Here is a 55,962-nt window from a genome sequence, read left to right on the forward strand (position 1 = left end):
CGTTCCGATGGGCGGGATTGCCGGTGTAGCGACCTGGCCGGAGAACCGACGGCAGGGTTATGTAGCCAAGCTGCTGACGCATACGCTGCAGACGATGAATGAGGCGGGACAGCAGCTGTCCTTTCTGCACCCGTTTTTGATTCCCTTTTACCGCAAGTTTGGCTGGGAGGTCTACTGCGAGTATAAGAAGTACAATATTCCGGTAGCTAAATTCCCGCGGAAAACTGAGATACAAGGCACTGTAAAGCGTGGAGGGGCTGCCATTGAAATTCTGCAGGAGCTGTACAGCGGCTTTGCCGCCCGGTACAATGGCACACTGCAGCGGGATGAGGAATGGTGGAAGAACAGAGTGCTTGATGAGGAAACGCATCAGTGTGTATTTTATTCGGAGCAGGGTGAACCGCAAGGGTATGTGCTGTATAAAATAGTGAACAAAGAACTCGTGATCGATGAATTTATATTCATAAATGAGGCGGCCCGGCAAGGGCTATGGACCTTCCTGGCCAATCATGACTCGATGATTACCGGAGCGCAGCTCAAGCTTGTACCGCTTGACGATATACTGCCGTATTTGCTGCCCGACCCGCGGATACCGCAGGAGAACCACCCTTACTTCATGGCGCGCATTGTCAATGCCAAGGCGTTTGTGGAGCAGCTGTCTTTTAACATCCCAGGCGGTGTCCGGCAGAAACTGATCTACATTGAAGATGAGTATGCACCATGGAATAGCGGACTATGGTCATGGACAGCAGACAGGCAAGGAGATACAACATTCACACAGGTTCCCGGAGAAAAATCTTCAGCGGATCTCGTATGCAGTATCGGCACGCTTACAGTATTGCTTATGGGTTACCGGCGTCCAGTTGAGCTGGCCCGTTACGGGCAAATATCCGGAGCTCCGGATGCGGTTGAATGGCTTGAACAACTGATTCCGCCGGCAGAAACTGCACTATTCGACTTCTTTTGATCATAACAGGGCTCTTCCGCTTTGCATAAGGCTGGAGGGCCTTGCTGCACTCATCTATTCCTTATCGGTCCGTCATTATCCGGAATACATTGCTGCTAAAAAGTAAAAAATAAAAGCAACCACTTGGAATTCAGTGAGAATATGTTATAATATGAAAAAAGTCAAAGAAAGTCAAAGTCAACGAACATTTGGCGCATACATGGCCGGACGATGTTGGCACAACACAAACAGGCTTTATTAAGGCTTACACACTGGAGGATGAGTGATGCGTAATATCTCCGATATTATTGAACAATATCTGAAGAATATTTTGCATGAAAGTCCCGAAGGTACGGTGGAAATTCAGCGCAATGATCTGGCGGACCAGTTCTCCTGCGTACCGTCACAGATCAATTATGTCATCAGTACACGCTTTACTCTGGAAAAGGGATATGTGGTGGAGAGCAAACGCGGCGGCGGCGGTTATATCCGTATTCAACGCTTCGAACTGCCCCAGAATGTGGCATTATACGCACATCTGAACTCCACTATAGGGAACAATATGGATCAGAATTCCGCCGAAGGGCTGATATATCAGCTGGAGGAAGCAGGTTTTCTGTCTAAGCGTGAAGCATGTCTGATGCGGTCTGCTGTTTCCCGGGAATGCCTGACGGTTAATCTGCCGTACCGGGATGAGATCCGGGCCAAGCTTATGAAGGCTATGTTAATCTCTTTGTTAGGCAAATAATTGTCAAAACTGTAAGGAGGGGCACCGCTTATGCTATGCCAGGAATGCGGGGTCAAACCAGCTACACTCCACTTCACGAAGATAGTGAACGGGGAGAAGACAGAATTTCATATTTGCGAAAGCTGTGCGCGGGAGAAGGGTGAACTGATTCCCGGAACTGCGGGCGGGTTCTCCATTCACAGCCTGCTGTCCGGACTGCTTGATCTGGAAGGGGCAGGCAAGGGTAAGGCAGCGGCACAGACCGTGCAGGGGCTGCAGTGTGAAAACTGCGGTATGACCTACTCGCAATTCAGTAAGCTTGGACGGTTTGGCTGCAGCTCATGTTATAAGTATTTCGACAGTACGCTTGACCCGCTCTTCAGACGGGTGCATGGCAGCACGGCTCATGTCGGCAAGCTTCCGAAACGGGCTGGTGCACAGATTATGTGCAAACGCCAAATTGATGAGCTGAAGCAGGAATTGCAGCAAAGTATTGTGCAGGAGGAGTTTGAAACCGCAGCTGAGCTGAGGGACAGAATCCGTAAGCTTGAAAAAGAAATGCCACAAGAGTAAAGTCTTTGATATATAGGGGGGATTCGCTTATGTCAAGTCTCCGGTATACCGAACAAGCACTCAGTGACTGGATGCGCTGCGGCGGAAGCCATTCCGAGATTGTCATCAGCAGCCGCATGCGCATCGCCCGCAATCTGGAGCATCTGCCGTTTCCGTTATTAGCCTCTGCGCAGCAGTCAGAAGAGGTGCTGGAGCAGCTTGCACCTGTATTTCAAGGGGAGGCCGCGGCGGATTTCGGCAGCTTCGAGCTGCTGAGGCTGGATGAGCTGGATGAGCTGGATAAAAAGGTGCTGGTTGAGAAGCATCTGATTAGTCCTAATCTGGCGGATGATTCCAAAGGCGGCGCCGTCATCCTTAATGAGGACGAGTCGGTCAGCATTATGATTAATGAGGAGGATCATCTCCGCATTCAATGCCTGTTCCCAGGACTGCAGGTCAGGGAAGCCTGGGTAAGAGCCACAGCCATCGACGATATATTTGAGGCTGCTGTCAATTACGCTTTTGACGACCGCAGAGGGTACTTAACCAGTTGTCCCACTAATGTAGGAACGGGACTCAGAGCATCGGTGATGGTCCATCTGCCGGCGCTGGTCATGACCCATCAGATCAACCGGATTTTGTCCGCAGTGAATCAGGTCGGGCTTACCGTTAGAGGAATTTATGGCGAAGGCAGCGAAGCAGTAGGGAATATCTTTCAGATCTCGAACCAGATTACGCTGGGCCAGACTGAAAGTGAAATTATCGAGAATCTTCACAGCGTGGTCACACAGATTATCGAGCATGAGCGCAATGCGCGTGAACGCCTGCTGGCCGATTCCGCACTGCGGATTACCGACCGCATCAAACGTTCCTACGGGATTCTGTCCTACGCAGCTGTGATGGAGCTTAAGGAGTCCGCTCAGCGGCTCTCCGATCTGCGGCTTGGCGTCGATCTGGGGATACTGGAAGGGCCTTCGATTTCAGTGCTCAATGAGCTGAACGTCAAGACTCAGCCAGGCTTTTTGCAAAAGATGTTCGGTGACGAGCTGTCGTCCACAGAACGCGATATGTACCGGGCGAAGCTGCTCCGGGAGACACTGGGATCACAATATTAATTATAGATATTTATTATCCGTGGAGGTGCAGGAGATATGATGTTTGGAAGATTTACGGAACGCGCACAAAAGGTGCTGGCGCTGGCGCAGGAAGAAGCCGTACGTTTGGGACACAACAATATTGGGACAGAACATATTTTGCTCGGACTGATTCGTGAGGGAGACGGCATTGCCGCCAAGGCTCTGATCGGGCTCGGACTGGGTCTTGAGAAGATTCAGGATGAAGTGGAAACGCTGATCGGCAGAGGGCAGGAGCAACCGACCAACATCGCTTATACTCCTCGTGCCAAAAAAGTTATCGAGCTGTCCATGGACGAAGCCCGTAAGCTGGGACATACGTACGTCGGCACAGAGCATATCCTGCTCGGTCTGATCCGTGAAGGTGAAGGCGTAGCAGCCCGCGTTCTTAATAACCTGGGAATCAGCCTGAACAAAGCCCGCCAGCAGGTCCTGCAGCTTCTGGGCAGCAGTGAAGCGACTTCAAGCCACAGCGGTACTCCGGTTAACGTTAGTACACCAACGCTGGATGGTCTGGCCCGCGATCTGACGGCTTATGCCAAGGACGGCAACCTTGATCCGGTTATCGGCCGCAGCAAGGAAATCGAGCGTGTAATTCAGGTGCTTAGCCGCCGGACCAAGAACAACCCGGTTCTGATCGGTGAGCCCGGGGTGGGTAAAACGGCAATTGCCGAAGGTCTGGCCCAGAAGATCATCAACAATGAAATTCCGGAAACCCTGCGTGATAAACGCGTAATGACCCTCGATATGGGTTCAGTAGTTGCCGGTACGAAATACCGCGGTGAGTTCGAAGACCGCCTCAAAAAAATTATGGATGAGATTCGTCAGGCGGGCAACATCGTACTCTTCATCGACGAGCTGCACACTCTGATTGGAGCCGGCGGTGCGGAAGGTGCGATTGATGCCTCCAACATTCTGAAGCCTGCTCTGGCCCGCGGTGAGCTGCAGTGCATTGGTGCCACTACGCTGGACGAATACCGCAAATATATTGAGAAGGATGCTGCGCTGGAACGCCGCTTCCAGCCGATCACAGTGGATCAGCCTTCCCCAGAGGAAGCTGTACAGATTCTGTTCGGTCTGCGTGACCGTTATGAGGCTCACCACCGGGTGAAAATTACCGATGAAGCGATTGTGGAAGCCGTAAAGCTGTCCGACCGCTACATCCCTGACCGGTTCCTGCCGGACAAAGCGATTGACCTGATTGATGAGGCCGGCTCCAAGGTAAGGCTGAATTCTTACACAATTCCGCCGAACCTCAAGGAACTTGAAATGCGTCTCGATGATATCCGCAAGGAGAAGGATTCCGCTGTGCAAAGCCAGGAGTTCGAGAAGGCTGCAGCACTGCGTGATACAGAGCAGAAGATCCGTGAAGAGCTGGATACCACGAAGAATCAGTGGAAAGAAAAGCAGGGCCGCGCAGATTCCCAGGTAACCCCTGAGGATATCGCCCAGGTCGTAGCCAGCTGGACCAGTATTCCGGTCAGCAAGCTGAAGGAGGAGGAGACAGAACGTCTGCTCAACATGGAGGCTCTGCTGCACGGTCGTGTAATCGGCCAGGATGAGGCGGTTAAAGCTGTGAGCCGGGCGCTTCGCCGGGCGCGTGCAGGTCTTAAGGATCCTAAACGACCAATGGGCTCCTTCATCTTCCTCGGACCAACCGGGGTTGGTAAAACCGAGCTGGCGCGGGCACTTGCCGAAGCGATGTTCGGCGATGAGAATGCCGTAATCCGGATCGACATGTCGGAATACATGGAGAAGCACTCGACATCCCGTCTTGTAGGGGCGCCTCCAGGATATGTAGGGTATGAAGAAGGCGGACAGCTGACAGAAAAGGTACGCCGTAAGCCTTACTCCGTTGTCCTGCTGGATGAGATCGAGAAGGCTCACCCTGAAGTATTCAATATTCTGCTGCAGGTACTGGAAGACGGCCGTCTGACCGACTCCAAAGGCCGGGTGGTTGATTTCCGCAATACACTGATCATCCTGACCTCGAACGTAGGGGCACAGGCGATCAAGAAGAATTCAACACTTGGATTCACTGCAGTACAGGATGCAGGCGCCGATTACAGTAATATGAAGGGCAAGGTTATGGAAGAGCTGAAGAAGAGCTTCCGTCCGGAATTCCTGAACCGGATCGATGAGATTATCGTCTTCCACTCTCTTGAAGAGAAGCACATCGCCGAAATCGTGACGCTGATGTCCGACGAGCTGCGCAAGCGGCTGCGTGAATATGATGTGGACTTTGAGCTTACAGACGGCGGAAAAGCATTCCTCGCCAAAGAAGGATATGATCCGGCATTTGGTGCTCGTCCGCTGCGCCGGGCAATCCAGAAGCATATCGAGGACCGCCTGTCCGAAGAGCTGCTGAAGGGCAACATCAAGAAGGGGGATTCCCTCAAGATTGATGAGGTAAACGGTGAGCTTGTTGTTACCACGGTAGATACTCCGGCAGAGCTGTCTTTGGAGAAGGAAACTCCAGCGGAATAAATTTCCGGCACCGGTACAATTTTTAAGTTTTGATGAAACAAAACTCCCGCTCCTCCGTATAGAGGGGCGGGAGTTTTTTTGCAGCAGGGGACGATTAATTTTGCCGTAAATCAGGCAGGTTAAGGGTAGCCAGTGTGAAAAGTAGATCTTAAGTGACCTTTCGTTCAGTGTGCAGAAATGGTAAACTTTGAGTAAGAGAAAATTATCCGCAATTTTAGCAAGTTCGGACTGTAAGGAGCGCACATGGCCAAACCAAAAACAAAATTTTTCTGTACTGAATGCGGCTACGAATCACCGAAGTGGTTTGGTAAATGCCCGGGCTGCCAGGAATGGAACTCGATGGTGGAGGAAACAGAAAGCGTAGTCAAAACCCAAGGCATGAATGCACCTATTTTTCAGAGTAAAGAAAAGGCGCAGTCGATCATAAATATAGAAAGTGACAAAGAGCCGCGTATCCTGACAGGCATCGGTGAGCTTAACCGTGTGCTTGGCGGCGGGATTGTACCCGGCTCGCTGGTACTGGTCGGAGGCGACCCTGGAATCGGGAAATCTACACTGCTGCTGCAGACATCGCATGCCCTTACTACCCAGGGGCTTCGTGTGCTGTATATCTCGGGTGAAGAATCGGTAAGGCAGACCAAGCTTCGCGCGGACCGTCTTGGTGCGTTGTCAGCAGAGCTGTATGTGCTCTGTGAGACAAATATGGAGAGTATCGAGGATGCGATTGAGCAGATTAAGCCGCAGTTTCTCGTGATCGACTCGATCCAGACTGTATTTATGCCGGAAGTAACCAGTGCGCCGGGCAGTGTGGCGCAGGTGCGGGAATGTACGACAAGATTCATGCGCATCGCCAAAATCCGCGGAATAGCTACAGTGCTTGTAGGGCATGTGACTAAGGAGGGCGCAATTGCCGGCCCGCGGATGCTGGAGCATATGGTGGATTGCGTGCTTTATTTCGAAGGAGAACGGCATCATACGTACCGGCTGCTGCGGGCAGTGAAGAACCGTTTCGGCTCCACGAATGAAATTGGCATTTTTGAAATGGGCGAAGTAGGGCTTACGGAGGTGGAGAACCCTTCCGAACTCTTCCTGTCAGAGCGTCCGCTTGGCGTTGCTGGTTCAGCGGTAGTGGCCAGCATGGAAGGAACAAGACCGGTGCTTGTAGAACTGCAGGCGCTTGTTGCGTCCACTCATTTCCCGTCACCGCGCAGAATGTGCACAGGGATGGATCATCAGCGGATGGCACTGATTATTGCCGTGCTCGAGAAGCGGATGGGGATGTTCCTGCAGAACCAGGACGCCTACCTCAATGTGGCCGGCGGCGTGAAGCTGGATGAGCCCGCAGTAGATCTGGCAGTTGCCATTAGTATCGCCTCGAGCTTCCGTGATATCCCGACGAAGCCGTATGATGTGTTCTTCGGGGAGGTTGGGCTTACCGGTGAGGTAAGAGGAGTGTCACGCGCAGAAATGCGGGTGAAGGAAGCAGCCAAGCTGGGCTTCCGCCGGGTCATAATGCCCGAGAAAAGTATGAAAGGCTGGAAGCATCCGCAGGATATCCAGATTATCGGCGTCAGCACTGTAGCAGATGCGCTAGCGGTCGCGTTAGATTAGGGGGCACAGGGACATGAAGGAATACAATCCATTAGATAATATGAATGATCTGCTTAGAATGGCTGCACCCGGAACACCTTTCCGGGAGGGTCTTGAGAATGTACTGCGCGCGAAGACCGGAGCGCTTATTGTTGTCGGATATAGTCCCGAAGTGATGGAGGTTGTCGACGGCGGATTCTCCATTAACTGCGATTTTTCACCCAACTATTTGTATGAGCTGGCCAAGATGGACGGTGCCATTATTCTGAGTGAGGATCTGAAGCGGATTCTGTACGCCAACACCCAGCTGATTCCGGATTCCTCCATTTCATCGATCGAGACAGGCATCCGCCACCGGACGGCAGAGCGGGTAGCCAAGCAGACCGGCAAGCTTGTTGTATCCATTTCGCAGCGGCGAAACATTATTACCCTGTATCAGGGCTCTATCCGGTATGCGCTCAAGGAGATCGGGGCCATTCTGGCCAAAGCCAATCAGGCCATCCAGACGCTGGAGAAGTATAAAGCTGTATTGACTCAAGGACTGACTAACCTGTCTGCCTCCGAATATGAAGGTATTGTAACTGTAGCTGAGGTAGTAGGTGTAATCCAGCGGGTAGAAATGGTGCTGCGGATCAAAATGGAAATTAAACGTTACATCAACGAGCTGGGCAATGAAGGTAGGCTGATCAGCATGCAAATGGAAGAACTGGTCGGAAATACAGAGGAAGAAGCCTGGCTTCTGTACAGAGACTATGCCAGAGAGGAGCAGGAGGACAAAATCCGCGAAATTATCGCCGGGCTGAAGCGCAGCAGCGACGATGAACTGATGGATGACAACCACATAGCCCGTCTGCTCGGCTACTCTTCGACGGCGATTGCATCCGAGGAGGTCGTTACTCCGCGGGGGTACCGTCTGCTGAACAAGATTCCGCGCCTGCCAAATGTAATCATTCACAATCTGGTGGAACGCTTCGAAATGCTGCCTAATCTGATGACGGCGAGCATCGCTGAGCTCGATGAAGTTGACGGCATTGGCGAGGTGCGTGCACGCAATATTCAGGACGGACTGAAGCGGCTCCAGAAGCAAGTTCTTATTGACAGGCAAATGTAAATAACATACAATCACGTAATATTGGCTTCTAGTGAAGTTCAAAGTAAGCAAATTGAGGTGAAGAAATGATACAAAAATCAATTCCAAGTCTGTTTACGATCGGTAATCTGATGCTTGGGATGTTTGGTATCATGATGGCGTTTGACGGCAAGCTGAGCATGGCCGCTATCATGGTGATTATCGCTATGCTGCTCGACGGGCTGGATGGCCGTGTTGCACGCGCGCTGAAATGTGAGAGTGAATTCGGCAAGGAGCTGGACTCTTTATCGGATGTCGTTTCTTTCGGGGTCGCGCCGGCACTGATTATGTACCTCACAAGTCTGCAGGATATCAATTCTGCGGTAGGCTGGACTATTACAGCAATCTTCCCTGTATTCGGAGCTTTGCGTCTGGCCCGGTTTAATGTCCGCCCGGGAATTCCGGGATATTTCGTAGGGTTGCCGATTCCTGCTGCAGGTGGCGTTCTCGCCACACTGGCGCTTTTCCATAAAGATGTATCTGCCCCATTCATGATTGTTGCTACCCTGCTGCTCTCTTACCTGATGGTCAGCACGGTGAAGTATCCGAATTTCAAGAAGATTGGTCTGCCCAAAAAGGCGGTAATAGGCGCACCCGTAGTTATCGTCATTGCAGTAGCGGTTGCAGTTGTGTTTCCTGAACAGATTGCGAAGCTGATCTTTGTGCTGCTGGCGCTATACGCATTGTATGGCTTCAGGCAGAGCCTGGGTCTCCTTACCGCCCGCCGCCAGCGCCGGCGCAGAAGACGTTCGGAAGACAAAGTCTATCAATCAAAGAACGGATAAAGCTCATCCCGCACTGATATCACTTTCTTAAATTTTAACAAAAAGGCTTTGCCCTCCCTTAATCAGGAGAAGGCAAAGCCTTTTTTGTGTGAACAGATGAAGGATAGCGCGGCAAACGGCCTAGGACAAGTTAAACAAACCGAGTGTAGCGCATTTCTGCGATTCTTTGGCTACAACCTCGTCCATATTGATATCGAGCAGATTGCAGAGTGCGGACATATAGAACAGCTCACGGCCCAGCTCTGAGGCAATGACTTCCTTGCAGTTCTCGCACAGCCCGCCTTCGAGATGGGTCCCGGCCAGCTCCTTAGCTTCTTCCAGTCCCAAGGCTGGTTCAAATACCTGCTTCTTGGCATGCAGCTGGATGCAGCCGCATTCGGTAATCGCTTTGACGACAGCCCGGTTGACGGATGCGCTGCTCTGCCCATTCTTGGACATTACATCCAGAAGACTGCGGTGACGGAGCAACAGTTCGGAAACTTGATCCTGAAAGGCCTGTAAACTTGGTGCGCTCATTATCCATTCACCTCTCTGTTCGTAATTGAGTTCATTATATGCCAGGGGCTCCACTGTTTTCAACCGGGAACAGCAGTTTCCGGCAAGTACTGCAGAATGCAAAGTTTCAGGACTTTAGAAAAAATAACGTTTCCCCGGATTATCCCCCTGAAAATTGGAACATACTGGTGAGGTATAGAGGATTGCTTGATGAATAAAAGGAGGTGCTGAGCTATGTGGAAAAAAATCGTGTTAACGCTGGCCGGATTAAGTGGAGCCTGGTCCGGTTATTCGCTGTATCATGCCGCAGAAATAGGGTTCCCTGAAGGGATGGGGAAACTGGGAGATAGCTTGCCCGTGGAAGGAAGCATTTTGTTTGCGGTGCTGGGTGCCATTATTTTTTTGTTTGCGGGGACGTTATGCGCGGATTGGGCGGGTTCAAAACTGCGGGAGGCGGTCCAGTACTGTTCACGTATACCCATGAGCGAGCTGGCGGCAGGTGCGGCAGGGCTTACAGGTGGTCTGCTGCTGTCGCTGCTGATGGTTCCGGCCATGGCCTGGCTGGGCAAAGCCGGAGAACTGCTGCAGGTAGCCGCGACGCTGTCACTTGGTTATCTGGGTCTGCGGATCGGCCTGGAGAAGAAGGAGGAGCTGGCTTCACTCTGGACTACTGGACGCTGGGGGCGTGCTGCTGAACCGGAGGGGCGGGGTCCTGAGGAGCATAAGATCCTCGACACTAGTGTCATTATTGACGGACGGATTGCAGATATCTGCAAAACAGGTTTCATCGAAGGGACGATTGTCATTCCGGAGTTCGTGCTGGAGGAGCTGCAGCATATTGCAGATTCCTCTGATCTCCTGAAGCGTAACCGCGGACGCAGGGGGCTTGATATCCTTAACAAGATTCAGAAAGAGCTGGATGTCAAAGTGCTGATCTACGAAGGGGACTTCGAGGAGATTTCCGAGGTGGACAGCAAGCTGGTCAAGCTGGCCAAGGTGCTGCACGGCAAAGTGGTTACTAATGACTTCAACCTTAACAAGGTTTGTGAGCTTCAGGGTGTTTCCGTGCTGAACATCAATGATTTGGCCAATGCAGTCAAACCGGTGGTTCTGCCGGGTGAAGAAATTATTGTGCAGGTGATCAAGGACGGCAAAGAACATGGTCAAGGCGTCGCTTATCTGGATGACGGTACGATGATTGTAGTCGAAGGCGGCCGCGATTATATCGGCACCACGATGGAGGTTCTCGTGACCAGCGTGCTGCAGACCTCTGCGGGCCGGATGATTTTTGCCAAACCAAAGCTTCTGGAAAAAGCGCAATAAGCTGCAGCCTGACCGGGAGTGTTCTAAGCAGGCTTGGAAATGCCGGTCAAACACGTTATGATGGGGGTATACGTGAAGGACAGGAGCCGAAAGCATGTCAAACAGTGTAGGAGCCGTTATCGTCGCGGCAGGCAGAGGAACCCGCATGGGAACGGCAGAGAGCAAGCAATATTTGCTGCTGCAGGGTAAACCGATTATCGTACACACCCTGGAGGTTTTTCAGAAGCATGAGCTCATCTCCGAAATCGTGCTGGTCACCGGCGAAGAGGATGTAGAGCGCTGCCGGCAGTGGGTACAGGCCTTTAAGCTGGACAAGGTATCCATGGTTATCCCGGGAGGGTCTGAACGCCAGCATTCGGTACGCCGGGGACTGGGAGAGCTTACGGCCGACTGGGTAATGGTACATGACGGTGTTAGGCCCTTTGTACAGGACAGTGAGATTGAGGCCTGTTATGAAGCGGCCCGGTCTACCGGAGCTGCGGTGCTTGCCGTGCCGGTTAAGGATACGATCAAGCAGGTGGACAATGCGGGCAAAGTGTTGTCTACGCCGGACCGGCGAAGTCTGTGGGCGATTCAGACCCCGCAGACTTTTCGTTTGTCTGATTTGCTAGCGGCCTACCATGAAGCGGAGCGAGACGGCTTCCTCGGCACAGACGACTCCAGTCTGGCGGAACGCAGCGGCATTCCCGTTTCTGTAGTTGAAGGAAGCTACAGGAATATTAAGATCACGACACCGGAGGATCTGGAGTTTGCTGAATTCACAGTAAGAAGCAGGGGAGAGGAATAAACATGATTGCTGTAGGACAAGGATTTGATGTGCATCAGCTGGTGGAAGGAAGGCCGTGTATTATTGGCGGGGTGACGATTCCTTATGAGAAAGGGCTGCTGGGACATTCTGATGCGGATGTACTGCTGCATGCAATAAGTGATGCCATACTGGGGGCGCTGGGCCTTGGGGATATCGGCAGGCATTTTCCGGATACGGATCCTGCCTTCAAGGATGCTGACAGCCTCAAGCTGCTGGAGCATGTATGGGCGCTCGCCCGTGAGCGGGGATACCGGCTGGGGAATATTGATTCGACTATTATTGCCCAGAAGCCGAAGATGGCACCGTATATTCCGCAGATGGCCGAAATCATTGCCCGTGCGCTTGAAGCAGACCTCTCAAAGGTGAATGTAAAAGCGACAACCACGGAGCAGCTCGGGTTCACCGGGCGCGGAGAAGGAATTGCTGCACAATCTATTGTCTGTCTGCTTCAAGATGTGATATCATCTTGAGATGGCTTTAGTAGTCAGACCCCAATTTTAACCATTATGAAGCGGAGGGAAACCCATGGCTGATCAAGTCCGGGTGCGTTACGCACCAAGCCCTACGGGACATTTACATATCGGAAATGCCAGAACGGCATTGTTTAACTATCTGTTTGCCCGCAATCTGGGCGGCAAATTCATTATCCGGATCGAGGATACGGATCTTAAGCGCAATATTGCCGAAGGTGAAGAAAGCCAGCTGAAATACTTGAAATGGCTGGGAATGGACTGGGATGAAAGTGTGGATGTAGGCGGCGAATACGGCCCTTACCGCCAGACGGAGCGTCTGGATCTGTACCGTGTCTACTGGCAGGATCTGCTGGACCGCGGACTTGCTTACCGCTGCTACTGTACGGAAGAGGAGCTGGAGGCTGAGCGTGAGGAGCAGACTGCGCGCGGCGAAACCCCGCGTTATTCCGGCAGACACCGTAACCTGACGGAAGAGCAGCGTCTTGCCTATGAAGCCGAAGGCCGCATCGCCAGCATCCGGTTCCTGGTTCCGGAAGACCGTACTTATACCTTCAATGATATTGTAAAAGGCAGCATTTCTTTCAATACCAAAGAAATGGGCGATTTCGTCATCGTGAAGAAGGACGGAATTCCGACATACAACTTCGCTGTAGCTGTAGATGATCACCTGATGGCGATTTCCCACGTGCTGCGCGGAGAGGATCATATCTCCAATACGCCGCGCCAGCTTATGATCTATGAAGCACTGGGCTGGGAAGCGCCGCTGTTCGGCCACATGACGCTGATTGTCGGGGATGACCACAAGAAGCTGAGCAAGCGGAATGAATCCATCATTCAGTTCATTGAACAGTATGATCAGCTGGGCTACCTGCCGGAAGCCCTCTTCAACTTCATTGCCCTGCTCGGCTGGTCACCGGAAGGTGAAGAGGAAATCTTCACACAGGAGCAGCTAATCTCGATCTTCAGTGCGGACCGTCTGTCGAAAAGCCCGGCCGTATTCGATACAAACAAGCTGGCGCATCTGAACAATCATTACATCAAGCATGCCGATCCTAAGCGGATTGCGGCGCTTGCTATCCCGCATCTGCAGAAGGCAGGACGCTTGCCTGAGGTATTGGATGAGCAGAAGCAGGCCTGGGCGGAAAGCCTGGTTGCCCTGTATCAGGAGCAAATGGTGTCCGCTTCGGATATTGTAGGCCTCTCCGAGCTGTTCTTCCGCAGCCACCTGGAGCTGGAGACTGAAGCGGCGCAGATTCTTGCCGAAGCCCAGGTTCCGGAAGTGCTGTCCGCATTCCTGGCCAAAGTGGAAGCTGCTGAGGATTTCAGCGCCGGCAATATGGCTGTATTAATTAAAGAAGTGCAGAAGGAAACCGGACATAAGGGCAAGGCGCTGTTTATGCCGATCCGTGTCGCCTTGACCGGACAAATGCATGGCCGTGATTTGAATGCGACAATTGCGCTCTTGGGCCGGAATCAGGTTATTGAACGGCTGAAATCGCAAATTAAGGGAGTATAAACGGGAAACTCCGGGGCAGAGCCCCTTGTCAGCCCTGAGGCTTTTCGCTAAGATAGAAGAATATGATAACAGCTGGGATCAGGAAAAGTACGCGTGTACAGACAATTGCCAGAGAGAATAACCGCTAAGGGAAATATCCCTTACAGGCTGGGAGTTATTCATTTGTCTGCCGCTGAATATGCACCTGTGAGCTGCATGGTTGAGCGCCCCTCTAGGGGGACGTTAGATTATGCCGGGAACGTTGCCGTTACAGACGCCAAGAGGGACACCGTATAGTTGCCGCGAGGCTGATAGCAGCGTGATATGCGGTTGTTCAAGCAGAGTGGGACCACGGTTAAACGTCTCTGCAGCTATAGGCTGCAGGGGCGTTTTTTGTTGAAATATAAGAAGCTGAGCCGTTTCCGCTTGAGATATAGATAAGTTCGTGGGCTGAAGACAATACCTTCCTTTGCGTACCTGTAAACAGGAGGCGGGGAAGTTAAAGAAGAGGGGAACCGTGATGTTTAAGCATATCAAATCGGACATTCGGGCAGTATTCGATAACGATCCCGCCGCCCGCAGCAGGTTCGAGGTTGTCTTCACCTACGCCGGGCTTCATGCCATCTGGGCACACCGGATAGCCCACTCTTTGTTCAAACGCCGCTGGTTTACGCTGGCACGTATAGTCTCGCAAATCAGCAGATTCATGACAGGTGTTGAGATTCACCCGGGCGCGGTCATCGGCAGCCGTTTGTTTATCGACCACGGGATGGGCATTGTCATCGGTGAGACCTGTGAGATTGGTGATGATGTTATTATCTATCAGGGAGTTACACTGGGGGGGACCGGCAAGGAAAAGGGCAAACGCCATCCTACCGTAGGCAACAATGTTGTAATCGGCTCCGGTGCGAAAGTACTGGGATCGTTCAGAATCGGCGATAATTGCAATATCGGCTCTAATTCAGTTGTTCTGCGTGAAGTGCCCAGCAACAGCACAGTAGTAGGCAATCCCGGACGCGTGGTCAAGCGCAACGGGGAGCGTGTCTCTGACCGTCTGGACCATACCAAAATGCCCGATCCGCTGGTCGATTCCCTGCGTTTCCTGCAGAAGGAGATCGAAGAGCTCCGCGAGCAGCTGGGCTCCGAGGATAAGCAGAAGAAGGAGCAGCGGCGGCTGGAAAGCCAGCAGTATATCGGTGATTATGAAATTTAAGCTTACCGGCATTCCAGGGAATCCGGGGATAACAGAAAGGATTGGAGAATAGAATGTCTTTGCAAATCTACAACACTATGACGCGCAGTAAAGAAGTATTTGTACCGCAGGAGCAGGGCAAGGTGAAGATGTATGTATGCGGGCCAACGGTTTACGGCTATATGCACATCGGGAATGCAAGACCGGTAATCGTGTTTGATATGGTGCGTAACTACCTGGAAGTGCTAGGCAATGACGTGCGTTATTTAACGAATTTTACTGATGTCGATGATAAAATGATCCGCAAAGCAGAAGAGCTGAATATCACTGTAGCAGAGGTTGCGGAAATGTTCATTGCTGCCTATCTGGAGGATCTGGCCGGACTTGGCGTGAAGCCGGCAACGATGAACCCGCGCGTTACAGAAAGTATGGATAAGATTATAGAATTCATCAAGGAGCTTGAAGAGAAGGGCTATGCCTATGAGAATGGCGGGGATGTGTATTATCGTACCGGTAAATTTGCTGATTACGGTAAGCTGTCCCGCCAGAATCTGGAGGAGCTGCGCTTCGGAATCCGGGTTGAGGTGGATCCGCGCAAAGAAAACCAGGAGGATTTTGTGCTCTGGAAGGCAGCCAAACCGGGTGAAGTACACTGGTCCAGTCCATGGGGAGAAGGCCGCCCGGGCTGGCATATTGAGTGCTCGGCGATGGTCCGCGAATATCTGGGGACAACAATCGACATCCATGGCGGCGGAGAGGACCTGAAGTTCCCGCACCATGAATGCGAATGCGCCCAGACAGAAGCGCTGACCGGTGAACCGTTGTCGAATTATTGGATGCACAATGCATTCTTAAACATTGGTGACGAGAAAATGTCGAAATCCCTGGGTAACGGTCTGCTCGTGAAGGACATCCGGGCCCGCTTCAAAGCGGGGACTATCCGTTACTTCATGCTGTCCAGCCATTACCGCAACCAGCTGAACTTCACGGAGGAGGCGCTGCTGTCCGCCGAGAAGAGTGTAGAACGGATTGCCCTTGCCGAGAGCAATGTGAAGCACCGGCTTGAACTGGCTCCCGACGGGGCAGAGGCTGGAGCAAGCGCTGAAGTAGCTGAACGCCTCACTGCGGTTATCGGCAGCTTCCATTCGAGAATGCAGGATGATTTCAATACGCCTGATGCCATTACCGCCGTATTTGACTGGGTGAGCCTTGCCAATCAGACGCTGGCTAAAGCGGATGCTGGCGCTGCAGATTTGGCAGCGCTGCTGAAGACTTATGCTGAAATGAATGTTGTGCTTCGCCTGACTCCTGAGCTTGAAGCCGAGGTGGCAAGTGAGGAGGTTGAACGGCTTATCGCAGAACGTGCTGAGGCCCGCAAGAACAAGAACTGGAGCCGGTCCGATGAGATCCGTGATGAGCTTGGCGCCCTGGGTATTCTGCTGGAGGATACTCCACAGGGAATGCGGTGGCGGCGGAAATGAGCGGAGAGTTCGATTTGAACAGCGCATGGTTTCCTTATGAACCTTCCCAGCCGGCCCGTCTGCTGTCGCCGATTGTACTGGCGTATGCAGGCGATGCCGTCTATGAAGTAGCTGTGCGTCAATATCTGATCTCCCTGCCCAACCTGCGGCCGAACCACTTGCACCGTTCGGCCACCGGGCTGGTCTCCGCCAAAGCGCAGAGCACCATACTTGCCTATCTTGAGCCGGTGCTTACGGAGGAAGAGAAAGATGTGGTTAGACGGGGGCGCAATGCAAAATCCGGCACGGTTCCGAAAAATGCGGATGTGCTGGAATACCGGCACGCGACTGCTTTTGAATGCCTGATCGGGCATTTGTATTATACGGGGCAGCAGGCGCGGATCCGGGAGCTTGTTCACAGCAGCATCGAATATATGATGCACCGGGCAAAGTGAGTATAAGGCGCTTTAAGGTGTTAATAGTAATATGAGGGTTACAGAACAGGAGACATGGATATGGAAGAATTGAGAACAGAAGAGGAAATACTGGCAGGCAAGCATTCGGTCCTTGAAGCGCTGCGCGCCGGCCGGACCCTGAATAAAATATGGATTGCCGAAACGGCGCAAAAGCACTTAACGGCACCGATCATCGCCGAGGCGCGGAAAGCGGGAATCGTCATCCAGCATGTAGATAAGCGGAAGCTGGACCAGCTTGCACCGGGAGTGCAGCATCAGGGCGTAGTAGCGCAGGCAGCGCCGTTCGCCTACACCGAGGTTGCCGATATTCTGGCAGCTGCCGAAGCTAAGGGGGAACCTCCGTTTCTTCTCCTGCTGGACGAGATTGAAGATCCGCATAATCTGGGATCTATCCTGCGGACTGCAGACTGCACAGGCGTGCACGGTGTGATTGTGCCGAAGCGCCGTTCGGCTCAGATTACGGCAACGGTATCCAAAACCTCTGCCGGCGCAGTGGAATATGTACCGGTTGCCCGTGTTACGAATCTGGGGCAGACGATCGACCGCCTGAAGGAGCTCGGAGTCTGGGTGGTCGGAACGGATGTGGCTACCGATCAGAATCTGTTCGGATCCGATATTTTCACCGGCCCGGTAGCGGTTGTCATCGGTAATGAGAATAAGGGAATGGGCCGCCTGATCCGTGAGAAATGCGACGTATTGCTCAAGCTGCCGATGGCCGGGAAAATCAACTCGCTTAACGCATCGGTAGCAGCCGGTGTAATTATGTACGAGGTTCTCCGCCGCCGGCAAGAACAGGGCTAATTATGGCAGACTGGCGCGATATACTGCTCGTGGACGGATATAACATGATCGGCGGCTGGCCGGAGCTTGCGGCGCTGTCGGAGACTGGCATGCAGGGGGCGCGTGACCGGCTGCTCGATCTGCTGGCAGATTATCAGGCGTTCTCCGGGCTGCGCGTCATTGCAGTATTCGATGCCTACCGTGTTCCGGGCCTTGGCCGGTCATTTGTGCAGGGGAAAGTCCAGGTCTTCTTCACCAAAGAAAAGGAAACAGCAGATGAATGTATCGAGCGGCTGGTTGGCGAATTCACTCACCGGCGCAGACAAATCTCTGTGGCGACAAGTGATTTTGTAGAACAGCATGTCATTTTCGCGCAGGGAGCGCTCAGGGTTTCGGCAAGGGAACTTAAGCTGGAGATAGAAGAAAGCCAGAAGCAGGTTAAAAAGGCTATTGAACCGGGCAGTATAATCAGAACCCGGCACTCGCTGGAAGACAAGCTGCCTCCGGATACGCGCAAGCGGCTGGAAGACTGGCGCAGACAATAGTCCAGCGGGTGTAATTCCCGTGGCAGCCGAAAAATGCCATAATATGTTATAGAAGATTTTTTTTGGACAATCTGCGGTTGACGTTGTAAGGTAACATAATATATACTGGTCCTATATTTCGCGAAGTAACGATGTGTCTTGCGTTGCAGCCGGGGGGATTCTTGGTGAGTGTCGACCTCAAGGAATTAATGCTGTCCGAGTATGATTTCATAAGTGATGAAGAAATTGTCGAGATCTTCCGTGGTGGCGACAGTGGCGCATTGGAGCATTTGATTAACAAGTACCGTAATTTTGTACGTGCTAAGGCCCGTTCCTATTTTCTGATTGGGGCAGACCGTGAGGATATTGTGCAGGAAGGCATGATTGGCCTGTATAAGGCTATACGTGACTTCAAGGGAGACAAGCTGTCTTCGTTCAAGGCCTTTGCCGAGCTGTGCATCACCCGTCAGATTATTACCGCCATTAAGACGGCAACGCGCCAGAAGCATATACCGCTGAACTCCTATGTCTCACTCGACAAGCCCATCTATGATGAGGACTCCGACCGGACGCTGATGGATGTAATCTGCGGTACACAGGTGCTTGATCCGGAAGAGCTGATTATTAACCAGGAAGAATTCATCGGACTGGAAGATAAGATGGCGGAAATATTGAGTGATCTGGAACGCAAGGTTCTGATGCTGTATCTGGATGGACGTTCCTATCAGGAGATTGCCGAGGATCTGAAGCGGCATGTGAAGTCTATCGACAATGCCCTGCAGCGGGTAAAGCGTAAATTGGAAAGATATCTGGAAGTCCGTGACAATTAATGATATAATGAACTAGAAAGGCTCGGGACTCGAGTCTTTTTTTAGTGTTTGTCATGATGCCGATGAACTGAAGATGCAATTTGCAATTTGCGGGCACCACCCGTGAGCAGGTTTAACTGCATGCGGAATGTTCCATAATGGTAATAAGGACAGCGTGTGATAAGGGAACGAGCAAGACCGGAAAAAACGTTTGACAGCAGGCTACAGCACCCGGAAATACCCAGTGCGATAAGGGAATTCTTTCGTTGACACAGGCATTGATATTATGCTAAAGTGTTTTAGGTAGGCCTAAATTCGCGGCTTTTTTTTTGAATCAATATTTGCGTCTTCTAATTTAACCGTTAGAAGTACGTCTTCGGGAGGTGCATATCATGCGGGTAATTATCACTTTGGCTTGTACAAGTTGCAAACAAAGAAACTATGCAACAACCAAAAACAAGCGAAATCACCCCGACCGCTTGGAGATGAAGAAATTTTGCAAGTTCTGTAACGAGCAAACTCCTCATCGCGAAACCAGATAGTCTTTGGAGGTGTAGTCGGCGTGAAACGTAGTTTCAAGTCTTTGTTTTCCTTTTTCACTGAGAGCTGGAGTGAACTCAAAAAGGTTCGCTGGCCTAGCCGTAAAGAACTGAAAAACTATACATTGATCGTTCTCGGTACAATTGTGGTTGTCGCTCTTTACTTCTGGGTTCTGGACATCGGTATTTCCGCTGTGATTGAAGCGATTATTTAGAGAGGTCCCAGGTGGCTTGATATGGAAAAAAGATGGTATGTCGTTCATACCTATTCCGGGTATGAGAATAAGGTCAAGGCCAATTTGGAGAAACGCGTTGAGTCCATGGGCATGGAGGACAAAATATTCCGCGTTCTTGTTCCTATGGAAGAAGAGCTGGTAAACAAGGATGGCAAGAAAAAAACTGTCATGCGTAAAGTTTACCCTGGTTATGTTTTGGTCGAAATGGTCCAGACTGATGATTCGTGGTATGTAGTCCGCAATACGCCGGGCGTTACCGGATTTGTCGGTTCGACTGGTTCGGGGTCTAAGCCTACCGCTCTGCTCCCTGAAGAGGTTGAACAAATTCTGAAGCATATGGGCATGGTTGAACCTAAAGCGAAGATTGATTTCGAAATTAAGGAATCCGTACGTATTATGGTCGGTCCGTTTGCGAATTTCGTGGGCTCTGTGGAAGAAATTTTGGCAGACAAAAGCAAGATCAAAGTGCATGTCAACATGTTTGGACGGGAAACCCCGCTCGAGTTGGATTTCACTCAAGTGGAGAAGATATAACAAGCGCAAGGGTTTCTTGTGGGAGAATGCTTACTAGCATTCGAATACCACTATTTACGCAAGGAGGTGTCACTCATGGCTAAAAAAGTTATTAAAATGGTGAAACTGCAGATTCCTGCAGGGAAAGCGAATCCAGCGCCTCCAGTAGGTCCGGCGTTAGGTCAAGCAGGTGTCAACATCATGGCATTCTGTAAGGAATTCAACGCTCGTACTGCCGACCAGGCTGGCCTGATCATCCCGGTTGAAATTACAGTATTTGAAGACCGTTCCTTTACCTTCATCACTAAAACTCCTCCGGCTGCCGTTCTGCTTCGCATCGCTGCTAAAGTAGAAAAAGGATCCGGTGAACCAAACAAGAAAAAAGTAGCGAAGCTCGGCCGCGCAGCGGTTCGTGAAATCGCTGAAACAAAAATGCCCGATCTGAACGCTGCATCTGTTGAAGCTGCAATGCGTATGGTTGAAGGTACTGCCCGCAGCATGGGCATCACTATCGAAGACTAATAAGTATTCGGGTGAGCCGGTCATTCATGACCGCATTATGTGGGAGGAATTTCCGCTAATACCACAAAGGAGGAACATTTTCATGGCTAAACATGGTAAGAAATACCAGGAATCTGCTAAGCTGATTAACAGCGAAGCAACTTACGAGCCTTCAGAAGCTGTAGAGCTTGTGAAAAAGGCGGCAACTGCCAAATTCGACGAAACCGTTGAAGCAGCAGTACGTCTGGGTGTAGACCCGCGTAAACAAGACCAAGCTGTTCGTGGTGTTGTTGTCCTGCCTCACGGCACAGGTAAAACACAACGCGTGCTTGTATTTGCAAAAGGTGAAAAAGCGAAAGAAGCGGAAGCTGCTGGCGCCGATTATGTTGGTGATGCTGATATGATCAACAAAATCCAACAAGGCTGGTTTGAATTCGATGTCTGCGTAGCTACACCTGACATGATGAGTGAAGTCGGTAAACTGGGACGTCTGCTCGGTGGTAAAGGCCTCATGCCTAACCCTAAAGCAGGTACAGTTACTTTCGACGTTACCAAGGCTGTTCAAGAAATCAAAGCCGGTAAAATCGAATATCGTCTTGACAAAGCGGGCCAAATTCACGCGCCAATCGGCAAAGTGTCTTTCAACGCTGACCAATTGAACGAGAACCTTAAAGCTCTCATGGACGCTTTGAACCGTGCGAAACCAGCTGCTGCTAAAGGTGTATACCTTAAAGGCATTGCTATTTCGTCCACAATGGGACCAAGCGCCCGCGTGAACGCAGCTGCTTTCAGATAATTAGGGGTTGACTCTTTGAGTCATCTTTGATAATCTATAACAGTTGTGAACATTAAGGTGATCAATCTTAAACTTGAATATGCTTACCGTAGACAGTAGGTGCCGTAAGGCTTAATTTCCTACCGAGGTGTTGTGATAGAAACAAAAAGTGCCAGGTTCGCCTGATATACTTTCCGTTTTATCAAGCCTTCGTGAATCTGCGGAGGCTTTTCTAATGCCTGCGTAGGAACGGTGCAGATTCCCTTGGGTGAATCGCCGTCACATAAATTTTCAGGAGGTGTATACAAATTGGCAAATGCAAAAGTAATCCAAGCTAAACAGGATGCGGTTGATGTTGTGACTGGCAAGCTGCAAAACAGTATCTCTACTGTAGTTGCGGACTACCGCGGATTGAACGTTGCCCAGGTAACTGAACTGCGTAAGCAGCTTCGTGAAGCTGGCGTTGACTTTCAAGTTCTGAAAAACTCATTGGTGCGTCGTGCGACTGCAGCTGCTGAGCTGACTGAACTGGATGCAGTTCTAACCGGCCCTACAGCAGTAGCATTCAGTGAAACTGATGCGGTAGTAGCAGCCAAAATTTTGAATGACTTCGCTAAGAAGAACGATGCTCTGAAACTGAAGGGCGGCGTTGTTGAAGGCAAAGTTATCGATGCGGACCAGCTGAAAGCACTGGCAGAACTGCCTTCCCGCGAAGGTTTGCTCTCCATGCTGCTTAGCGTGCTTCAGGCTCCAATGCGCAACTTCGCGCTTGCAGTTAAAGCTGTTGCTGAGAAAGAAGAACAAAGCGCGTAAGCCTTTGCTCCTAGTCTCGTAATCAATACAAACAAACCAATTATAATATAAAATGGAGGTTCAATCATGAGCAAAGAAACAATCTTAGAAGAAATTAAAGGCATGAGCGTACTGGAACTGAACGAACTGGTTAAAGCAATCGAAGAAGAATTCGGTGTAACTGCAGCAGCTCCAGTAGCAGCTGGCGGTGCAGTAGCAGCAGTAGAAGAAGAGCAAACTGAATTCGACGTAATCCTGACAAGCGCTGGCGCTTCCAAGATCAACGTTATCAAAATCGTTCGCGAAATCACAGGCCTGGGCTTGAAAGAAGCTAAAGACCTCGTAGACAACGCTCCAAAAGCAATCAAAGAAAAAGTAAGCAAAGAAGAATCCGAAGCTACCAAAGCAAAATTGGAAGAAGCGGGCGCAGTAGTAGAAGTAAAATAAGTTGATTTGAGTAGGTACTGCCCCGGAGCAGAATTCATTCTCTCCGGTTCTCGCAACCCCCTTGAACTTGTTCAAGGGGGTTGCTGTATAAGAACTGGGTACCTTAGAACAGGTGAAAGGGAGGATTGTATGTCGCAGCATTATTACTCGCAGCAGCCGGAAGCCCGTCATGATAGAAGAAGCATCGAGACGGTACTGAGAGGCAGAAGCCTCCGCTTTACAAGTGACGCCGGTGTTTTTTCCAAAGGGGATATTGATTACGGCAGCCGCGTGCTGATTGAGTCGATGGAAATCCCGGATGGGGCAGAGGTGCTTGATGTAGGTTGCGGTTATGGTCCGATCGGGATTAGTGCAGCGGCTCTTGCCCCCAAAGGTCATGTGACTATGATTGATATTAACAGCCGTGCAGTCGAGCTTGCCCGCGAGAATGCTCAGCATAACGGAATCCGCAATGTTACGGTTATGGAAAGTGATGTGCTGTCCGCAGTTCAGGGGCGTAAGTTCGATGTGATTCTGACCAATCCGCCGATCCGTGCAGGCAAGGCTGTCGTGCATGGGATATTTGAACAGGCGCATGATCATTTGAAAGAGGGCGGAAGCCTGTGGATTGTCATTCAGAAGAAGCAAGGGGCGCCATCTGCAGTAGCCAAGCTTGAAAGCTTGTTCCCGGTTGTGGAAGAAGTAACGAAGGATAAAGGCTATCGGATTATTAGAGCTTCAAACTAAAAATAATAATATTTATTGACATGCAATGCCCATAGTGTTATTATTATAAAATGTCAGTATTAAGCTAGGCTCCATGTCTTTAGTTTGCTGAAATGTCAAGTGATATATTGTCGCCCGGTAAGCGCATGCCGCACGGCAGGTTTTTGCGAATTCCGTTCTCTATGTTCCTGTCACGGCGAGGGTCGCCGGGACAATAGATAATAGCGCATAAACTGTTGCCTGGTGACGTATAATACGCACGTTTTGGGCAAATCTACTGGATAAGGAGTATTTTGGCCGTGGATAGATGCGCTCTTTTTTCGAAAGATTTCGATGAGGGGCTTTTCTGTATTTATGGCTGAATCTTTGTGGTATGGTTCCATTATACGGGTCCAAACAAGGGTTCGCAATCAATTTTTAAGTGAGTAGACATGAGGGGTGAGTAAAGTTGGCAGGACATCTTGTTCAGTATGGTCGACGCACTCGGCGGAGCTATGCGAGAATTAACGAGGTACTCGAGGTCCCGAACCTGATCGAGATCCAACAAAAATCTTATGATTGGTTTTTGGAGGAAGGATTGCGGGAAATGTTCCAGGACATCTCGCCGATCCAGGATTTCACAGGGAATTTGGTACTAGAGTTCATTGACTACAGCCTCGGTGAACCGAAGTATACGGTTGACGACGCTAAAGAGCGGGACGTGACATATGCGGCTCCTCTGCGTGTAAAGGTGCGGCTCATCAATAAGGAGACCGGTGAGGTCAAAGAGCAGGAAGTGTTCATGGGAGATTTCCCGCTGATGACGGAGACCGGCACTTTCATTATCAATGGTGCGGAACGGGTTATTGTCAGCCAGTTGGTTCGCTCTCCAAGCGTCTATTTCAGCACAAAAGTGGATAAGAACGGCAAAAAAACCTACACCGCTACAGTAATTCCGAACCGCGGAGCTTGGCTGGAGCTGGAAACCGACGCTAAGGACATCATGTATGTCCGTATCGACCGGACCCGCAAAATTCCGGTTACCGTGCTTCTGCGTGCTCTGGGCTTTGGCAGTGATGCTGAGATCCTGGAACTACTTGGTAATGATGAATATATTCGCAATACGCTGGATAAAGACAACACGGATTCCACGGAAAAGGCGCTTATTGAAATTTACGAGCGTCTGCGTCCGGGCGAACCACCGACACTTGATAATGCCAAGAGCCTGCTCGTCGCGCGTTTCTTTGATCCAAAACGTTATGATCTGGCCAATGTAGGCCGGTACAAAATCAACAAGAAGCTGCACATCAAGAACCGCCTGTTCAATCAGCGTCTGGCTCAGCCGCTCGTTGATGAGTCTACAGGTGAAATTCTGGCGGAATCCGGTCAAATGGTTGACCGTCGTCTGCTTGATGAGCTGATTCCTTATTTCGAAAAGAACATGGCTGCCAAGAACTACCGCGTAACCGGCGGTGTAATGGACAGTGAAGATATTCCGCTTCAGACAATTGACGTCTTCTCGCCAATCGAAGAGGGCCGGGTTATCAAGCTGATTGCCAACGGCAATATCGACAAGTCGGTCAAGCATATTACCCAGGCTGATATTATCTCCTCAATCAGCTACTTTATTAATTTGCTGCACGGTATCGGCAACACCGATGATATCGACCACTTGGGTAACCGCCGTCTGCGTTCTGTCGGCGAACTCCTGCAGAACCAGTTCCGTATCGGTCTGTCCCGTATGGAACGCGTAGTCCGTGAGAGAATGTCGATTCAGGATGCCAATGCGATTACACCGCAGGCGCTGATCAACATCCGTCCGGTTATTGCATCGATTAAAGAGTTCTTCGGCAGTTCGCAGCTGTCCCAGTTTATGGACCAGACGAACCCGCTTGCTGAACTTACGCACAAACGCCGTTTGTCGGCACTCGGACCCGGCGGTCTGACCCGTGAACGCGCAGGCTTTGAAGTCCGCGACGTCCATCACAGTCACTACGGCCGTATGTGTCCAATTGAAACACCGGAAGGTCCGAACATCGGTCTGATCAACTCCTTGTCCACCTTTGCCCGCATCAATGAGTACGGCTTTATCGAAGCCCCGTACCGTTGGGTAGATCCGAAGACTGGCAAGGTTACGGAACAAATCGATTACCTGACTGCCGATGAAGAAGATAACTACGTAGTCGCCCAGGCGAATGTCCAGATCGATGAAGACGGTACATTCAAGGAAGACATGGTTATCGTCCGTTATAACAAGGATTCAGACAACATCACCACGATGCCTAGTAATCGTGTTGACTACATGGACGTTTCCCCGAAACAGGTTGTATCGGTCGCTACGGCGCTCATTCCGTTCCTTGAGAACGATGACTCTAACCGCGCCCTGATGGGATCGAACATGCAGCGTCAGGCCGTTCCGCTTCTTATTCCGAAGGCTCCGCTTGTCGGCACAGGAATGGAACATAAATCCGCTAAGGATTCAGGCGTATGTATTGTCTCCAAATATGACGGTATTATCGAACGCTCCTCTGCCAACGAAATCTGGCTGCGCCGTGTTGAGGCAGTAGAAGGCAAAGAAGTCAAAGGCGATATCGTTAAATATAAATTACACAAATTTATGCGTTCGAACCAAGGTACCTGCATTAATCAGCGTCCGCTGGCTAAACGCGGCGATGTTGTTAAGAAAGGTGATATCCTGGCAGATGGACCTTCGACCGAAATGGGCGAACTGGCTCTTGGCCGTAACGTAGTCGTTGCGTTCATGACTTGGGAAGGTTACAACTACGAGGATGCGATCCTGCTGAGTGAGAAGCTGGTGAAGGAAGATGTATACACTTCGATCCATATCGAGGAATACGAATCCGAAGCCCGCGATACGAAGCTTGGACCTGAGGAAATTACGCGTGATATTCCTAACGTTGGTGAAGAGGCGCTCCGCAATCTGGATGAGCGCGGAATCATCCGCATCGGTGCGGAAATCAACGCGGGTGACATCCTGGTAGGTAAAGTTACTCCTAAGGGCGTAACGGAGCTGACTGCTGAAGAACGCCTGCTCCATGCGATCTTTGGTGAGAAGGCCCGTGAAGTCCGTGACACCTCCCTGCGCGTTCCTCACGGCAGTGACGGTATTATCGTTGATGTTAAAGTATTCACCCGCGAGAACGGCGATGAGCTGCCTCCTGGCGTGAATCAGCTGGTTCGTGTCTACATCGCCCAGAAACGTAAGATTTCCGAAGGCGACAAGATGGCCGGACGTCACGGTAACAAGGGTGTCGTTGCCCGTATCCTGCCTGAAGAAGATATGCCGTTCCTTCCGGACGGTACGCCGGTACAGGTTGTCCTGAACCCGCTGGGCGTTCCTTCACGTATGAACATCGGACAGGTGCTTGAAGTCCATCTTGGTATGGCATCACTCCGTCTGGGTATTCATGTGGCTACTCCGGTATTCGACGGGGCGCGTGAGTATGACGTGTTCGATACGATGGAAGAAGCCGGCATGCAGCGTAACGGTAAAACCGTGCTTTATGACGGACGTACAGGTGAACGCTTCGAGCGTGAAGTTACTGTTGGCGTCATGCACATGATCAAGCTGGCGCACATGGTTGACGATAAGATTCATGCCCGTTCCACCGGTCCTTACTCACTCGTTACACAGCAGCCACTGGGCGGTAAAGCACAGTTCGGCGGACAGCGTTTCGGGGAAATGGAAGTGTGGGCGCTTGAGGCTTACGGCGCGGCTTATACACTGCAAGAGATCTTGACTGTGAAGTCCGATGACGTGGTCGGCCGTGTGAAAACATATGAATCCATTGTCAAAGGCGAGAATGTTCCAGAGCCGGGTGTTCCGGAATCGTTCAAGGTACTGATCAAGGAACTGCAGTCACTCGGTATGGACGTTAAAATCCTTAGCGGCGACGAGCAGGAGATCGAGATGAAGGAACTGGACGATGAGGACGAGACGTCAGGCGACAAGCTGAGCCTCAATTTGGAAGGCGCAGAAGTCGGCATAGAGTAGTTCACCAGCAAGCCACTAATTTCATTACAAAAAGAACCGCGCCCTCTGTTGACCTTACCGTCAGGAGAGGGCTGCGGTACTAAATCAGGATATAGGTTAAGGAGGGTTGCTCCTTGTTGGACGTTAACAATTTTGAATTTATGAAAATCGGACTCGCTTCTCCGGAAAAAATTCGTTCTTGGTCCCGCGGAGAAGTAAAAAAACCGGAAACCATTAACTATCGTACATTGAAACCGGAAAAAGAGGGTCTCTTTTGCGAACGTATTTTCGGACCGCAAAAGGACTGGGAGTGTCACTGTGGTAAATACAAACGCGTCCGTTATAAGGGCGTAGTGTGCGACCGCTGCGGCGTGGAAGTTACCCGCGCTAAAGTCCGCCGCGAACGTATGGGCCACATCGAGCTGGCAGCTCCGGTATCTCATATCTGGTATTTCAAAGGTATTCCGAGCCGCATGGGTCTGGCACTGGATATGTCTCCTAGATCGCTTGAAGAGATTATCTACTTTGCATCTTATGTTGTAACCGATCCGGGAGAAACTCCGCTGGAGAAGAAGCAGCTGTTGTCCGAGAAAGAATACCGCAGCTACCGTGAAAAGTACGGCTACGGATTCCAGGCCGGCATGGGTGCTGAGGCTGTCAAAAAACTGCTGCAGGATATCGATATTGACAAAGAACTGGAATTCCTCAAAGAAGAGCTGCGTACGGCCCAGGGCCAGCGCCGCAACCGGGCGATCAAACGCCTGGAAGTTATTGAGGCCTTCCGCAACTCCGGCAACAAGCCTGACTGGATGATCATGGATGTGCTCCCGGTAATTCCTCCGGAGCTGCGCCCGATGGTTCAGCTTGATGGCGGCCGTTTTGCTACGTCTGACCTTAACGACCTGTACCGCCGTGTAATTAACCGGAACAACCGTCTGAAGAGACTGCTGGATCTCGGCGCTCCTGATATTATCGTGCAGAATGAAAAACGCATGCTTCAGGAAGCTGTTGATGCCCTGATCGACAACGGCCGCCGCGGCCGTCCTGTAACCGGTCCTGGTAACCGTCCGCTTAAATCCCTCAGCCATATGCTGAAGGGTAAACAGGGACGTTTCCGCCAGAACTTGCTCGGTAAGCGCGTTGACTATTCCGGACGTTCCGTTATCGTCGTAGGGCCTTACCTCAAAATGTACCAATGCGGTCTTCCGAAGAAGATGGCACTGGAGCTGTTCAAGCCGTTCGTAATGAAGGAACTGGTGAATAAAGGGCTTGCCCACAACATCAAGAGCGCGAAACGCAAGGTTGAGCGCGTAAGTCCTGAAGTGTGGGATGTGCTTGAAGAAGTAATCCGGGAGCATCCGGTTCTGCTGAACCGTGCCCCAACGCTGCACAGACTGGGTATCCAGGCATTTGAACCGATTCTGGTAGAAGGTCACGCAATCCGTCTTCACCCGCTCGTATGTACGGCGTACAATGCCGACTTTGACGGTGACCAGATGGCGGTACACGTTCCTCTGTCCGCTGAGGCTCAAGCTGAAGCACGCCTGCTGATGCTGGCATCGGGTAACATCCTGAACCCTAAAGACGGTAAGCCGGTTGTTACACCGTCACAGGATATGGTCCTTGGTACATTCTATCTGACGATGGACAACAAGGAAGAGAAGGGTACCGGCATGATTCTGCGCACCGTGAACGAAGCTGTTTCAGCTTACCAGCGCGGAACTGCAGGACTGCATGCGCGTGTTGCCATCCCTGCCAAAGCTCTGGGCAAAACCAGCTTCACGGCTGAGCAGCAAGAGGCTATGCTGATTACGACTGTAGGGAAGATCATCTTTAATGAAATTTACCCTAGCAGTTTCCCTTATATCAACGAAGCTACCAAAGCCAACCTGCTTCAAGGTACGCCTGAGAAGTATTTCATCTATGAAAAAGGCGCGGATATCCGTGAACTGATCATGGCTGCTCCGGAAGCAAGTGCAGTAGGTAAAGAATATCTGGGCCTCATTATCGCCCGCTGCTTCGAGACCTATCACACGACCAAAACATCTGTGATTCTGGATAAAATCAAACAGCTCGGCTTCACCTACTCTACACGTTCCGGGGTTACGGTTGCCGTATCCGACGTTATCGTGCCTGAGGAAAAAGCTACGATTCTTAAAGAATCGGAAGCTAAGGTTGATGTGGTTGCCAACCAGTACCGCCGTGGTCTGATCACTAACGATGAACGTTATGACCGTGTTATTGAGATCTGGTCGAAGACTAAGGATGATCTTACGAACGTCCTGCTGAAATCGATGGACCGCTTTAACTCCATCATGCTCATGGTTGACTCCAAAGCGCGCGGTAACAAATCGCAGATTACCCAGCTGGGCGGTATGCGTGGTCTGATGGCAACACCTTCGGGCCGGATTTTCGAATTGCCGATCAAAGCAAACTTCCGTGAAGGTCTGACCGTCCTCGAGTACTTTATCTCGACGCACGGAGCGCGTAAAGGTCTGGCCGATACAGCGCTGCGTACAGCGGACTCCGGTTACCTGACACGCCGTCTCGTTGACGTGGCCCAGGACGTAATCGTCCGTGAAGAGGATTGCGGTACGGATAAAGGCTTCACTGTCAGCCGGATCCAGGATGGCAAGGAAGTTATTGAGGATCTATATGACCGTATTGAAGGCCGTTACTCCTTCGAAACCGTCCGTCATCCGGAAACGAAGGAAATCATCGTTCACCGTAACGACCTGATTGACTCCGATAAGGCTGAAGAGATTGTTAATGCGGGTGTAACCAAACTGCAGATCCGCTCTGTACTGAGCTGCCGTGCCCGTCACGGGGTCTGCAAGAAATGCTACGGACGCAACCTGGCAACAGGCAAATTCGTGGAAATCGGGGAAGCTGTCGGCATCATTGCCGCACAATCCATCGGTGAACCGGGAACACAGCTTACCATGCGTACATTCCATACCGGCGGTGTTGCCGGAGACGATATCACGCAAGGTCTGCCGCGTATCCAAGAGTTGTTTGAAGCCCGTAACCCTAAAGGTCAGGCGACAATCAGTGAAATTGACGGGGTAGTTAAGGAAATCCGTGAAACCAAGGACCGCCGTGAAATCGAAGTCCAGGGTGAAGCTGAGTCCAAGACCTACTCCATCACTTACGGTTCCCGTCTGCGTGTCAGCGAAGGCCAGGAGATTGAAGCTGGCGATGAACTGACTGACGGTTCTATCGACCCTAAAGAAATGCTGCGTATCAAAGGGATCCGCGGGGTACAGAACTACATTCTGCAGGAAGTACAGCGTGTATACCGTAACCAGGGCGTTGAAATCAATGATAAGCACATTGAAGTTATGATTAAGCAGATGCTGCGCAAAATCCGCATTATTGATGCCGGAGATACCAATCTCCTACCAGGCTCATTTGCTGATATTCCGGAATTTGAAGCAGCCAACAAGGAAGCAATCCTGTCCGGTAATGAACCTGCGGTGGCCAAACCGGTACTGCTTGGTATTACCAAGGCTTCCCTGGAGACTGATTCCTTCCTGTCTGCGGCATCCTTCCAGGAAACTACCCGTGTCCTTACGGATGCAGCAATTAAGGGTAAAGTGGATAAACTCCTCGGCCTGAAAGAAAATGTTATCATCGGGAAGCTGATTCCTGCCGGTACGGGTATGAATCGTTACCGTAATGTTAAGCTGAGTGATCCGAATGAAGAAGGCGTGCAAGATGCTTTAGAAACGGTTCCTGCTGAATAGTTGAATAATTGTGGCTAACAGTGTACGCGTCACGTTATATTCTTGCGTGACGCGGCTGTCTGCCATGAATATTAATAAAATATTTGCTGATTTTCTTGACATCGGGTTCTGAGGATGCTAATATGTCTAAGGTGCGTGAGTGCCTCGTCATTCTTGTTCAGTGGAGGTAATGATTATTCATGACTGATGATCGAGGATTTCAGGATGCTCAGGTCAAGATCGGTTCCAAGCAAACCGTCAAGGCGGTAGAGATGGGCCAAGCCGCAGAAGTCTATGTGGCAGAGGACGGAGATCAACGGCTTACTTCCAGAATTGTTATGCTTTGCGGCAAACAAGGTGTGAAGGTCACATATGTGGACACCATGCTGAATTTGGGCAAGGCCTGCGGGATAGAAGTGGGTGCTGCAATGGCAGCCGTCTTAAAAGAATAGCACGAAAGATGTTTTTGTACCGGGGTACACTTCGGCAGCAAAGACTTTTCATTTGTCTTTTTATGAACCGCCTGGGTCTGTGGACTTAAAAGTTTGTAAATTGACTATTATTTCAGGAAGGGGGTGGCACAACATGCCAACTATCAATCAATTGGTTCGTAAAGGCCGTCAAGCCAAAATCGAAAAATCCAAATCTCCCGCTCTTCAAAAAGGGTTCAACGCCCTCAAGCGTGAGGCTACAAATTTGAGCGCCCCGCAGAAACGCGGTGTGTGCACTCGTGTAGGCACAATGACTCCACGTAAACCAAACTCAGCACTTCGTAAGTATGCCCGTGTTCGTTTGACGAACCGTCTTGAGGTGACTGCTTACATTCCGGGTATCGGACACAACCTTCAAGAGCACAGCGTAGTATTGCTGCGCGGAGGTAAAGTTAAGGACCTTGCAGGAGTTCGTTACCACATCGTTCGTGGTGCACTCGATACTGCAGGTGTTGCTAACCGGATGCAGGCTCGCTCCAAATACGGCGCGAAACGTCCTAAGGCGAAGAAATAAGATTAGCATTACTGAATATTAAACATTTAAGAAAGGGGGATATCCATGCCACGCAAAGGTCCAGTTACTAAGAGAGATGTATTGCCAGATCCATTGTATAATAGCAAGTTGGTTACTCGTTTGATCAACCGTATTATGCTGGGTGGTAAAAGAGGTGTCGCTCAAAGCATTTTGTACAATTCGTTCAAGTTGATTCAGGAACGTACAGGTAAAGAACCGATGGAAGTTTTCGAAGCTGCCATCAAGAACATCATGCCTGTATTGGAAGTTAAAGCTCGCCGTGTCGGCGGTGCTAACTACCAGGTGCCTATCGAAGTTAAACCTGAAAGACGTACTGCTTTGGGATTACGTTGGCTTGTAAACTACTCACGCAACCGCGGTGAGAAGACTATGGAAGAGCGTTTGGCGGCTGAGATCATCGATGCTTCCAACAACACAGGCGCTTCCGTTAAGAAACGTGAAGACACGCACAAAATGGCTGAAGCAAACAAAGCGTTTGCTCACTACCGCTGGTAGGATTTAGTCGTTCAAATTACTTCTACTTTGGAAGGAGATCCATTCATGTCAAGAGAGTTCTCCTTAAAAAATACACGTAATATCGGGATCATGGCACATATTGATGCTGGTAAGACTACTACCACTGAGCGGATTCTATTCTACACAGGCCGTACGCACAAAATCGGTGAAGTTCACGAGGGTGCAGCTACAATGGACTGGATGGAACAAGAGCAGGAGCGCGGGATTACGATTACTTCCGCTGCTACAACCGCTGCGTGGAAGGGTCACCGCATCAATATTATTGACACCCCAGGGCACGTTGACTTCACTGTTGAAGTTGAACGTTCCCTGCGTGTATTGGATGGGGCAGTTGGTGTATTTAGTGCGAAAGAGGGCGTAGAGCCTCAGTCTGAAACCGTATGGAGACAGGCTGACCGTTACGGCGTTCCCCGGATCGCATATGTTAACAAAATGGATATCATCGGTGCGGACTTCCTGAACGTTATCGACAGCATGCGTGACCGCCTGCAAGCCAATGCAGTAGCTATTCAGCTGCCAATTGGTGCCGAAGCTGACTTCACGGGAATCATTGACCTTGTTGAGCAGAAAGCTCACATCTTCAAAGACGACCTGGGACAAAACATCGAAGTTACCGAAATTCCTGCTGAATATTTGGAGCAAGTTGAGGCACTGCGTACCGATCTGATTGAGAAGGTTGCAGAACTTGACGAAGATCTGACTATGAAGTATCTGGAAGGCGAAGAAATTACTATTGAAGAAATCAAAGCTGCACTGCGCAAAGGCGTATGTGAAGTTAAGGTCTTCCCTGTAATTGTCGGATCCTCCTACCGCAACAAAGGTGTTCAGCTCATGATGGACGCTGTCGTTGATTACTTGCCATCCCCACTGGATGTACCGGCTATTCAAGGTCATCTGGATGACGGTACAGAAGCGGTTCGTCACTCTTCGGATGAAGAACCATTCTCAGCACTGGCATTTAAAATCATGACAGACCCTTATGTGGGTAAACTCACGTTCTTCCGTGTATACTCCGGTATCCTGGAATCCGGTTCTTATGTAGTTAACGCTACTAAGGGCAAACGTGAGCGTATCGGCCGTATCCTGCAGATGCATGCGAACAGCCGTCAAGAAATCTCCATCGTTTACGCTGGTGATATCGCGGCAGCTGTTGGTCTGAAAGACACAAGTACCGGCGATACACTCTGTGATGAGAAACATCCGGTTATCCTGGAGTCCATGAACTTCCCTGATCCGGTTATCGAAATCGCAGTTGAACCAAAAACCAAAGCCGACCAAGATAAGATGGGCGTAGCTCTCGGTAAGCTGACTGAAGAGGATCCAACTCTTCGTGCACACACCGATGAAGAAACCGGCCAAACCATCCTGGCAGGTATGGGTGAGCTTCACCTGGATATTATCATCGACCGTATGCGCCGCGAATTCAAGGTAGAAACCAACGTGGGTAAACCACAGGTTGCTTACCGTGAAACATTCAAAGCACCAGCACGCGTTGAAGGTAAATTCGTTCGCCAATCCGGCGGTCGCGGTCAGTACGGTCACGTATGGGTTGAATTTGAACCTCTCGAGCCAGGTACTGGCAGCAAATTCGAAAGTAAAGTTGTCGGTGGTTCTGTACCAAGAGAATACATCGCTCCTGCACTTGCCGGTATTGAAGAGCAAATGAAAAACGGCGTACTTGCAGGCTTCCCGCTTGTAGACGTTAAGGCAACCATCGTTGATGGTTCTTATCATGATGTTGACTCCAACGAAATGGCGTTTAAAATCGCCGGCTCGATGGCACTCAAAGCAGCTAAAGACAAGTGTAAGCCTGTCCTGCTTGAGCCAATCATGAAAGTGGAAGTAACTGTTCCTGAGGAGTACATGGGTGATGTAATGGGTATGCTGAACTCCCGTCGCGGCCGGATCGAAGGTATGGATTCCCGTGGTGGTGCGCAAATTATCCGTGCTAAGGTGCCTCTCTCCGAAATGTTCGGTTATTCCACAACACTTCGTTCCGGTACTCAAGGACGCGGCGTATTCTCAATGGAACTTTCTCACTATGAAGAAGTACCTAAATCCATTGCTGAAGAAATCGTAGCCAAGAACAAGGGCGGAGAATAATCCCGAGTTTTTAACTTGCCGTCCGGATATATCATATCAGTCATCTAAGAATTACATGTAGGCGGGCGGCTCAAATATAAGGAACCCCACATTAAGGAGGAAATGTTCAAATGGCAAAGGCAAAGTTTGAACGTAACAAACCGCACGTTAACATTGGTACTATTGGTCACGTCGACCATGGTAAAACAACACTGACTGCTGCAATCACAACTGTATTGTCCAAAAAATACGGCGGTGCTGCTGTAGCATTCGATCAAATCGACAAAGCTCCAGAAGAGCGCGAACGCGGTATCACTATTTCCACCGCTCACGTTGAATATGAAACTCCTAACCGTCACTACGCACACGTAGACTGCCCTGGACACGCCGACTATGTTAAAAACATGATCACTGGCGCAGCGCAAATGGACGGAGCAATCCTGGTTGTATCCGCAGCTGACGGCCCTATGCCACAGACTCGTGAGCACATCCTGCTGTCCCGTCAAGTAGGTGTTCCTTACATCGTTGTCTTCCTGAACAAATGTGACATGGTTGAAGACGAAGAGTTGCTTGAACTGGTTGAAATGGAAGTTCGCGATCTGCTGAGCGAATACGACTTCCCAGGCGATGATACTCCAATCATCCGTGGATCTGCTCGTGAAGCTCTTCAGAACCCTGATGGCGAATATGCACAGAAGATCGTTGAAATGTTCGAAACGATCGACACGTACATCCCGCTTCCAGAACGTCAAACTGACAAGCCTTTCTTGATGCCAGTCGAAGACGTATTCTCCATCACTGGCCGCGGTACTGTGGCAACTGGTCGCGTAGAACGCGGAACAGTTAAAGTTGGGGAAGAAGTTGAAATCGTGGGTATCCACGAAGACAAGAAAAAATCCGTTGTTACCGGCGTTGAAATGTTCCGTAAATTGCTCGATTCCGCACAAGCGGGCGACAACATCGGCGCACTGCTTCGCGGTGTAGACCGTAACAACATCGAACGCGGACAAGTATTGGCTAAGCCAAACTCCGTTAACCCGCACACTGAGTTCACTGCTCAGATCTACGTTCTGACTAAAGAAGAAGGCGGACGTCACAAACCATTCTTCACTGGTTACCGTCCACAGTTCTACTTCCGTACAACTGACGTAACAGGTATCATCAACCTGCCAGAAGGTACTGAAATGGTTATGCCTGGTGATAACATCACTGTAACTGTACAACTGATCTCCCCAATCGCTATTGAAGAAGGTACTAAATTCTCCATTCGCGAAGGCGGACGCACAGTTGGTGCCGGTTCCGTAGCTTCCATCCAGAAGTAATTCGGGCTCTATCCGTTAGGATAGACCGGAATATAAGGCAGGGTCTCTTCATTGAAGAGGCCCTGTCTTTAGTTTATAAAAAAAGACCGTCCCTTAAAGGAACGGTGCTGTTAAAGCAGCTGGAGTTGTATTTAAATCTCCTTCGCATAAGCAGGGCCTGGAAGCTTAGAGAGGACAACATGCAGACTGGAGGGAGCAGAGCTGTCATTAGTATAGGCAAAGGATTCATCACCGGCGATATAAATGGTTTCTCCTTCTGCGAAGGTTTGCTCCGTATCATCTACATGAATGGTGCCGCTTCCCTTTAAGGCCAGGATGTAGACATCGGCACCAGGATGCTTATGCACAGGCAGCTTTTGACCCGGCATGAAATTAAGAACAAACACAACACTGTCACCCTGCTGGAAGAGGATTTTTTTCGTGAACCGCTCCTCCTGATATTGCAGCACTTCAGCTAAACTTTTCTTTTCCATAATAAATCCCCGCTTTCAATTAATAATAGATTCGTTCTAAAGCTTTACTTCATACTCACAGTGCTCATGACCGGTTACATTGCATTTGATCTCTTTGACGGAGACCTTGCGCCCGAGAATTTTACCGAGTGCCCCTTCAAGAATAGCCCCCTCTAAATCGCAGACCATCTTTTCATCTTCAAGCGAAGGCAATCCTTTGCAAAAGCAATCATCGACAGCGATATTTATTTTGCGCTCATCGGAATGAAGAATACGCGGGATACCGATTTTCAGATCCTCGAATATTTGCAGGAGCTCCGCAATAGAGGCAGCCGGCAGGCTTTCGCCGATTTTTCTGCCTATGGTCAGAGTAGTCCCTTTTCCGCCTAATGGAAGCCCCTGGTTCAAACCAATCAGCCGTATCGTACGGAATAGCTCTAGTGGAACCACATCACCAAGAGTGGTCCGGTCAATTTGACGCATGTCTTCGAATGAATATTGCTGCACTGACTCCAACTCCTTTGCTCTCTCTATGAATCTATTGTATTAGATGGAAGAGAAGGAAACCTTGATACAGATCAAGTTTTTCGGAAAAATGTGTGCCCAGTCACCCGCCAGCTGCAGAATTCTTGGTATGTTGGATGCAGATTGAAGGGAAGGATGAAGGATAATGGGCTGTGCTGAATGTAACTCACATGGTTGTGTACGGCAGGTTCCCGTATTCCGGGGCTTGTCTGATGAAGAGATATTGCTCATTGAGTCGATGACAGAATCCCGTCAATATAAAAAAGGCAGCCAGGTGTGCAGAGAGGGAGAACCGTCTGAAGCTTTGTTCGTGGTAAAAAGCGGACTTATTAAATTAACGCAGAACAGCAAGGAGGGGAAGCAGCATATCGTCCGCTTTCTTTTCCCTGGGGACTATTTCGGTCAATTTGCGTTGCTGCACAATAAAAATAATGATGTAACAGCAGAGGTTATCGAGAATGGAGAGGTATGCCGGATTCAGCGTAAAGATTTCATTCCGCTGCTGGAACAGAATGCAGGGCTTGCGTTCAGCTTCCTCATGTCTGTAAGCGAGCAATTGCATCAGGCGGAAGAGTCAGCCGGGGCTATGCATATGTTTGAAGTGGAGAAGCGCCTGGCTAGGCTGCTCGTGTATTTGTACACCCGGAGCCATTCAGAACCACCGGCTGCAGCGCAAGCCATAAGACAATCGGTAGCGTTGCCCTCGGCCCAGAAGGAAGTGGCTGCCATGATCGGAACCACTGCAGAGACACTGAGCCGTAAATTGAATAAGCTAGAAGCGTTGAAGATTATAGCCATGCACAAAAGAACTATAAATATACTTGAAATAGAAGCGCTTATCCAAATCGCTGAAATCAGAAGCTAGAAACTAGACGAGCTAGGAGCTAGCAGCAGAAATTCATAACGATTCGCTATTAATCGACAATAAACGACATATAAACCTATGATATAGAGGTGTATTCAACAATATTCTACAAAAAACTCCTTAAAATTCTTTACATTTTTAATAATGATAGAGTAGAATGAGTCTATATATACAATGTCAATTATTAGGATTTTAGGGAGTGTGGAAGTATGGGGAAATGTCCGTTTTCGTTTATGCATGGTTTGGCCTCACGGAACTCCGATGAGGAATCTCCCGCCGCTCAATTGAAAGACAATAGTACAATCCTTATACCCGCTGCCGATGCAGACATACTTCACACACTGGACGGACATGATGAGTTGAATGAGCAGATGCGGATGATTGATTTAACTGAAGAAGATTTAAGGCTGTTGCGCCTGATGAAACCTGTTGTGGAACAAGAGATTGATTATATCACCGATCAATTTTACAATACGGTTCTTGGCGTAAACAAGCTTGAGGCAATCATCCTGGAGCACAGCAGTATCGAACGGCTGAAAAAAACGTTGCGCGAGCACATTATTGAAATATTTGATGGCAACGTGAATGAAGAGTATATAGCTAAACGCCTGCGGATTGCTAATATTCATAAAAGGATCGGGCTTGAGCCTAAGTGGTATCTGTCCGCTTTTCAGAATCTGCAGAATGTGTTTATAGCTGTTATCTATAATGAGGCCCATAGGGATGTTGAACGGGTCAAATTAGTCCGGACTGTGACCAAACTGCTGAATCTTGAACAGCAGCTTGTGCTTGAAGCGTATGAGAAGGAGAACATCAGGGAAAAAGAAGAACAATACCTGCTGGTGAAGAATGAACTGAAAGCCAAAATTGCTGAATTTAGCGGTGAACTGATTGACCTCAGTATTGACACTAACGCCGCTGTAGAGCAGCTGGTGGCCAGCAGTAATGAAGTGAACAATACCTTTCAGCGTACCGCATCCTCCGCTCTGGAGACACAAGGGAAGGCGAGAGAGGGACGCGGGCAGCTGGACAGCCTTTCCGGCCAGATTGATCTTATATACAACAGCACAAATGCGATGGAGCAGTCTGTGAACGAGCTGAGCCGTTCCTCACGGCAAATTCAGAAGATAGTCGCTGCAGTACAGGATATTGCCGATCAGACCAAAATATTGTCACTCAATGCTACTATAGAGGCAGCGCGTGCAGGCGAGCATGGCCGGGGCTTCAGTGTAGTTGCGCAGGAAGTCAGCAGACTGGCTGAAGATACTAAGAATACAGTTATCCGGATCGGGGAGCTGACCCTGCAGTCCAGTTCACTTACATCACAGGTTGTCGGGGAGATCCATAAAGTTCAGGAGCTGACAGAGAGCGGGAAGCACCAGTCGCTGGAGACCAGCCGGCTTTTTAGTGATATTGTGGACTCTATGCAGAGCAGCACCCAAAGAATTGTCACTGTAGAGGAAGAGATCAAAGTACTCATTCAGACTATAGAAGGTATCGGTTCAGCAACAGCACAGACGGCAGCTTCGGCCGGTCAATTCAAGGCAGCGACGGATAATCTATAAGCTGAGTTATTTTATATAGAAGAAATACAATATTTAGCTGCTCGGAGGGTGCCATTCTGAATAAGAAAGGTGCCTTTTTTATTTTTTTCGGAAAAATGTGATTCTTTTTGCAAATCCTCTTGCAATATAGCCGCCTATTATATATAATAATAAATGTTGTTCTGAGACGTTGCGATGATGTGAGAGGTTACTGACACACCCGGCCCCTTTGCCATGAGGTCGACGTCAGAAAATTTTCACGGAGTATGTCCGATAATAAATTGGGCGATAGAAGGAGGGACTAAAATGGCAAAGCAAAAAATTCGTATCCGCTTGAAAGCATACGACCACAGAATTCTTGATCAATCCGCAGAGAAAATCGTTGAAACAGCAAAACGTTCGGGTGCTGGTGTATCCGGGCCGATCCCGCTGCCAACTGAGAAGCAAATCATTACCATTCTCCGTGCGGTACACAAGTACAAGGATTCCCGTGAACAGTTTGAACAACGGACTCACAAACGTTTGATCGATATTGTGAACCCAACACCACAAACTGTGGATGCCTTGATGCGCTTGGATCTACCGTCCGGTGTAGATATCGAAATCAAATTGTAATCCATTTTAATCAACTAGGAAACGAAAAGAGGTGTCAACATGAAAGGTATCTTAGGAAAAAAACTCGGTATGACTCAAGTGTTTACTCCAGAAGGTAACGTGATCGCTGTATCGGTTATCGAAGCTGGACCTTGTGTGGTACTGCAAAAGAAAGACCTGAATATCGACGGATATGAAGCAGTGCAGTTGGGTTTCTCCGACAAAAAGGAAAGCCGCTCCAACAAGCCTGAACAGGGTCACGCCAAAAAGGCAAATGCAACACCTAAGCGCTACGTTCGCGAAATTCGCGGTGTTGACCTCGGGTCACTCGAGGTTGGACAAGAGCTTAAGGCTGACATCTTCGCTGAAGGCGAATTTGTTGACGTTACAGGTACTTCGAAGGGTAAAGGTTTCCAGGGTAACATCAAACGCTGGGGACAAAGCCGTGGACCAATGGCACACGGATCGCGTTACCACAGAAGACCGGGCTCCATGGGTTCCATCCAGGCTAACCGTGTTCCTAAGGGCAAACGCCTGCCAGGACACATGGGTCATGCAACCGTTACGGTTCAGAAGCTTGAGATCATCCGTGTTGACGTAGAACGTAATGTACTGCTGGTTAAAGGCGCTATTCCAGGTCCTAAAAACAGCTTCGTGAAAGTTAAACAAACCGTTAAGAAATAATTTCTGAAGAAAGGAGGAACATGAAATGCCAAAAGTAACACTTTTCAATACTAGTGGTAACGAAGTTGGCGAAGTTGAACTGAGTGATTCCGTTTTCGGTATCGAGCCTAACGTGCACGTGCTGCACGAAGCTGCGCTTATGCAGAGAGCTTCCCTTCGTCGCGGTACACACAAAGTAAAAGGACGTTCTGAAGTGCGTGGCGGCGGACGCAAGCCTTGGAAACAAAAAGGTACAGGTCGTGCTCGTCAAGGCTCCATTCGTTCTCCACAATGGAAAGGCGGCGGCGTAGTCTTCGGACCAACACCACGCAGCTATTCCTGGAAATTGCCTAAGAAGGTTCGCCGTCTTGCTATCAAGTCCGCGTTGTCCTCGAAAGTTATCGGGAATGACATTATCGTATTGGATAGCCTGACACTGAATGCTCCGAAGACGAAAGAATTCGCGGCGATTCTGAACAATCTTAAAGTGGGCAGCAAGGCCCTAATCGTAGCTCCGAGCTATGATGACAATGTAGCACTTTCCGCTCGTAACATCCCTGGGGTGAAATTCGTAGCGGCTGACGGCATTAATGTTCTTGACGTACTGACGTACGACAAGCTGATTATCACTAAAGAAGCAGTTCTGAAGGTAGAGGAGGTGTTCGCGTAATGAAAGATCCTCGGGATATTATTAAGCGTCCAGTGATTACGGAACGCACATCCGAATACATGAGCGAATTGAAATACGCTTTTGAAGTGGATATCCGTGCTAACAAGACCGAAATCAAAAAAGCTGTCGAGGCTATTTTTAAAGTTAAAGTCGTTAGTGTGAACACAATGCGCGTACCTGGTAAACTGAAACGTTACGGCAAATATTCTGGATACACTCCAGAGTGGAAAAAAGCCATCGTTAAACTTAGCCCGGACAGCAAGCCGCTTGAATTCTTTGAAGCGGTAGAATAATACTCTTAAAGTAAGGAGGAAACTATAGTGCCAATCAAAAAGTACAAACCGACCTCTCCGGCAAGACGCAACATGTCTGTGTCTACGTTTGAAGAAATCACAACAAACCAGCCTGAGAAATCGCTTTTGGCTCCGCTGAGCAAAAAAGCCGGCCGTAATAACCAAGGTAAAATTACAGTTCGTCACCATGGCGGCGGACACAAACGTAAATACCGTATTATCGACTTCAAGCGGACCAAAGATGGCATACCAGGTAGCGTTGCTACAATCGAGTATGACCCTAACCGTACTTCTAATATTGCTTTGATCCACTATGCTGATGGAGAGAAACGTTATATCATCGCTCCTAAAGGCCTTAAAGTTGGGGATAAAGTTGAGTCGGGTCCTGCTTCTGACATCAAGATCGGTAACGCACTTCCACTGGAAAACATTCCAGTAGGTACAGTTATCCACAATATTGAGTTGAAACCAGGTAAAGGCGGACAGCTGGTCCGTGCTGCCGGTACAGAAGCTCAATTGCTTGGTAAAGAAGAAAAATACGTATCCGTTCGTTTGAACTCCGGTGAAGTTCGCAGAATTCTTAGCGTATGCCGTGCAACCATCGGATCCGTAGGTAACGAAGATCATGAATTGATCAAAATCGGTAAAGCCGGACGCAGTCGCTGGCTTGGCCAACGTCCTGAAGTTCGCGGGGTAGTAATGAACCCTAACGATCACCCACACGGTGGTGGTGAAGGCCGCGCTCCAATCGGACGTAAATCGCCAATGTCTCCTTGGGGCAAACCGACCCTTGGCTACAAAACGCGTAAGAAAAACAAGGCATCTGATAAATATATCGTTCGCCGCCGCACGAAATAAGACGCTTCTGGCATGTTAGCAAGCGCGAAGCGTCGATTCGCGGTTTGAAGAACCGGATGAAGGGAGGATTCACACATGGGTCGCAGTTTAAAAAAGGGGCCATTCATTGATGGCTACCTGCTGAAAAAAGTTGAAGACTTGAACGAGGCAGACAAGAAAGTTGTTGTTAAAACCTGGTCCCGTCGCTCAACCATTTTCCCTCAGTTTATCGGACATACGTTTGGTGTATATGACGGCCGCAAACACGTGCCTGTATACGTAACGGAAGATATGGTAGGTCACAAATTGGGCGAGTTCGCGCCAACACGTACTTACAAAGGCCATGCGAGTGACGATAAGAAAACAAGAAGATAATTAACGTCTTCGTTTGAGAGGAGGGAAAACAATGGAAGCAAAAGCACATGCAAGATCGGTGCGGATTTCCGCTCGTAAAGCGAAACTGGTTGTTGACTTGATTCGCGGCAAGCAAGTGGGGGAAGCAATTGCAATTCTTCGCCACACTCCGAAATCCGCTTCTCCGGTTGTTGAGAAGCTGTTGAACTCGGCGATTGCGAACGCTGAGCATAACTACTCTATGGACGTGAACAGCTTGTTCGTTAGCGAAGTTTTCGTTAACCAGGGTCCAACTATGAAACGTTTCCGTCCACGCGCCATGGGCCGTGCAAGCCGGATCAATAAACGTACCAGCCACATTACTTTGGTGGTATCTGAGAAATAAGGAGGGATAACACGTGGGTCAAAAGGTCAATCCAGTCGGACTCCGAATCGGTGTCATTCGCGATTGGGAATCTAAATGGTATGCAGGTAAAGATTTCGGTACTCTTTTAATGGAAGACGTCAAAATCCGTGAATACCTTAAAGGCAAATTGAAAGATTCCTCTGTTTCCCGCATTGAGATCGAAAGAGCGGCAAGCCGAGTGAATGTTACAATTCACACAGCTAAACCAGGTATGGTAATTGGTAAAGGCGGAGCAGAAGTAGAAGTACTTCGCAGCGCAGTTACAGCTATTGCCGGCGGTAAGAAAGTACACATCAACATCAATGAAATTAAACACCCTGAACTGGATGCAATTCTCGTTGCTGAAAGCATTGCACAACAATTGGAACGTCGCGTATCGTTCCGTCGTGCTCTGAAACAAGCGATCCAAAGAACTATGCGTTCCGGCGCAAAGGGAATTAAAACTCAGGTTGGCGGACGTCTTGGCGGCGCTGAGATTGCCCGTTCAGAAGGTTATAGCGAAGGAACAGTTCCACTTCATACGCTTCGTGCTGATATCGATTACGGAACAGCTGAAGCACATACAACTTACGGCCGTATCGGCGTAAAAGTATGGATCTACCGTGGAGAAGTTCTTCCCCCAGCTAAGAAACAAGCTGCTCAGGAAGGAGGCAACTAATCATGTTGGTACCAAAGCGCGTTAAACACCGCAAGCAACAACGCGGTCACATGAAGGGTATGGCAAAAGGCGGTACAGAACTTAACTTCGGCGAATTCGGCCTGCAGGCTCTTGAACCATCTTGGATCACGAACCGTCAGATCGAAGCTGCCCGTATCGCAATGACACGTTACATCAAACGTGGCGGTCAGGTTTGGATCAAGATTTTCCCAGATAAGCCTATTACTCAGAAGCCTCTTGAGGTTCGTATGGGTAGTGGTAAAGGTAACGTTGAGAAATGGGTAGCCGTGGTTAAACCGGGCAAGATTATGTTCGAACTCGGAGGCGTGTCGGAAGAAATCGCTCGTGAAGCGATGCGTCTTGCCGCTCACAAGCTGCCTGTAAAGACTAAGTTTGTGAAACGTGAAGAATTGGGTGGTGAAGCAAATGAAAGCTAATGAACTTCGCAACTTAACCACTGCCGAGATTGAACAGAAAATCGCTGGTTTCAAAGAGGAACTTTTCAATCTCCGTTTTCAATTGGCAACTGGCCAACTGGATAACCCGACTCGGATTCGTGATGTGCGCAAGGAAATAGCTCGTGCTAAAACCGTAATCCATCAAAGAGTACTTGGCATCAGTTAAGTGACGGCGGATTCTTAATCCGTAATCAGGAAGGAGGCTAATTATGAGCGAAGAGCGTAATGCACGTAAAGTGCTGATCGGTAAAGTAGTCAGCGACAAAATGGATAAAACCATCGTAATTGCTGTTGAAACCTATAAAAAGCACAATCTGTACCACAAACGCATCAAGTCCACGAAGAAATTCAAGGCACATGATGAAGAGAATGTAGCTAAAATTGGTGATGTCGTGAAAGTCATGGAAACTCGTCCATTGTCCAAAGACAAACGGTGGAGACTGGTTGAAGTGGTAGAAAAAGCGGTTATCATCTAATCCCAAGCTGAACCCTTTCCGGAAGGAGGAACTTAATAATGATTCAACCATTTACACGTTTGCATGTGGCTGACAACTCTGGTGCGAAGGAACTGATGTGTATCCGCGTACTGGGTGGTACTGGACGCCGGACAGCAGCAATCGGTGATCTGATCGTTTGTTCCGTTAAACAAGCAACACCAGGCGGCGTTGTCAAAAAAGGTGATGTTGTTAAAGCGGTAGTTGTTCGTACTAAGCGTTCTGTACGCCGTAAAGACGGTTCTTACATCGCATTCGACGAAAACGCAGCTGTTGTTGTTAAAGACGACAGAAGCCCGCGCGGAACCCGTATCTTCGGACCTGTTGCTCGCGAACTTCGCGATAAGGACTACATGAAGATCGTTTCCTTGGCACCGGAAGTAATCTAAAAAAATCCCCAAAAAGTGACGTGTTGCTCTGAGGTTAATGCCGAATACTTTTCGGGGGGCCCCAAAGACCTGCACGACTCTGACGGTCAGTTATAGGAGGTGTAATAAATGCCTAGAGTGAAAAAAGTTCTGGAATCCCATAACAATAAACTGCACGTGAAGAAAGATGATGTGGTACTTGTGATCAGCGGGAAAGACAAAGGTAAAAAAGGCCGTGTCATCGCTGCTTATCCTCGTGAAAACCGCGTCCTGGTAGAAGGCGTAAACATGGTGAAAAAACACCAGAAGCCGAACCAGTTGAATCCGCAAGGCGGAATCATCGAGCAAGAAGCTTCGATCCATGTGTCCAACGTAATGCACATCGATCCGAAGAGCGGCAAAGTAACCCGTATTGGTTACAAAGTACTCGATAACGGTAAGAAGGTTCGGGTTGCTAAGAGATCCGGAGAGATTATCGACTAATACAGTCCCAATGAAAGGAGGTAAAACTTCATGGCAGCAAGAATGAAAGAACGTTATTTGAATGAAATTACACCTGCTCTGATGCAGAAGTTCAACTATACAACTGTTATGCAAGTGCCTAAGATCGAGAAGATCGTCATCAACATGGGTGTGGGTGACGCTGTTCAGAACTCCAAAGTACTTGATGCTGCAGTTAATGATTTGCAGCTGATCGCTGGTCAAAAGCCGGTAATCACTAAAGCAAAAAAATCCATCGCCGGTTTCAAACTGCGCGAAAATATGCCGATCGGGGTTAAAGTAACACTGCGCGGCGAGCGTATGTATTACTTCCTGGATAAATTGATCAACGTAACGCTTCCACGCGTACGTGACTTCCGTGGTGTATCTGCTAAAGCCTTCGACGGCCGCGGTAACTACACACTGGGTCTTAAAGAGCAATTGATCTTCCCGGAAATCGAATATGACAAAGTGGATAAGGTCCGCGGTATGGACATCGTTATCGTAACTACTGCTAAGACGGACGAGGAATCCCGTGAGCTGCTGAATCAGCTGGGCATGCCTTTCACAAAATAAGAAATATCCATTTCTCCGAAAATGTTTAGGAGGTGTCAGTCTAAGTGGCAAAGACTTCAATGAAAGTTAAACAACAACGCGAGCCTAAGTTCAAAGTGCGTGCATATACACGTTGCGAGCGTTGCGGTCGTCCACATTCGGTACTGCAAAAGTACAAAATTTGCAGAATTTGTTTCCGTGAATTAGCTTATAAAGGCCAGATCCCTGGCGTGAAAAAAGCAAGTTGGTAAGAAGTTTATAAACGGGAAGGAGGTTTACACACATGACTATGTCTGATCCTATTGCAGATATGCTTACTCGTATTCGTAACGCCAACACTGTGCGTCACGAGACAGTAGAAATGCCTGCTTCTACTATGAAGAAACAAATCGCGGACATCCTGAAACGTGAAGGTTTCATCCGTGATGCTGAATTCGTTGAAGATAGCAAACAAGGGATTATCCGTATCTTCTTGAAATACGGCCCGAACCAGGAGCGCGTTATCTCCGGTCTGAAAAGAATCAGTAAACCAGGTCTTCGCGTATACACGAAGAGCAATGAAGTGCCTCGTGTACTCGGTGGCCTTGGAATCGCGATTATCTCCACATCTAAGGGAGTTATGACCGACAAAGAAGCTCGTCAATCAAAATCCGGCGGAGAAGTTGTCTGCTACATTTGGTAATAAACGTCACAAGATAAGGAGGTGCAACACATGTCTCGTATTGGTCGCAAACCAATCGCAGTACCTAGCGGTGTAGATGTCACTTTGGACAACGCCGTTATTACAGTAAAAGGTCCTAAAGGCACTTTGACTCGTGAGCTTCATAAAGACATGAAGATTACAGTTGAAAATAACGAAATCACTGTTGTTCGCCCGTCGGACAACAAACTGCATCGTTCACTTCACGGCACAACCCGCTCCGTTGTCAACAACATGGTGAGTGGTGTGACTGAAGGTTTCTCGAAATCTCTGGAGCTGGTTGGGGTCGGATATCGTGCAAGCAAATCCGGAGATAAAATCGTACTGAACGTTGGTTACTCCCACCCGGTTGAAATTACACCGGAAGCGGGCATCGAGTTCGAAGTTCCTGCGAACACGAAGATCATCGTTAGAGGTATCGATAAAGAACGCGTAGGCGCTTATGCTGCCAAAATCCGTTCCGTACGTGAACCTGAGCCGTACAAAGGTAAAGGTATCAAATATGAAGGCGAGCGTATCATCCGCAAGGAAGGTAAAGCTGGTAAGAAGAAATAACCAGCTCTACCTTAATTGTAAGATACCCCGCGCATCTTAAAGTGAAGCTCTTAACGGCAAACTGAAGGGAGTGAAAGGGAAGTCATGATTACAAAAGAGGATAAAAACAAGGCTCGTCTCAAACGTCACCTGCGTGTTCGTAAAAAGATCCAGGGAACTACTGAGCGTCCACGTTTGAACGTGTTCCGTTCTTCGAAACACATCTACGCTCAACTGATCGATGACGTGACAGGCGTAACAATCGTTTCTGCCTCCACACTTGATAAAGAATTGAGCGCTACAATCGGCAATGGCGGCAGCGTTGAAGCTGCAAGCAAAGTAGGTCAATTGATCGCTGAGCGCGCTAAAGCAAAAGGTTATGCAGTGGTCGTATTTGACCGCGGTGGATACTTGTACCATGGACGGATTCAAGCTTTGGCTGATGCAGCTCGCGAAGCTGGTCTTGAATTCTAGAATATTTCTAAAAGGAGGTTAACGACTTGCGTGTAGATCCGAACAGTTTAGAACTGACAGAAAGAGTTGTACACATTAACCGTGTTGCAAAAGTTGTAAAAGGCGGACGCCGTTTCAGCTTTAGTGCACTCGTTGTTGTGGGCGATGGCAACGGCTACGTCGGTGCAGGTATCGGTAAAGCCGGCGAAGTTCCGGATGCCATCCGCAAAGGCATTGAAGACGCCAAGAAAAACCTGATTCACATTCCAATCGTAGGAACTTCGATTCCTCACCTGGTTACTGGACATTTCGGCGCAGGACGCGTTCTGCTGAAACCAGCATCCGAAGGTACCGGCGTTATCGCTGGTGGTCCAGTTCGTGCGGTACTTGAATTGGCAGGCGTTGGCGACATCTTGACAAAATCTCTGGGTTCTTCGAATTCCATGAACATGGTCAATGCAACTTTAGAGGGTCTTTCCCGTCTGAAGCGCATTGAAGAAGTCGCGAAACTTCGCGGCAAATCTGTCGAAGAATTACGCGGTTAAGGAGGGGAACGTCAATGGCTAAATTGCAAATTACCCTCGTGCGCAGTGTAATCGGACGTCCACAAACACAACGTGTTACTGTTAAGACGCTCGGCCTGGGCAAAACTAACTCGACCGTGGTTCACAACGACACTCCTGCAATTCGCGGGATGATCAATAAAGTGGGCCACTTGCTGTCCGTTACAGAAATTGAAGGCTAATTGCCTCGCATAAATTAACAAACATAAGGAGGTGCAAACGATGAAGTTACATGAACTTGCTCCAGCTCCTGGTTCACGCAAAGAACGCAACCGCGTTGGTCGTGGTCCAAGTAGCGGGAACGGTAAAACTTCGGGCCGTGGTCACAAAGGTCAAAACTCCCGCTCCGGCGGTGGTGTGCGTCCAGGCTTCGAGGGTGGACAAAACCCACTCTATCGTCGTCTGCCTAAACGTGGTTTCATCAATCCTACCCGTAAAGAGTACGCGATTGTGAACCTTGAAGATCTGAACAGCTTTGCTGAAGGAACAGAAGTAACTCCGGCGCTGTTGCTTGAAACTGGTGTTGTCAGCAACACTAAGAGCGGCATTAAGATTCTCGGCAACGGTGAACTCACTGTTAAATTGACTGTACAAGCAAATAAGTTCTCTCAATCTGCGGTAGAGAAAATCGAAGCTGCCGGCGGTAAAACCGAGGTGATCTAATGTTCAAGACGCTTAAGAATATATGGCATGTTGAAGATTTGCGCAAAAAGATCCTGTTTACCCTGTTCGTTCTGATCATCTACCGCATCGGTTCGTTTGTACCGGTTCCCGGTGTGAACAAAGCAGTGCTGGAATCAACAAATCAGAGCGGAGACGCTTTGATGGGTCTTTTGAACACCTTCTCGGGCGGAGCGCTCAAAAACTTCTCGATTTTTGCGATCAGTATTTACCCGTACATTACAGCATCCATCATCGTGCAATTACTGTCGATGGATGTTATCCCTAAGTTTGCCGAATGGGCCAAACAAGGGGAGCACGGTAAGAAACAACTGGCGCAAATTACGCGTTACGGCACGGTAGTGCTCGGTTTGATTCAAGCGTTTGCCACATCTATCGGGTTTAACCGGATTTATGGCACTGAGATGATTCCAAATGCAACCTTTGCGGATTACTTGCTGATCGCGATCATTCTGACGGCGGGTACATCGTTCCTGATGTGGTTAGGTGAGCAGATCACTGAAAAGGGAATAGGAAACGGGATCTCGATCCTGATTTTTGCGGGAATCGTCGCTGCTATACCGGGATATTTCACGGCTACGGCACAATCGAGCTTTATCCAGCCGGATCAGATGTTCCTGAATATTCTTAAAGTCGTTATTATACTGCTCGTGGTTGTAGCGATTATTGTCGGGGTTATCTTTGTTCAACAAGGTATCCGTAAAATCCCGGTTCAATACGCTAAACGCGTAGTCGGTAACAAAATGTACGGTGGACAGAATACACATATTCCGCTTAAAATTAATGCGGCTGGTGTAATTCCGGTTATCTTCGCCGTTTCACTGCTTCAATTCCCGGTTGTTCTCTCATCTTTCTGGTCTACGCATGAGTGGGCAAAATGGATTGCTAAGTATTTGGCAATTGAAGCTCCTCTGGGTATGCTTCTGTATGTGGTAATGATCATCGGATTTACGTTCTTCTATACGTTTGTCCAGATGAATCCGCAGCAGATGGCAGAGAACATGAAGAAGAACGGCGGATACATTCCAGGTATACGTCCGGGCAAGGCAACTGAGAAATATCTGACCAGAGTAATGTCCCGTCTGACTATGTCGGGCGCGTTGTTCCTGGCTTTGATCTCCATTTTGCCAATGTTCTTTGGTACTCTGGCAGGGCTGCCTAAGCAGGTGAAAATCGGCGGTACTGCACTGCTGATCGTAATCGGGGTAGCACTGGATACCATGAAGCAGATCGAGAGCCAATTGATCAAACGCCATTACAAAGGCTTCATCAATAAATAGGCGATAGGTTCCGGTGAAGTACCTAAGTTCTTAAACTTCCCGGTACCTATTGTGCTGTTTCTTGCTTGGTGGCGAACTTGCGGGGGGAGAAGAGAATCGTGAACATTTTATTCATGGGCCCTCCTGGGGCAGGCAAGGGAACACAAGCCGCTGTTATTGTGAAAGAGCTAGGGATTCCGCATATTTCGACCGGGGATGCTTTCCGCTTGGCAATCAAGCAGGGAACTCCGATCGGGCTGAAAGCTAAATCTTACACGGAGCAAGGTTTGCTTGTACCTGATGATGTGACTATTGGAATCGTTGAAGAACGGCTGCAGCAGTCCGATTGCGAAAAAGGTTTTTTATTGGATGGTTTTCCAAGAACCCTTTCGCAAGCGGAAGCGCTGGGAGAAATCCTTGGCCGGCTCGGGACTTCACTGGATCACGTAATCAACTTGAATGTGGATCGCGGACTGCTGATGGCACGCCTTACGGGACGCCGGATCTGCAGCACTTGCGGAACATCCTACCATTTAATTTTCAACCCGCCGAAGCAAGAAGGCATCTGCGACATTGATAGCGGTGAATTGTATCAGCGTCCGGATGACAACGAAGAAAGTGTAGGCAAGCGTCTGGATGAGTATGATAACAAAACAGCGCCGCTGCTTGCATTCTATGACGATAAAGGTCTTTTGCGTCAGGTAAACGGAGAGAACGAAATTGGTGTCGTTACTTCCGAAATCGTATCTTTACTGCGGGGTTAATGTAATGATCATTTGTAAATCCGAACAGGAACTTGCCTTTATGAGGGAAGCTGGTCGAATTGTTGCCGAGAGTCACCGGCTGATCGCTGCGGCCATAGAGCCTGGCATCACAACCGGAGAGCTCGACAGAATCGCCGATGAGTACATTCGCAGTCAAGGTGCTGTGCCGTCTTTCAAAGGTTACAACGGTTTTCCTGCCAGCATTTGCGCTTCAGTCAACGAACAATTGGTGCATGGATTTCCAGGTAAACGCAAACTGGTAGAAGGCGACATTGTGACGCTCGATATCGGTGCAGAATACCGTGGTTATCATGGTGATTCCGCCTGGACCTACGGGGTGGGCAGCATTTCCGCAGAAGCCCAGCGTCTGCTGGACGTCACGGAAGGCTCCTTGTACGCAGGACTGGCGTTAGTTAAGCCGGATGTGCGCCTGTTTACAATCTCCCACGCCATTCAAACCTATATTGAGGACGCCGGCTTCTCCGTTGTCCGCGAGTATGTGGGGCATGGCATTGGGGCAGAACTGCATGAAGAACCGCAAATTCCAAACTATGGCATAGAAGGCCGCGGGCCTCGTCTGAAGCCGGGCATGGTGCTCGCGATTGAGCCGATGGTTAACGCAGGGGACAGATATGTCAGAACGCTGGAAGATAACTGGACGGTCGTTACGGTAGACGGATCACTGTGCGCTCACTTTGAGCATACGGTAGCTGTTACACCGGACGGCATGGAGATTTTCACAAAACTGAATGCGTAGGTGATCTTCACGTGAATACTGGGAGCAGCCCGCAGGTTGGTCAAATCGTGAGAATCCTCAAAGGCAAGGATGCCGGAGAGGCTGCCGTTGTTATCGCAGTTGCTGATAGCAGGTTTGTATATATTGCTGATGGGGACAAACGCAAGTTTGATGCTCCGAAGAAGAAGAATATTCAGCATTTGGAGCTCATACCCTTCATCAGCAGTGAGGTTGTAGACAGTTTGGAAGAAACCGGCCGGGTAACCAACGGAAAGCTGCGGTTCGCAGTAATGAAGTATGGAGTGCCTGCCGGAAAAAGTGCTTATGAGAAAGGAGACTAACTGTGGCTAAGGAAGACGTCATTGAGGTAGAAGGAACGGTCATCGAACCGTTGCCTAACGCAACGTTTAAGGTTGAGCTTGAGAACGGTCATCAAATTCTTGCCCATGTGTCCGGGAAATTGCGGATGCACTTTATCCGTATCCTAACCGGAGACAAAGTGGTCGTGCAGTTATCGCCTTATGATTTATCAAAAGGTCGTATAACTTACCGTAAATAGATGGGAACTACAACAAAAGTTTTGCTTCGCAAAACTTTGAGGAGGTAATTAACATGAAGGTAAGACCTTCTGTAAAGCCCATTTGCGAAAAATGCAAAGTCATCCGCCGCAAAGGGACTGTTATGGTAATTTGCGAAAATCCGAAACACAAACAAAAACAAGGTTAAGAAGGGGGTGTAGCGTAAAATGGCTCGTATAGCTGGAGTGGATTTGCCACGTGACAAACGCGTTGAGATCGCCTTGACTTATATTTTCGGAATCGGTAAAACGACTTCCCAGAAAATTCTTAATGAAACAGGCATTGACGTTAACACACGTGTCCGTGATTTGACGGAAGATGAAGTCAGCAAACTGCGTGAAACGATCGACAAGCAGGTTAAGGTTGAAGGTGACCTTCGTCGTGAAATTTCCTTGAATATTAAGCGTCTTACTGAGATCGGCTGTTACCGCGGTGTTCGTCACCGTCGTGGATTGCCTGTTCGCGGTCAACGCACCAAAACAAATGCCCGTACCCGTAAAGGCCCGCGTCGCACTGTAGCAAACAAAAAGAAATAAGAAGAGGTGATAAGAGACAATGGCTAAACCGAAAAAAGTCGTACGTACGAAACGTCGCGACCGGAAAAATATCGAGTCTGGCGTGGCACACATCCGTTCCACGTTCAACAACACTATCGTTACGATCACGGACCCTCACGGAAATGCAATTTCCTGGGCAAGCTCCGGCGGTCAAGGATTCAAAGGTTCCCGTAAATCGACTCCATTTGCAGCGCAAATGGCAGCCGAAACTGCTGCTAAAGCAGCTATGGAACACGGCATGAAGTCCGTTGAAGTTATGGTTAAAGGACCGGGCGCGGGCCGCGAAGCAGCCATCCGTTCCCTTCAGGCCGCTGGCCTTGAAGTAAACCTCATTAAAGACGTAACTCCGGTTCCTCACAATGGATGCCGTCCGCCGAAGCGTCGCCGCGTATAGTGAAATCAGAATTGTGATTGTGGTATAATTCTGACGCATCTGCTAATAATAGGTGTTTAGGCATACTACATGATACACCTGATGGGGTGACTGTTTCATATAGGAGCGACGTTTGAAGGAGGGGTACACTCGTGATAGAAATCGAAAAGCCGAAGATTGAGACCGTAGAAGCCAATGATGATGGGACCTATGGGAAATTCGTAGTTGAACCGCTGGAACGTGGATATGGCACGACTCTGGGGAACTCGCTTCGCCGGATCCTGCTTTCCTCCCTTCCGGGAGCCGCAGTGACTTCGGTCCAAATTGACGGCGTTCTGCATGAGTTCTCGACCGTTCCCGGCGTAATGGAAGATGTGACGGAGATCATCCTGAACCTTAAAGCTCTTTCTCTGAAGATTCATTCGGATGAAGAGAAAGTGTTCGAGATTGATGCTGAAGGAGAAGGCATCGTTACCGCAGGTGATATCCGTGCGGACAGCGATGTTGAGATCCTGAACCCGGATCTTCATATTGCAACGCTGGGACCTGGTGCGAGACTACACATGCGCATTTTTGCAGGCCGTGGTCGCGGCTACGTCCAAGCGGACCGGAACAAACGCGACGATCAGCCAATCGGAGTTATTCCGGTTGACTCTATCTACACCCCGATTTCCCGCGTAAACTACGTTATCGATAACACTCGTGTTGGTCAGGTGACTAACTACGATAAGTTGACGCTGGAAGTTTGGACAGATGGCAGTATCAGACCGGAAGAAGCTGTTAGCCTTGGAGCCAAAATTTTGAACGAGCACCTCGTTCTGTTCGTAGGACTTACGGATGAAGCGAAAGACGCCGAAATTATGGTTGAAAAAGAAGAAGACAAAAAAGAAAAAGTACTCGAGATGACGATCGAAGAGCTTGATCTTTCTGTCCGTTCCTACAACTGCCTCAAACGTGCCGGTATTAATACCGTGCAAGAGCTGACTACGAAAACTGAAGAAGATATGATGAAGGTCCGCAACCTGGGCCGCAAATCTTTGGAAGAGGTTCAAGAGAAGCTTGAGGAACTTGGTTTGGGACTTCGTACAGAGGAATAGCATTCTTAAGTTGCTTGAGACTTGAGTGAAGGAGGGAAAACAAATGGCATACCAAAAATTGGGCCGTGATTCCAGCGCGCGTAAAGCTTTGTTCCGCGACATGGTAACGGATCTGTTCCTATACGAACGCATCCAGACAACAGAAGCCAAAGCGAAAGAAGTTCGTTCTATCGCTGAGAAACTGATCACTAAAGCGAAAAAGGGCGATCTTCATGCTCGCCGTCAAGTAGCTGCATTTGTTCGTCGTGAGACTGTAGACGGTGAACAGGATGCAATCCAGAAACTGTTCTCTGATATTGCTCCTCGTTACACAGAGCGTCCAGGCGGATACACTCGTATCCTGAAGCTGGGACCTCGCCGTGGCGATGCTGCGCCTATGGTTTATCTTGAACTGGTAGACCGCGCGTAGTTTCACAAGCCATGATTTCCGGATGTACGCATTACGTATTTAACGTTATTGTACTGCAGGGTATTTAGACCCTGCTGTGCAACTAACCGCGGGAATCACCTTGTATAGAGTAGAAGGAGCTCCCGCCGGGGCTCTTTTTTTTTGAAAAGGGTTATGAGTACTAAGTATATGGACTAACAGGAGAATGAAATGCGCAATCTATTGATGAAAGTCAATTATGACGGTACCCATTATGATGGCTTTCAGACCCAGCCTCAGGGCAATACGATTCAGGACAAGCTGGAATATGCAATTCTCCATCTGACCGGCGAGACGCTCAAAATAACGGGCTCAGGACGGACGGATGCGGGAGTACATGCTTACGGCCAGCCGTTTAACTTCATGACCTCCTCCCAGATCCCCGTGGAACGCTGGTGTCTCGCGCTTAATGCCAGGCTGCCCCAGGATATCGTGGTCACCGAGGCCTCGGAGGTTCCGCTTGCGTTCCACTCCCGCAGAGGGGCGAAGCGCAAAACCTACAGATACACGATTAACGGCAACCGGTTCCCGGATCCGTTCCAGCGGCGCTGGCAGCATCACCACCCGGGGAAACTGGATATCCAGGCGATGGAGTTAGGGCTGGCAGGTCTGCTAGGCACGCATGATTACACTTCATTCGCTTCCAGGAAGTCTACCAAGACTTCACATGTGCGGACGATTTTTGACG

Annotated in this window: 70 protein-coding genes and 1 other annotated feature (2 of these 71 only partly in view); of the genes, 67 read left to right on the forward strand and 3 right to left on the reverse strand. The window is 49.4% G+C overall.

All coding sequences use genetic code 11. From position 1 onward, the window contains the following. From eis to pssA, 8 genes are all read left to right on the forward strand, one after another. Positions 1–967, forward strand: partial view of a GNAT family N-acetyltransferase gene (gene eis, locus LOS79_RS27860; protein WP_315413996.1) — the 3' portion only. 206 nt of this gene lie to the left of the window's left edge; only the last 967 of its 1,173 coding nucleotides appear in the window; its start codon lies beyond the left edge, outside the window; it ends in the stop codon at positions 965–967. A gap of 265 nt (positions 968–1,232) precedes the next feature. Then, a complete protein-coding gene (locus LOS79_RS27865; RefSeq protein WP_315413997.1) occupies positions 1,233–1,694 on the forward strand; it encodes a CtsR family transcriptional regulator in 462 nt (153 codons plus the stop codon). A 30-nt stretch (positions 1,695–1,724) separates the two neighbouring features. Further along, a complete protein-coding gene (locus LOS79_RS27870; protein ID WP_315413998.1) occupies positions 1,725–2,246 on the forward strand; it encodes a protein-arginine kinase activator protein McsA in 522 nt (173 codons plus the stop codon). A 29-nt stretch (positions 2,247–2,275) separates the two neighbouring features. Continuing rightward, positions 2,276–3,340 (forward strand): protein-arginine kinase McsB, encoded by a 1,065-nt coding sequence (locus LOS79_RS27875; protein ID WP_315414000.1) that lies wholly within the window; start codon positions 2,276–2,278, stop codon positions 3,338–3,340. 36 nt (positions 3,341–3,376) lie between these two features. Beyond that, positions 3,377–5,845, forward strand: coding sequence for an ATP-dependent protease ATP-binding subunit ClpC (clpC, locus tag LOS79_RS27880; RefSeq protein ID WP_315414002.1), 2,469 nt, complete (start codon positions 3,377–3,379; stop codon positions 5,843–5,845). A 243-nt stretch (positions 5,846–6,088) separates the two neighbouring features. Beyond that, positions 6,089–7,456 carry a DNA repair protein RadA gene (gene radA, locus LOS79_RS27885; protein WP_315414004.1) on the forward strand — a complete coding sequence of 456 codons (1,368 nt, stop codon included), beginning with the start codon at positions 6,089–6,091 and terminating at the stop codon, positions 7,454–7,456. Positions 7,457–7,469: 13 nt separating this feature from the next. Beyond that, positions 7,470–8,546, forward strand: coding sequence for a DNA integrity scanning diadenylate cyclase DisA (gene disA, locus LOS79_RS27890; RefSeq protein ID WP_315414005.1), 1,077 nt, complete (start codon positions 7,470–7,472; stop codon positions 8,544–8,546). 65 nt (positions 8,547–8,611) lie between these two features. Then, a complete protein-coding gene (gene pssA, locus LOS79_RS27895) occupies positions 8,612–9,349 on the forward strand; it encodes a CDP-diacylglycerol--serine O-phosphatidyltransferase (protein ID WP_315414006.1) in 738 nt (245 codons plus the stop codon). A 120-nt stretch (positions 9,350–9,469) separates the two neighbouring features. On the opposite strand, the gene LOS79_RS27900 is transcribed toward pssA, so the two are convergent. Next, on the reverse strand, positions 9,470–9,865 hold the full coding sequence (locus tag LOS79_RS27900; RefSeq protein ID WP_315414008.1) for a nucleoside triphosphate pyrophosphohydrolase family protein: 396 nt from the start codon (positions 9,863–9,865) through the stop codon (positions 9,470–9,472). Positions 9,866–10,078: 213 nt separating this feature from the next. Between LOS79_RS27900 and LOS79_RS27905 the strand changes: the two genes are divergently transcribed. From LOS79_RS27905 to tuf, 25 genes are all read left to right on the forward strand, one after another. Beyond that, positions 10,079–11,167, forward strand: coding sequence for a PIN/TRAM domain-containing protein (locus tag LOS79_RS27905; protein WP_315414009.1), 1,089 nt, complete (start codon positions 10,079–10,081; stop codon positions 11,165–11,167). A 94-nt stretch (positions 11,168–11,261) separates the two neighbouring features. Beyond that, positions 11,262–11,954 (forward strand): 2-C-methyl-D-erythritol 4-phosphate cytidylyltransferase, encoded by a 693-nt coding sequence (gene ispD / locus LOS79_RS27910; protein ID WP_315414010.1) that lies wholly within the window; start codon positions 11,262–11,264, stop codon positions 11,952–11,954. 2 nt (positions 11,955–11,956) lie between these two features. Then, complete coding sequence (ispF, locus tag LOS79_RS27915) at positions 11,957–12,445, forward strand: 2-C-methyl-D-erythritol 2,4-cyclodiphosphate synthase (protein ID WP_315414011.1); 489 nt, start codon at positions 11,957–11,959, stop codon at positions 12,443–12,445. Positions 12,446–12,500: 55 nt separating this feature from the next. Beyond that, a complete protein-coding gene (gene gltX, locus LOS79_RS27920) occupies positions 12,501–13,964 on the forward strand; it encodes a glutamate--tRNA ligase (protein WP_315414012.1) in 1,464 nt (487 codons plus the stop codon). A 499-nt stretch (positions 13,965–14,463) separates the two neighbouring features. Further along, on the forward strand, positions 14,464–15,156 hold the full coding sequence (cysE, locus tag LOS79_RS27925; RefSeq protein ID WP_315414014.1) for a serine O-acetyltransferase: 693 nt from the start codon (positions 14,464–14,466) through the stop codon (positions 15,154–15,156). A 53-nt stretch (positions 15,157–15,209) separates the two neighbouring features. Next, entirely contained in the window at positions 15,210–16,616 is a 1,407-nt protein-coding gene (gene cysS, locus LOS79_RS27930) for a cysteine--tRNA ligase (RefSeq protein ID WP_315414015.1), read from the forward strand. Further along, positions 16,613–17,050, forward strand: a complete 438-nt coding sequence (locus LOS79_RS27935) for a Mini-ribonuclease 3 (protein ID WP_315414016.1) — start codon at positions 16,613–16,615, stop codon at positions 17,048–17,050. Before cysS ends, LOS79_RS27935 begins: the two co-directional genes overlap by 4 nt. Before the next feature lie 60 nt (positions 17,051–17,110). Next, positions 17,111–17,872 (forward strand): 23S rRNA (guanosine(2251)-2'-O)-methyltransferase RlmB, encoded by a 762-nt coding sequence (rlmB, locus tag LOS79_RS27940; protein WP_315414017.1) that lies wholly within the window; start codon positions 17,111–17,113, stop codon positions 17,870–17,872. Positions 17,873–17,874: 2 nt separating this feature from the next. Then, the gene (locus tag LOS79_RS27945; protein ID WP_315414018.1) at positions 17,875–18,396 is read left to right on the forward strand and encodes an NYN domain-containing protein; all 522 of its coding nucleotides are present in this window, start codon (positions 17,875–17,877) and stop codon (positions 18,394–18,396) included. Positions 18,397–18,560: 164 nt separating this feature from the next. Continuing rightward, positions 18,561–19,205: an RNA polymerase sporulation sigma factor SigH gene (sigH, locus tag LOS79_RS27950; protein ID WP_020427086.1), complete on the forward strand. Its 645-nt coding sequence runs from the start codon at positions 18,561–18,563 to the stop codon at positions 19,203–19,205. Positions 19,206–19,576: 371 nt separating this feature from the next. Then, positions 19,577–19,726: a 50S ribosomal protein L33 gene (gene rpmG / locus LOS79_RS27955; RefSeq protein WP_074086515.1), complete on the forward strand. Its 150-nt coding sequence runs from the start codon at positions 19,577–19,579 to the stop codon at positions 19,724–19,726. A 20-nt stretch (positions 19,727–19,746) separates the two neighbouring features. Then, entirely contained in the window at positions 19,747–19,938 is a 192-nt protein-coding gene (gene secE, locus LOS79_RS27960; protein WP_315414021.1) for a preprotein translocase subunit SecE, read from the forward strand. 21 nt (positions 19,939–19,959) lie between these two features. Next, positions 19,960–20,493: a transcription termination/antitermination protein NusG gene (nusG, locus tag LOS79_RS27965; RefSeq protein ID WP_020427084.1), complete on the forward strand. Its 534-nt coding sequence runs from the start codon at positions 19,960–19,962 to the stop codon at positions 20,491–20,493. 75 nt (positions 20,494–20,568) lie between these two features. Next, a complete protein-coding gene (gene rplK, locus LOS79_RS27970) occupies positions 20,569–20,994 on the forward strand; it encodes a 50S ribosomal protein L11 (RefSeq protein ID WP_019908208.1) in 426 nt (141 codons plus the stop codon). An 82-nt stretch (positions 20,995–21,076) separates the two neighbouring features. Beyond that, complete coding sequence (gene rplA / locus LOS79_RS27975) at positions 21,077–21,769, forward strand: 50S ribosomal protein L1 (RefSeq protein WP_315414023.1); 693 nt, start codon at positions 21,077–21,079, stop codon at positions 21,767–21,769. Between the two features lie 68 nt (positions 21,770–21,837). Then, positions 21,838–21,991 (forward strand) — a sequence feature (ribosomal protein L10 leader region). Between the two features lie 66 nt (positions 21,992–22,057). Then, the gene (rplJ, locus tag LOS79_RS27980) at positions 22,058–22,561 is read left to right on the forward strand and encodes a 50S ribosomal protein L10 (RefSeq protein WP_039877416.1); all 504 of its coding nucleotides are present in this window, start codon (positions 22,058–22,060) and stop codon (positions 22,559–22,561) included. 66 nt (positions 22,562–22,627) lie between these two features. Next, positions 22,628–22,987 carry a 50S ribosomal protein L7/L12 gene (rplL, locus tag LOS79_RS27985; protein ID WP_315414024.1) on the forward strand — a complete coding sequence of 120 codons (360 nt, stop codon included), beginning with the start codon at positions 22,628–22,630 and terminating at the stop codon, positions 22,985–22,987. Between the two features lie 129 nt (positions 22,988–23,116). Beyond that, positions 23,117–23,713 carry a class I SAM-dependent methyltransferase gene (locus LOS79_RS27990; protein ID WP_315414026.1) on the forward strand — a complete coding sequence of 199 codons (597 nt, stop codon included), beginning with the start codon at positions 23,117–23,119 and terminating at the stop codon, positions 23,711–23,713. Positions 23,714–24,140: 427 nt separating this feature from the next. Next, positions 24,141–27,686 (forward strand): DNA-directed RNA polymerase subunit beta, encoded by a 3,546-nt coding sequence (gene rpoB, locus LOS79_RS27995; protein ID WP_315414027.1) that lies wholly within the window; start codon positions 24,141–24,143, stop codon positions 27,684–27,686. 113 nt (positions 27,687–27,799) lie between these two features. After that, positions 27,800–31,411: a DNA-directed RNA polymerase subunit beta' gene (gene rpoC, locus LOS79_RS28000; RefSeq protein WP_315414029.1), complete on the forward strand. Its 3,612-nt coding sequence runs from the start codon at positions 27,800–27,802 to the stop codon at positions 31,409–31,411. 179 nt (positions 31,412–31,590) lie between these two features. Further along, on the forward strand, positions 31,591–31,842 hold the full coding sequence (locus tag LOS79_RS28005) for a ribosomal L7Ae/L30e/S12e/Gadd45 family protein (protein ID WP_315414031.1): 252 nt from the start codon (positions 31,591–31,593) through the stop codon (positions 31,840–31,842). 133 nt (positions 31,843–31,975) lie between these two features. Next, complete coding sequence (gene rpsL / locus LOS79_RS28010) at positions 31,976–32,395, forward strand: 30S ribosomal protein S12 (protein ID WP_020427075.1); 420 nt, start codon at positions 31,976–31,978, stop codon at positions 32,393–32,395. A gap of 45 nt (positions 32,396–32,440) precedes the next feature. Further along, positions 32,441–32,911, forward strand: a complete 471-nt coding sequence (rpsG, locus tag LOS79_RS28015) for a 30S ribosomal protein S7 (protein ID WP_020427074.1) — start codon at positions 32,441–32,443, stop codon at positions 32,909–32,911. 45 nt (positions 32,912–32,956) lie between these two features. Further along, complete coding sequence (gene fusA, locus LOS79_RS28020) at positions 32,957–35,035, forward strand: elongation factor G (protein ID WP_315414035.1); 2,079 nt, start codon at positions 32,957–32,959, stop codon at positions 35,033–35,035. 110 nt (positions 35,036–35,145) lie between these two features. Continuing rightward, positions 35,146–36,336 (forward strand): elongation factor Tu, encoded by a 1,191-nt coding sequence (gene tuf, locus LOS79_RS28025; RefSeq protein WP_315414037.1) that lies wholly within the window; start codon positions 35,146–35,148, stop codon positions 36,334–36,336. 131 nt (positions 36,337–36,467) lie between these two features. Here tuf and LOS79_RS28030 read toward each other — a convergent pair whose 3' ends face one another. Both LOS79_RS28030 and LOS79_RS28035 read right to left on the reverse strand, forming a co-directional pair. Beyond that, the gene (locus LOS79_RS28030; RefSeq protein WP_315414038.1) at positions 36,468–36,809 is read right to left on the reverse strand and encodes a cupin domain-containing protein; all 342 of its coding nucleotides are present in this window, start codon (positions 36,807–36,809) and stop codon (positions 36,468–36,470) included. A 36-nt stretch (positions 36,810–36,845) separates the two neighbouring features. Next, entirely contained in the window at positions 36,846–37,295 is a 450-nt protein-coding gene (locus tag LOS79_RS28035) for a V4R domain-containing protein (protein ID WP_315414039.1), read from the reverse strand. A 256-nt stretch (positions 37,296–37,551) separates the two neighbouring features. Here LOS79_RS28035 and LOS79_RS28040 point away from each other — a divergent pair, with 256 nt between their 5' ends. The 34 genes from LOS79_RS28040 to truA all read left to right on the forward strand — a co-directional run. After that, the gene (locus tag LOS79_RS28040) at positions 37,552–38,178 is read left to right on the forward strand and encodes a Crp/Fnr family transcriptional regulator (protein WP_315414041.1); all 627 of its coding nucleotides are present in this window, start codon (positions 37,552–37,554) and stop codon (positions 38,176–38,178) included. A 284-nt stretch (positions 38,179–38,462) separates the two neighbouring features. Next, entirely contained in the window at positions 38,463–39,743 is a 1,281-nt protein-coding gene (locus tag LOS79_RS28045) for a protoglobin domain-containing protein (RefSeq protein WP_315414042.1), read from the forward strand. 285 nt (positions 39,744–40,028) lie between these two features. After that, a complete protein-coding gene (rpsJ, locus tag LOS79_RS28050; protein WP_017692074.1) occupies positions 40,029–40,337 on the forward strand; it encodes a 30S ribosomal protein S10 in 309 nt (102 codons plus the stop codon). A 39-nt stretch (positions 40,338–40,376) separates the two neighbouring features. Continuing rightward, complete coding sequence (gene rplC / locus LOS79_RS28055) at positions 40,377–41,000, forward strand: 50S ribosomal protein L3 (RefSeq protein ID WP_315414043.1); 624 nt, start codon at positions 40,377–40,379, stop codon at positions 40,998–41,000. A 25-nt stretch (positions 41,001–41,025) separates the two neighbouring features. Then, complete coding sequence (gene rplD / locus LOS79_RS28060) at positions 41,026–41,649, forward strand: 50S ribosomal protein L4 (RefSeq protein ID WP_315414044.1); 624 nt, start codon at positions 41,026–41,028, stop codon at positions 41,647–41,649. Then, positions 41,649–41,942 carry a 50S ribosomal protein L23 gene (gene rplW, locus LOS79_RS28065; RefSeq protein WP_019908225.1) on the forward strand — a complete coding sequence of 98 codons (294 nt, stop codon included), beginning with the start codon at positions 41,649–41,651 and terminating at the stop codon, positions 41,940–41,942. Before rplD ends, rplW begins: the two co-directional genes overlap by 1 nt. Positions 41,943–41,969: 27 nt before the next feature. Further along, a complete protein-coding gene (rplB, locus tag LOS79_RS28070) occupies positions 41,970–42,800 on the forward strand; it encodes a 50S ribosomal protein L2 (protein WP_315414045.1) in 831 nt (276 codons plus the stop codon). Between the two features lie 75 nt (positions 42,801–42,875). After that, positions 42,876–43,154: a 30S ribosomal protein S19 gene (gene rpsS / locus LOS79_RS28075; RefSeq protein WP_315414046.1), complete on the forward strand. Its 279-nt coding sequence runs from the start codon at positions 42,876–42,878 to the stop codon at positions 43,152–43,154. Positions 43,155–43,185: 31 nt separating this feature from the next. Next, entirely contained in the window at positions 43,186–43,518 is a 333-nt protein-coding gene (rplV, locus tag LOS79_RS28080; RefSeq protein WP_019908228.1) for a 50S ribosomal protein L22, read from the forward strand. A gap of 13 nt (positions 43,519–43,531) precedes the next feature. Beyond that, the gene (gene rpsC, locus LOS79_RS28085) at positions 43,532–44,197 is read left to right on the forward strand and encodes a 30S ribosomal protein S3 (protein WP_068727661.1); all 666 of its coding nucleotides are present in this window, start codon (positions 43,532–43,534) and stop codon (positions 44,195–44,197) included. A gap of 2 nt (positions 44,198–44,199) precedes the next feature. Continuing rightward, a complete protein-coding gene (gene rplP, locus LOS79_RS28090; RefSeq protein WP_020427064.1) occupies positions 44,200–44,634 on the forward strand; it encodes a 50S ribosomal protein L16 in 435 nt (144 codons plus the stop codon). After that, positions 44,624–44,821, forward strand: coding sequence for a 50S ribosomal protein L29 (rpmC, locus tag LOS79_RS28095; protein ID WP_019908232.1), 198 nt, complete (start codon positions 44,624–44,626; stop codon positions 44,819–44,821). Before rplP ends, rpmC begins: the two co-directional genes overlap by 11 nt. A gap of 43 nt (positions 44,822–44,864) precedes the next feature. Then, positions 44,865–45,131, forward strand: coding sequence for a 30S ribosomal protein S17 (rpsQ, locus tag LOS79_RS28100; RefSeq protein WP_036692400.1), 267 nt, complete (start codon positions 44,865–44,867; stop codon positions 45,129–45,131). Positions 45,132–45,169: 38 nt separating this feature from the next. Continuing rightward, positions 45,170–45,538, forward strand: a complete 369-nt coding sequence (rplN, locus tag LOS79_RS28105) for a 50S ribosomal protein L14 (protein WP_019908234.1) — start codon at positions 45,170–45,172, stop codon at positions 45,536–45,538. Positions 45,539–45,646: 108 nt separating this feature from the next. Continuing rightward, positions 45,647–46,000, forward strand: a complete 354-nt coding sequence (rplX, locus tag LOS79_RS28110; RefSeq protein ID WP_019908235.1) for a 50S ribosomal protein L24 — start codon at positions 45,647–45,649, stop codon at positions 45,998–46,000. A 30-nt stretch (positions 46,001–46,030) separates the two neighbouring features. After that, on the forward strand, positions 46,031–46,573 hold the full coding sequence (rplE, locus tag LOS79_RS28115) for a 50S ribosomal protein L5 (protein WP_315414053.1): 543 nt from the start codon (positions 46,031–46,033) through the stop codon (positions 46,571–46,573). 44 nt (positions 46,574–46,617) lie between these two features. After that, entirely contained in the window at positions 46,618–46,803 is a 186-nt protein-coding gene (locus LOS79_RS28120; protein ID WP_206102160.1) for a type Z 30S ribosomal protein S14, read from the forward strand. Positions 46,804–46,835: 32 nt separating this feature from the next. Beyond that, entirely contained in the window at positions 46,836–47,234 is a 399-nt protein-coding gene (gene rpsH / locus LOS79_RS28125; RefSeq protein WP_019908239.1) for a 30S ribosomal protein S8, read from the forward strand. Positions 47,235–47,264: 30 nt separating this feature from the next. Further along, the gene (gene rplF / locus LOS79_RS28130; RefSeq protein WP_315414057.1) at positions 47,265–47,807 is read left to right on the forward strand and encodes a 50S ribosomal protein L6; all 543 of its coding nucleotides are present in this window, start codon (positions 47,265–47,267) and stop codon (positions 47,805–47,807) included. Between the two features lie 84 nt (positions 47,808–47,891). Then, positions 47,892–48,260 carry a 50S ribosomal protein L18 gene (gene rplR / locus LOS79_RS28135; RefSeq protein WP_054943978.1) on the forward strand — a complete coding sequence of 123 codons (369 nt, stop codon included), beginning with the start codon at positions 47,892–47,894 and terminating at the stop codon, positions 48,258–48,260. Positions 48,261–48,286: 26 nt separating this feature from the next. After that, a complete protein-coding gene (gene rpsE, locus LOS79_RS28140; protein ID WP_036652980.1) occupies positions 48,287–48,784 on the forward strand; it encodes a 30S ribosomal protein S5 in 498 nt (165 codons plus the stop codon). A gap of 14 nt (positions 48,785–48,798) precedes the next feature. Further along, positions 48,799–48,984 carry a 50S ribosomal protein L30 gene (gene rpmD, locus LOS79_RS28145; RefSeq protein WP_039877387.1) on the forward strand — a complete coding sequence of 62 codons (186 nt, stop codon included), beginning with the start codon at positions 48,799–48,801 and terminating at the stop codon, positions 48,982–48,984. A gap of 40 nt (positions 48,985–49,024) precedes the next feature. Then, positions 49,025–49,465, forward strand: a complete 441-nt coding sequence (gene rplO, locus LOS79_RS28150) for a 50S ribosomal protein L15 (RefSeq protein ID WP_315414062.1) — start codon at positions 49,025–49,027, stop codon at positions 49,463–49,465. Then, complete coding sequence (gene secY, locus LOS79_RS28155; RefSeq protein WP_315414064.1) at positions 49,465–50,763, forward strand: preprotein translocase subunit SecY; 1,299 nt, start codon at positions 49,465–49,467, stop codon at positions 50,761–50,763. The genes rplO and secY overlap by 1 nt, the downstream gene beginning before the upstream one ends. A 98-nt stretch (positions 50,764–50,861) precedes the next feature. After that, positions 50,862–51,506 (forward strand): adenylate kinase, encoded by a 645-nt coding sequence (locus tag LOS79_RS28160; protein WP_315414066.1) that lies wholly within the window; start codon positions 50,862–50,864, stop codon positions 51,504–51,506. Between the two features lie 4 nt (positions 51,507–51,510). Beyond that, the gene (map, locus tag LOS79_RS28165) at positions 51,511–52,263 is read left to right on the forward strand and encodes a type I methionyl aminopeptidase (RefSeq protein WP_315414068.1); all 753 of its coding nucleotides are present in this window, start codon (positions 51,511–51,513) and stop codon (positions 52,261–52,263) included. Between the two features lie 11 nt (positions 52,264–52,274). Continuing rightward, positions 52,275–52,583, forward strand: a complete 309-nt coding sequence (locus tag LOS79_RS28170; protein WP_315414069.1) for a KOW domain-containing RNA-binding protein — start codon at positions 52,275–52,277, stop codon at positions 52,581–52,583. A 2-nt stretch (positions 52,584–52,585) separates the two neighbouring features. Beyond that, on the forward strand, positions 52,586–52,801 hold the full coding sequence (gene infA / locus LOS79_RS28175) for a translation initiation factor IF-1 (protein ID WP_018753971.1): 216 nt from the start codon (positions 52,586–52,588) through the stop codon (positions 52,799–52,801). 53 nt (positions 52,802–52,854) lie between these two features. Next, positions 52,855–52,968 carry a 50S ribosomal protein L36 gene (gene rpmJ, locus LOS79_RS28180; RefSeq protein WP_003322638.1) on the forward strand — a complete coding sequence of 38 codons (114 nt, stop codon included), beginning with the start codon at positions 52,855–52,857 and terminating at the stop codon, positions 52,966–52,968. A gap of 19 nt (positions 52,969–52,987) precedes the next feature. Further along, a complete protein-coding gene (gene rpsM, locus LOS79_RS28185; protein ID WP_025706577.1) occupies positions 52,988–53,356 on the forward strand; it encodes a 30S ribosomal protein S13 in 369 nt (122 codons plus the stop codon). Positions 53,357–53,375: 19 nt separating this feature from the next. Further along, positions 53,376–53,771: a 30S ribosomal protein S11 gene (gene rpsK / locus LOS79_RS28190; protein WP_020427052.1), complete on the forward strand. Its 396-nt coding sequence runs from the start codon at positions 53,376–53,378 to the stop codon at positions 53,769–53,771. Positions 53,772–53,902: 131 nt separating this feature from the next. Further along, positions 53,903–54,847 (forward strand): DNA-directed RNA polymerase subunit alpha, encoded by a 945-nt coding sequence (locus tag LOS79_RS28195; RefSeq protein WP_315414074.1) that lies wholly within the window; start codon positions 53,903–53,905, stop codon positions 54,845–54,847. Positions 54,848–54,890: 43 nt separating this feature from the next. After that, positions 54,891–55,256 carry a 50S ribosomal protein L17 gene (gene rplQ / locus LOS79_RS28200; RefSeq protein WP_019908254.1) on the forward strand — a complete coding sequence of 122 codons (366 nt, stop codon included), beginning with the start codon at positions 54,891–54,893 and terminating at the stop codon, positions 55,254–55,256. Between the two features lie 189 nt (positions 55,257–55,445). After that, positions 55,446–55,962: the 5' portion of a tRNA pseudouridine(38-40) synthase TruA gene (gene truA, locus LOS79_RS28205; protein ID WP_315414076.1), read on the forward strand. 296 nt of this gene lie beyond the right edge of the window; the window shows 517 of its 813 coding nt (coding positions 1–517); the start codon lies at positions 55,446–55,448; its stop codon lies off the right edge, out of view.

The sequence above is a fragment of the Paenibacillus sp. MMS20-IR301 genome (genome assembly GCF_032302195.1).
In the GTDB taxonomy this organism is placed as follows: Bacteria; Bacillota; Bacilli; order Paenibacillales; family Paenibacillaceae; genus Paenibacillus_AQ.

Bases quoted from the DNA above. Each gene is read 5' to 3' on its own strand.
- LOS79_RS27900 (WP_315414008.1), bottom strand. From the start codon at position 9,865: ATGAGCGCACCAAGTTTACAGGCCTTTCAGGATCAAGTTTCCGAACTG.
- secY (WP_315414064.1), top strand. From the start codon at position 49,465: ATGTTCAAGACGCTTAAGAATATATGGCATGTTGAAGATTTGCGCAAA.
- rpsG (WP_020427074.1), top strand. From the start codon at position 32,441: ATGCCACGCAAAGGTCCAGTTACTAAGAGAGATGTATTGCCAGATCCA.
- rpmG (WP_074086515.1), top strand. From the start codon at position 19,577: ATGCGGGTAATTATCACTTTGGCTTGTACAAGTTGCAAACAAAGAAAC.
- rpmC (WP_019908232.1), top strand. From the start codon at position 44,624: ATGAAAGCTAATGAACTTCGCAACTTAACCACTGCCGAGATTGAACAG.
- rplA (WP_315414023.1), top strand. From the start codon at position 21,077: ATGGCTAAACATGGTAAGAAATACCAGGAATCTGCTAAGCTGATTAAC.
- rplX (WP_019908235.1), top strand. From the start codon at position 45,647: ATGCCTAGAGTGAAAAAAGTTCTGGAATCCCATAACAATAAACTGCAC.
- rpsM (WP_025706577.1), top strand. From the start codon at position 52,988: ATGGCTCGTATAGCTGGAGTGGATTTGCCACGTGACAAACGCGTTGAG.
- rplV (WP_019908228.1), top strand. From the start codon at position 43,186: ATGGAAGCAAAAGCACATGCAAGATCGGTGCGGATTTCCGCTCGTAAA.
- LOS79_RS28040 (WP_315414041.1), top strand. From the start codon at position 37,552: ATGACAGAATCCCGTCAATATAAAAAAGGCAGCCAGGTGTGCAGAGAG.
- radA (WP_315414004.1), top strand. From the start codon at position 6,089: ATGGCCAAACCAAAAACAAAATTTTTCTGTACTGAATGCGGCTACGAA.
- LOS79_RS27875 (WP_315414000.1), top strand. From the start codon at position 2,276: ATGTCAAGTCTCCGGTATACCGAACAAGCACTCAGTGACTGGATGCGC.
- cysE (WP_315414014.1), top strand. From the start codon at position 14,464: ATGTTTAAGCATATCAAATCGGACATTCGGGCAGTATTCGATAACGAT.
- rplN (WP_019908234.1), top strand. From the start codon at position 45,170: ATGATTCAACCATTTACACGTTTGCATGTGGCTGACAACTCTGGTGCG.
- rplW (WP_019908225.1), top strand. From the start codon at position 41,649: ATGAAAGATCCTCGGGATATTATTAAGCGTCCAGTGATTACGGAACGC.
- LOS79_RS27905 (WP_315414009.1), top strand. From the start codon at position 10,079: ATGTGGAAAAAAATCGTGTTAACGCTGGCCGGATTAAGTGGAGCCTGG.
- rpsJ (WP_017692074.1), top strand. From the start codon at position 40,029: ATGGCAAAGCAAAAAATTCGTATCCGCTTGAAAGCATACGACCACAGA.
- rplO (WP_315414062.1), top strand. From the start codon at position 49,025: ATGAAGTTACATGAACTTGCTCCAGCTCCTGGTTCACGCAAAGAACGC.
- rplC (WP_315414043.1), top strand. From the start codon at position 40,377: ATGAAAGGTATCTTAGGAAAAAAACTCGGTATGACTCAAGTGTTTACT.
- rpsH (WP_019908239.1), top strand. From the start codon at position 46,836: ATGACTATGTCTGATCCTATTGCAGATATGCTTACTCGTATTCGTAAC.
- tuf (WP_315414037.1), top strand. From the start codon at position 35,146: ATGGCAAAGGCAAAGTTTGAACGTAACAAACCGCACGTTAACATTGGT.
- cysS (WP_315414015.1), top strand. From the start codon at position 15,210: ATGTCTTTGCAAATCTACAACACTATGACGCGCAGTAAAGAAGTATTT.
- rplD (WP_315414044.1), top strand. From the start codon at position 41,026: ATGCCAAAAGTAACACTTTTCAATACTAGTGGTAACGAAGTTGGCGAA.
- pssA (WP_315414006.1), top strand. From the start codon at position 8,612: ATGATACAAAAATCAATTCCAAGTCTGTTTACGATCGGTAATCTGATG.
- LOS79_RS28005 (WP_315414031.1), top strand. From the start codon at position 31,591: ATGACTGATGATCGAGGATTTCAGGATGCTCAGGTCAAGATCGGTTCC.
- map (WP_315414068.1), top strand. From the start codon at position 51,511: ATGATCATTTGTAAATCCGAACAGGAACTTGCCTTTATGAGGGAAGCT.
- rpmJ (WP_003322638.1), top strand. From the start codon at position 52,855: ATGAAGGTAAGACCTTCTGTAAAGCCCATTTGCGAAAAATGCAAAGTC.
- rplQ (WP_019908254.1), top strand. From the start codon at position 54,891: ATGGCATACCAAAAATTGGGCCGTGATTCCAGCGCGCGTAAAGCTTTG.
- fusA (WP_315414035.1), top strand. From the start codon at position 32,957: ATGTCAAGAGAGTTCTCCTTAAAAAATACACGTAATATCGGGATCATG.
- gltX (WP_315414012.1), top strand. From the start codon at position 12,501: ATGGCTGATCAAGTCCGGGTGCGTTACGCACCAAGCCCTACGGGACAT.
- rplE (WP_315414053.1), top strand. From the start codon at position 46,031: ATGGCAGCAAGAATGAAAGAACGTTATTTGAATGAAATTACACCTGCT.
- rpsQ (WP_036692400.1), top strand. From the start codon at position 44,865: ATGAGCGAAGAGCGTAATGCACGTAAAGTGCTGATCGGTAAAGTAGTC.
- rlmB (WP_315414017.1), top strand. From the start codon at position 17,111: ATGGAAGAATTGAGAACAGAAGAGGAAATACTGGCAGGCAAGCATTCG.
- rplL (WP_315414024.1), top strand. From the start codon at position 22,628: ATGAGCAAAGAAACAATCTTAGAAGAAATTAAAGGCATGAGCGTACTG.
- disA (WP_315414005.1), top strand. From the start codon at position 7,470: ATGAAGGAATACAATCCATTAGATAATATGAATGATCTGCTTAGAATG.
- rplF (WP_315414057.1), top strand. From the start codon at position 47,265: ATGTCTCGTATTGGTCGCAAACCAATCGCAGTACCTAGCGGTGTAGAT.
- rplK (WP_019908208.1), top strand. From the start codon at position 20,569: ATGGCTAAAAAAGTTATTAAAATGGTGAAACTGCAGATTCCTGCAGGG.
- LOS79_RS27870 (WP_315413998.1), top strand. From the start codon at position 1,725: ATGCTATGCCAGGAATGCGGGGTCAAACCAGCTACACTCCACTTCACG.
- LOS79_RS27945 (WP_315414018.1), top strand. From the start codon at position 17,875: ATGGCAGACTGGCGCGATATACTGCTCGTGGACGGATATAACATGATC.
- rplP (WP_020427064.1), top strand. From the start codon at position 44,200: ATGTTGGTACCAAAGCGCGTTAAACACCGCAAGCAACAACGCGGTCAC.
- LOS79_RS27990 (WP_315414026.1), top strand. From the start codon at position 23,117: ATGTCGCAGCATTATTACTCGCAGCAGCCGGAAGCCCGTCATGATAGA.
- rpmD (WP_039877387.1), top strand. From the start codon at position 48,799: ATGGCTAAATTGCAAATTACCCTCGTGCGCAGTGTAATCGGACGTCCA.
- rpsL (WP_020427075.1), top strand. From the start codon at position 31,976: ATGCCAACTATCAATCAATTGGTTCGTAAAGGCCGTCAAGCCAAAATC.
- nusG (WP_020427084.1), top strand. From the start codon at position 19,960: ATGGAAAAAAGATGGTATGTCGTTCATACCTATTCCGGGTATGAGAAT.
- ispF (WP_315414011.1), top strand. From the start codon at position 11,957: ATGATTGCTGTAGGACAAGGATTTGATGTGCATCAGCTGGTGGAAGGA.
- LOS79_RS27935 (WP_315414016.1), top strand. From the start codon at position 16,613: ATGAGCGGAGAGTTCGATTTGAACAGCGCATGGTTTCCTTATGAACCT.
- LOS79_RS28030 (WP_315414038.1), bottom strand. From the start codon at position 36,809: ATGGAAAAGAAAAGTTTAGCTGAAGTGCTGCAATATCAGGAGGAGCGG.
- LOS79_RS27865 (WP_315413997.1), top strand. From the start codon at position 1,233: ATGCGTAATATCTCCGATATTATTGAACAATATCTGAAGAATATTTTG.
- ispD (WP_315414010.1), top strand. From the start codon at position 11,262: ATGTCAAACAGTGTAGGAGCCGTTATCGTCGCGGCAGGCAGAGGAACC.
- rplR (WP_054943978.1), top strand. From the start codon at position 47,892: ATGATTACAAAAGAGGATAAAAACAAGGCTCGTCTCAAACGTCACCTG.
- clpC (WP_315414002.1), top strand. From the start codon at position 3,377: ATGATGTTTGGAAGATTTACGGAACGCGCACAAAAGGTGCTGGCGCTG.
- rpsS (WP_315414046.1), top strand. From the start codon at position 42,876: ATGGGTCGCAGTTTAAAAAAGGGGCCATTCATTGATGGCTACCTGCTG.
- rpsK (WP_020427052.1), top strand. From the start codon at position 53,376: ATGGCTAAACCGAAAAAAGTCGTACGTACGAAACGTCGCGACCGGAAA.